Origin of the sequence: Paenibacillus dakarensis (assembly GCF_001373415.1) — a bacterium.
GTDB lineage: Bacteria > Bacillota > Bacilli > Paenibacillales > Paenibacillaceae > Paenibacillus_AQ > Paenibacillus_AQ dakarensis.
Window position 1 is genome coordinate 1 of the sequence record NZ_CDSE01000084.1, and the last position, 57,671, is coordinate 57,671.

General features: G+C 42.9%; 63 protein-coding genes (1 of these 63 running past the window's edge). 46 read left to right on the forward strand and 17 right to left on the reverse strand.

Translation table 11 applies throughout. The features are described from left to right. Nucleotides 1–187 precede the first annotated feature (187 nt). The 6 genes from lpdD (at nt 188) to BN1234_RS16980 (ending at nt 4,599) form a co-directional block, all read left to right on the forward strand. Nucleotides 188–547, forward strand: coding sequence for a prenylated flavin chaperone LpdD (lpdD, locus tag BN1234_RS16955; protein WP_054957833.1), 360 nt, complete (start codon nt 188–190; stop codon nt 545–547). 103 nt (nt 548–650) lie between these two features. Continuing rightward, nucleotides 651–1,325, forward strand: a complete 675-nt coding sequence (locus BN1234_RS16960; RefSeq protein WP_054957834.1) for a PspA/IM30 family protein — start codon at nt 651–653, stop codon at nt 1,323–1,325. Nucleotides 1,326–1,439: 114 nt separating this feature from the next. Next, a complete protein-coding gene (locus BN1234_RS16965; RefSeq protein ID WP_054957835.1) occupies nt 1,440–1,844 on the forward strand; it encodes a DUF350 domain-containing protein in 405 nt (134 codons plus the stop codon). A 31-nt stretch (nt 1,845–1,875) separates the two neighbouring features. Next, entirely contained in the window at nt 1,876–2,379 is a 504-nt protein-coding gene (locus tag BN1234_RS16970; RefSeq protein WP_054957836.1) for a DUF4178 domain-containing protein, read from the forward strand. Between the two features lie 10 nt (nt 2,380–2,389). Continuing rightward, nucleotides 2,390–3,139 carry a DUF4247 domain-containing protein gene (locus BN1234_RS16975; RefSeq protein WP_054957837.1) on the forward strand — a complete coding sequence of 250 codons (750 nt, stop codon included), beginning with the start codon at nt 2,390–2,392 and terminating at the stop codon, nt 3,137–3,139. 167 nt (nt 3,140–3,306) lie between these two features. Continuing rightward, entirely contained in the window at nt 3,307–4,599 is a 1,293-nt protein-coding gene (locus tag BN1234_RS16980; protein WP_054957838.1) for a molybdopterin molybdotransferase MoeA, read from the forward strand. Between the two features lie 182 nt (nt 4,600–4,781). Here BN1234_RS16980 and xerS read toward each other — a convergent pair whose 3' ends face one another. After that, on the reverse strand, nt 4,782–5,867 hold the full coding sequence (gene xerS, locus BN1234_RS16985) for a tyrosine recombinase XerS (protein ID WP_054957839.1): 1,086 nt from the start codon (nt 5,865–5,867) through the stop codon (nt 4,782–4,784). Between the two features lie 159 nt (nt 5,868–6,026). Between xerS and BN1234_RS16990 the strand changes: the two genes are divergently transcribed. The 8 genes from BN1234_RS16990 (at nt 6,027) to BN1234_RS17025 (ending at nt 12,578) form a co-directional block, all read left to right on the forward strand. Continuing rightward, nucleotides 6,027–6,554, forward strand: a complete 528-nt coding sequence (locus BN1234_RS16990) for a GNAT family N-acetyltransferase (protein WP_054958032.1) — start codon at nt 6,027–6,029, stop codon at nt 6,552–6,554. Between the two features lie 223 nt (nt 6,555–6,777). After that, on the forward strand, nt 6,778–7,668 hold the full coding sequence (locus tag BN1234_RS16995; RefSeq protein WP_054957840.1) for an aldo/keto reductase: 891 nt from the start codon (nt 6,778–6,780) through the stop codon (nt 7,666–7,668). Between the two features lie 311 nt (nt 7,669–7,979). Beyond that, complete coding sequence (locus BN1234_RS17000; protein ID WP_054957841.1) at nt 7,980–8,180, forward strand: cold-shock protein; 201 nt, start codon at nt 7,980–7,982, stop codon at nt 8,178–8,180. Between the two features lie 70 nt (nt 8,181–8,250). Continuing rightward, on the forward strand, nt 8,251–8,481 hold the full coding sequence (locus BN1234_RS17005) for a cold-shock protein (protein WP_054957842.1): 231 nt from the start codon (nt 8,251–8,253) through the stop codon (nt 8,479–8,481). Nucleotides 8,482–8,628: 147 nt separating this feature from the next. Further along, a complete protein-coding gene (locus tag BN1234_RS17010; protein WP_054957843.1) occupies nt 8,629–9,105 on the forward strand; it encodes a GNAT family N-acetyltransferase in 477 nt (158 codons plus the stop codon). A 262-nt stretch (nt 9,106–9,367) separates the two neighbouring features. After that, complete coding sequence (locus tag BN1234_RS17015; protein ID WP_054957844.1) at nt 9,368–10,705, forward strand: ABC transporter substrate-binding protein; 1,338 nt, start codon at nt 9,368–9,370, stop codon at nt 10,703–10,705. 116 nt (nt 10,706–10,821) lie between these two features. After that, a complete protein-coding gene (locus tag BN1234_RS17020; protein ID WP_054957845.1) occupies nt 10,822–11,679 on the forward strand; it encodes a carbohydrate ABC transporter permease in 858 nt (285 codons plus the stop codon). Nucleotides 11,680–11,702: 23 nt separating this feature from the next. Beyond that, on the forward strand, nt 11,703–12,578 hold the full coding sequence (locus BN1234_RS17025) for a carbohydrate ABC transporter permease (RefSeq protein ID WP_054957846.1): 876 nt from the start codon (nt 11,703–11,705) through the stop codon (nt 12,576–12,578). Nucleotides 12,579–13,175: 597 nt separating this feature from the next. Here BN1234_RS17025 and BN1234_RS17030 read toward each other — a convergent pair. Continuing rightward, the gene (locus BN1234_RS17030; RefSeq protein ID WP_054957847.1) at nt 13,176–13,667 is read right to left on the reverse strand and encodes a DinB family protein; all 492 of its coding nucleotides are present in this window, start codon (nt 13,665–13,667) and stop codon (nt 13,176–13,178) included. A 372-nt stretch (nt 13,668–14,039) separates the two neighbouring features. After that, nucleotides 14,040–14,495 carry an Hsp20/alpha crystallin family protein gene (locus BN1234_RS17035; RefSeq protein ID WP_054957848.1) on the reverse strand — a complete coding sequence of 152 codons (456 nt, stop codon included), beginning with the start codon at nt 14,493–14,495 and terminating at the stop codon, nt 14,040–14,042. 106 nt (nt 14,496–14,601) lie between these two features. Between BN1234_RS17035 and BN1234_RS17040 the strand changes: the two genes are divergently transcribed. The 6 genes from BN1234_RS17040 to BN1234_RS17060 all read left to right on the forward strand — a co-directional run bounded on the left by BN1234_RS17040 (nt 14,602) and on the right by BN1234_RS17060 (nt 17,417). Continuing rightward, complete coding sequence (locus BN1234_RS17040) at nt 14,602–14,829, forward strand: spore germination protein (protein WP_245640203.1); 228 nt, start codon at nt 14,602–14,604, stop codon at nt 14,827–14,829. A gap of 12 nt (nt 14,830–14,841) precedes the next feature. Then, nucleotides 14,842–15,078, forward strand: a complete 237-nt coding sequence (locus tag BN1234_RS17045; RefSeq protein ID WP_054957849.1) for a spore germination protein GerPB — start codon at nt 14,842–14,844, stop codon at nt 15,076–15,078. A gap of 68 nt (nt 15,079–15,146) precedes the next feature. Next, the gene (gerPC, locus tag BN1234_RS17050) at nt 15,147–15,767 is read left to right on the forward strand and encodes a spore germination protein GerPC (RefSeq protein ID WP_054957850.1); all 621 of its coding nucleotides are present in this window, start codon (nt 15,147–15,149) and stop codon (nt 15,765–15,767) included. Further along, the gene (locus tag BN1234_RS23240; protein ID WP_082423255.1) at nt 15,745–15,951 is read left to right on the forward strand and encodes a spore germination protein GerPD; all 207 of its coding nucleotides are present in this window, start codon (nt 15,745–15,747) and stop codon (nt 15,949–15,951) included. The genes gerPC and BN1234_RS23240 overlap by 23 nt, the downstream gene beginning before the upstream one ends. Next, nucleotides 15,948–16,328 (forward strand): spore germination protein GerPE, encoded by a 381-nt coding sequence (locus tag BN1234_RS17055; RefSeq protein WP_054957851.1) that lies wholly within the window; start codon nt 15,948–15,950, stop codon nt 16,326–16,328. Before BN1234_RS23240 ends, BN1234_RS17055 begins: the two co-directional genes overlap by 4 nt. A gap of 171 nt (nt 16,329–16,499) precedes the next feature. Further along, entirely contained in the window at nt 16,500–17,417 is a 918-nt protein-coding gene (locus tag BN1234_RS17060) for a tyrosine-type recombinase/integrase (RefSeq protein WP_082423256.1), read from the forward strand. Nucleotides 17,418–17,694: 277 nt separating this feature from the next. Here the strand turns inward: BN1234_RS17060 and BN1234_RS17065 are convergent, their stop codons facing one another. Further along, nucleotides 17,695–18,624 carry an L-lactate dehydrogenase gene (locus tag BN1234_RS17065; protein ID WP_054957853.1) on the reverse strand — a complete coding sequence of 310 codons (930 nt, stop codon included), beginning with the start codon at nt 18,622–18,624 and terminating at the stop codon, nt 17,695–17,697. 218 nt (nt 18,625–18,842) lie between these two features. Beyond that, complete coding sequence (gene tlp / locus BN1234_RS17070; protein ID WP_054957854.1) at nt 18,843–19,070, reverse strand: small acid-soluble spore protein Tlp; 228 nt, start codon at nt 19,068–19,070, stop codon at nt 18,843–18,845. Between the two features lie 235 nt (nt 19,071–19,305). Between tlp and BN1234_RS17075 the strand changes: the two genes are divergently transcribed. The 9 genes from BN1234_RS17075 to BN1234_RS17115 all read left to right on the forward strand — a co-directional run bounded on the left by BN1234_RS17075 (nt 19,306) and on the right by BN1234_RS17115 (nt 27,004). Further along, nucleotides 19,306–20,586: a WD40/YVTN/BNR-like repeat-containing protein gene (locus BN1234_RS17075; protein WP_156337256.1), complete on the forward strand. Its 1,281-nt coding sequence runs from the start codon at nt 19,306–19,308 to the stop codon at nt 20,584–20,586. Between the two features lie 176 nt (nt 20,587–20,762). Continuing rightward, complete coding sequence (locus tag BN1234_RS17080) at nt 20,763–20,951, forward strand: hypothetical protein (RefSeq protein ID WP_170308072.1); 189 nt, start codon at nt 20,763–20,765, stop codon at nt 20,949–20,951. A 227-nt stretch (nt 20,952–21,178) separates the two neighbouring features. Further along, the gene (locus BN1234_RS17085; RefSeq protein ID WP_054957855.1) at nt 21,179–21,595 is read left to right on the forward strand and encodes a DUF2500 domain-containing protein; all 417 of its coding nucleotides are present in this window, start codon (nt 21,179–21,181) and stop codon (nt 21,593–21,595) included. A gap of 263 nt (nt 21,596–21,858) precedes the next feature. Then, on the forward strand, nt 21,859–22,461 hold the full coding sequence (locus tag BN1234_RS17090; RefSeq protein ID WP_054957856.1) for a copper resistance CopC family protein: 603 nt from the start codon (nt 21,859–21,861) through the stop codon (nt 22,459–22,461). Between the two features lie 3 nt (nt 22,462–22,464). After that, complete coding sequence (locus BN1234_RS17095) at nt 22,465–23,541, forward strand: CopD family protein (protein WP_054957857.1); 1,077 nt, start codon at nt 22,465–22,467, stop codon at nt 23,539–23,541. A 157-nt stretch (nt 23,542–23,698) separates the two neighbouring features. Continuing rightward, entirely contained in the window at nt 23,699–24,121 is a 423-nt protein-coding gene (locus BN1234_RS17100) for a cell wall hydrolase (protein WP_054957858.1), read from the forward strand. A 33-nt stretch (nt 24,122–24,154) separates the two neighbouring features. Further along, on the forward strand, nt 24,155–24,622 hold the full coding sequence (gene gerQ, locus BN1234_RS17105) for a spore coat protein GerQ (protein WP_054957859.1): 468 nt from the start codon (nt 24,155–24,157) through the stop codon (nt 24,620–24,622). 398 nt (nt 24,623–25,020) lie between these two features. Continuing rightward, nucleotides 25,021–26,343, forward strand: coding sequence for a hemolysin family protein (locus BN1234_RS17110; protein WP_054957860.1), 1,323 nt, complete (start codon nt 25,021–25,023; stop codon nt 26,341–26,343). 172 nt (nt 26,344–26,515) lie between these two features. After that, a complete protein-coding gene (locus BN1234_RS17115; RefSeq protein ID WP_054957861.1) occupies nt 26,516–27,004 on the forward strand; it encodes a hypothetical protein in 489 nt (162 codons plus the stop codon). A 47-nt stretch (nt 27,005–27,051) separates the two neighbouring features. Here BN1234_RS17115 and BN1234_RS17120 read toward each other — a convergent pair whose 3' ends face one another. The 4 genes from BN1234_RS17120 to BN1234_RS17135 all read right to left on the reverse strand — a co-directional run bounded on the left by BN1234_RS17120 (nt 27,052) and on the right by BN1234_RS17135 (nt 31,270). After that, the gene (locus tag BN1234_RS17120) at nt 27,052–27,870 is read right to left on the reverse strand and encodes a DUF4367 domain-containing protein (protein WP_054957862.1); all 819 of its coding nucleotides are present in this window, start codon (nt 27,868–27,870) and stop codon (nt 27,052–27,054) included. Next, the gene (locus BN1234_RS17125; RefSeq protein WP_054957863.1) at nt 27,851–28,438 is read right to left on the reverse strand and encodes an RNA polymerase sigma factor; all 588 of its coding nucleotides are present in this window, start codon (nt 28,436–28,438) and stop codon (nt 27,851–27,853) included. Before BN1234_RS17125 ends, BN1234_RS17120 begins: the two co-directional genes overlap by 20 nt. Before the next feature lie 313 nt (nt 28,439–28,751). After that, the gene (locus tag BN1234_RS17130) at nt 28,752–29,981 is read right to left on the reverse strand and encodes an aminopeptidase (RefSeq protein WP_054957864.1); all 1,230 of its coding nucleotides are present in this window, start codon (nt 29,979–29,981) and stop codon (nt 28,752–28,754) included. A 56-nt stretch (nt 29,982–30,037) separates the two neighbouring features. After that, complete coding sequence (locus BN1234_RS17135; RefSeq protein ID WP_054957865.1) at nt 30,038–31,270, reverse strand: aminopeptidase; 1,233 nt, start codon at nt 31,268–31,270, stop codon at nt 30,038–30,040. A 149-nt stretch (nt 31,271–31,419) separates the two neighbouring features. Here BN1234_RS17135 and BN1234_RS17140 point away from each other — a divergent pair, with 149 nt between their 5' ends. Next, nucleotides 31,420–31,692: a hypothetical protein gene (locus BN1234_RS17140; RefSeq protein ID WP_054957866.1), complete on the forward strand. Its 273-nt coding sequence runs from the start codon at nt 31,420–31,422 to the stop codon at nt 31,690–31,692. A 92-nt stretch (nt 31,693–31,784) separates the two neighbouring features. Here the strand turns inward: BN1234_RS17140 and BN1234_RS17145 are convergent, their stop codons facing one another. Then, nucleotides 31,785–33,137: a TrkH family potassium uptake protein gene (locus tag BN1234_RS17145; RefSeq protein WP_054957867.1), complete on the reverse strand. Its 1,353-nt coding sequence runs from the start codon at nt 33,135–33,137 to the stop codon at nt 31,785–31,787. A gap of 149 nt (nt 33,138–33,286) precedes the next feature. Then, nucleotides 33,287–34,213, reverse strand: coding sequence for an NAD-dependent epimerase/dehydratase family protein (locus BN1234_RS17150; protein ID WP_054957868.1), 927 nt, complete (start codon nt 34,211–34,213; stop codon nt 33,287–33,289). A gap of 207 nt (nt 34,214–34,420) precedes the next feature. Here BN1234_RS17150 and BN1234_RS17155 point away from each other — a divergent pair, with 207 nt between their 5' ends. The 11 genes from BN1234_RS17155 (at nt 34,421) to BN1234_RS17205 (ending at nt 46,292) form a co-directional block, all read left to right on the forward strand. Next, nucleotides 34,421–36,331: an LTA synthase family protein gene (locus tag BN1234_RS17155; protein ID WP_245640204.1), complete on the forward strand. Its 1,911-nt coding sequence runs from the start codon at nt 34,421–34,423 to the stop codon at nt 36,329–36,331. A gap of 224 nt (nt 36,332–36,555) precedes the next feature. After that, complete coding sequence (locus tag BN1234_RS17160) at nt 36,556–36,933, forward strand: rhodanese-like domain-containing protein (RefSeq protein ID WP_054957870.1); 378 nt, start codon at nt 36,556–36,558, stop codon at nt 36,931–36,933. 133 nt (nt 36,934–37,066) lie between these two features. Further along, entirely contained in the window at nt 37,067–38,335 is a 1,269-nt protein-coding gene (locus BN1234_RS17165) for a DHH family phosphoesterase (RefSeq protein ID WP_054957871.1), read from the forward strand. A gap of 112 nt (nt 38,336–38,447) precedes the next feature. Continuing rightward, nucleotides 38,448–39,650 carry a cell wall-binding repeat-containing protein gene (locus BN1234_RS17170; protein WP_054957872.1) on the forward strand — a complete coding sequence of 401 codons (1,203 nt, stop codon included), beginning with the start codon at nt 38,448–38,450 and terminating at the stop codon, nt 39,648–39,650. A gap of 79 nt (nt 39,651–39,729) precedes the next feature. Then, entirely contained in the window at nt 39,730–39,942 is a 213-nt protein-coding gene (locus BN1234_RS17175; RefSeq protein ID WP_054957873.1) for a hypothetical protein, read from the forward strand. A 162-nt stretch (nt 39,943–40,104) separates the two neighbouring features. After that, nucleotides 40,105–40,851: a DeoR/GlpR family DNA-binding transcription regulator gene (locus BN1234_RS17180; protein WP_054957874.1), complete on the forward strand. Its 747-nt coding sequence runs from the start codon at nt 40,105–40,107 to the stop codon at nt 40,849–40,851. Between the two features lie 3 nt (nt 40,852–40,854). Next, nucleotides 40,855–41,769 carry a 1-phosphofructokinase gene (gene pfkB / locus BN1234_RS17185; protein ID WP_054957875.1) on the forward strand — a complete coding sequence of 305 codons (915 nt, stop codon included), beginning with the start codon at nt 40,855–40,857 and terminating at the stop codon, nt 41,767–41,769. Between the two features lie 63 nt (nt 41,770–41,832). Beyond that, nucleotides 41,833–43,812: a PTS fructose transporter subunit IIABC gene (locus BN1234_RS17190; protein ID WP_054957876.1), complete on the forward strand. Its 1,980-nt coding sequence runs from the start codon at nt 41,833–41,835 to the stop codon at nt 43,810–43,812. Nucleotides 43,813–43,985: 173 nt separating this feature from the next. Continuing rightward, on the forward strand, nt 43,986–44,690 hold the full coding sequence (locus tag BN1234_RS17195) for a response regulator transcription factor (protein WP_054957877.1): 705 nt from the start codon (nt 43,986–43,988) through the stop codon (nt 44,688–44,690). Continuing rightward, the gene (locus BN1234_RS17200) at nt 44,687–46,111 is read left to right on the forward strand and encodes a sensor histidine kinase (protein WP_054957878.1); all 1,425 of its coding nucleotides are present in this window, start codon (nt 44,687–44,689) and stop codon (nt 46,109–46,111) included. The genes BN1234_RS17195 and BN1234_RS17200 overlap by 4 nt, the downstream gene beginning before the upstream one ends. Beyond that, a complete protein-coding gene (locus BN1234_RS17205) occupies nt 46,098–46,292 on the forward strand; it encodes a hypothetical protein (RefSeq protein WP_054957879.1) in 195 nt (64 codons plus the stop codon). The genes BN1234_RS17200 and BN1234_RS17205 overlap by 14 nt, the downstream gene beginning before the upstream one ends. A 111-nt stretch (nt 46,293–46,403) precedes the next feature. Here BN1234_RS17205 and qoxD read toward each other — a convergent pair whose 3' ends face one another. The 4 genes from qoxD to qoxA all read right to left on the reverse strand — a co-directional run bounded on the left by qoxD (nt 46,404) and on the right by qoxA (nt 50,282). After that, on the reverse strand, nt 46,404–46,691 hold the full coding sequence (qoxD, locus tag BN1234_RS17210; protein WP_054957880.1) for a cytochrome aa3 quinol oxidase subunit IV: 288 nt from the start codon (nt 46,689–46,691) through the stop codon (nt 46,404–46,406). A 1-nt stretch (nt 46,692) separates the two neighbouring features. After that, nucleotides 46,693–47,289, reverse strand: coding sequence for a cytochrome aa3 quinol oxidase subunit III (qoxC, locus tag BN1234_RS17215; RefSeq protein WP_054957881.1), 597 nt, complete (start codon nt 47,287–47,289; stop codon nt 46,693–46,695). Beyond that, on the reverse strand, nt 47,286–49,229 hold the full coding sequence (qoxB, locus tag BN1234_RS17220; RefSeq protein ID WP_054957882.1) for a cytochrome aa3 quinol oxidase subunit I: 1,944 nt from the start codon (nt 49,227–49,229) through the stop codon (nt 47,286–47,288). The genes qoxC and qoxB overlap by 4 nt, the downstream gene beginning before the upstream one ends. 66 nt (nt 49,230–49,295) lie before the next feature. After that, nucleotides 49,296–50,282: a cytochrome aa3 quinol oxidase subunit II gene (gene qoxA / locus BN1234_RS17225; RefSeq protein WP_054957883.1), complete on the reverse strand. Its 987-nt coding sequence runs from the start codon at nt 50,280–50,282 to the stop codon at nt 49,296–49,298. Between the two features lie 468 nt (nt 50,283–50,750). Here qoxA and BN1234_RS17230 point away from each other — a divergent pair, with 468 nt between their 5' ends. Then, a complete protein-coding gene (locus BN1234_RS17230; RefSeq protein ID WP_054957884.1) occupies nt 50,751–51,323 on the forward strand; it encodes a GNAT family N-acetyltransferase in 573 nt (190 codons plus the stop codon). 89 nt (nt 51,324–51,412) lie between these two features. On the opposite strand, the gene BN1234_RS17235 is transcribed toward BN1234_RS17230, so the two are convergent. Beyond that, entirely contained in the window at nt 51,413–52,039 is a 627-nt protein-coding gene (locus BN1234_RS17235; protein WP_054957885.1) for a DUF2238 domain-containing protein, read from the reverse strand. Between the two features lie 303 nt (nt 52,040–52,342). Between BN1234_RS17235 and cls the strand changes: the two genes are divergently transcribed. From cls to BN1234_RS17250, 3 genes are all read left to right on the forward strand, one after another. Then, nucleotides 52,343–53,791, forward strand: coding sequence for a cardiolipin synthase (cls, locus tag BN1234_RS17240; protein ID WP_054957886.1), 1,449 nt, complete (start codon nt 52,343–52,345; stop codon nt 53,789–53,791). Between the two features lie 232 nt (nt 53,792–54,023). After that, on the forward strand, nt 54,024–55,085 hold the full coding sequence (locus BN1234_RS17245) for an acyl-CoA dehydrogenase family protein (protein ID WP_054957887.1): 1,062 nt from the start codon (nt 54,024–54,026) through the stop codon (nt 55,083–55,085). A 54-nt stretch (nt 55,086–55,139) separates the two neighbouring features. Next, nucleotides 55,140–55,505, forward strand: coding sequence for a DUF3221 domain-containing protein (locus tag BN1234_RS17250; protein WP_156337257.1), 366 nt, complete (start codon nt 55,140–55,142; stop codon nt 55,503–55,505). 59 nt (nt 55,506–55,564) lie between these two features. Here BN1234_RS17250 and BN1234_RS17255 read toward each other — a convergent pair whose 3' ends face one another. Next, nucleotides 55,565–56,854 (reverse strand): NCS2 family permease, encoded by a 1,290-nt coding sequence (locus BN1234_RS17255; RefSeq protein WP_054957889.1) that lies wholly within the window; start codon nt 56,852–56,854, stop codon nt 55,565–55,567. A gap of 289 nt (nt 56,855–57,143) precedes the next feature. Between BN1234_RS17255 and BN1234_RS17260 the strand changes: the two genes are divergently transcribed. Next, nucleotides 57,144–57,671, forward strand: partial view of an ABC transporter ATP-binding protein gene (locus BN1234_RS17260; RefSeq protein ID WP_170308079.1) — the 5' end (the start) only. The gene runs 1,194 nt beyond the window's last position; 528 of the gene's 1,722 nt are visible here — the first part of the coding sequence; it begins with the start codon at nt 57,144–57,146; the stop codon falls past the right edge of the window.

Below are 57,671 nucleotides of genomic sequence, written 5' to 3' on the forward strand. Positions count from 1 at the left end.
ATGGAGTTTATAATGGCGGGTGCGGCAGCGATCCAAGTGGGAACGGCCGGATTCGCAGATCTTCGCGCTGGTGAAAGACTAATTGATGAATTACATGGCTTGATGATTGAAGAGAAAATTTCCCACTTCGATGAAATCAGAGGAATCGTCTAGAACATGAAGCAGGTCAATTCAGGAGGTGTAGAGTATGACATTAAACGAGAATGAGGCTCTAACCCTGGAAGAAATTGAATTAGGCCGGGACATCCTGTTGATTATTAAGGGTGGGGAGGTACATATTGGCGCTGTATCAACAGCCTATGTCACACAGGGAAAGATAGAGGTAGAAACCACCTCAATTCCTGGGCATAAAGAGTATCTCCTTACCGAAAAATTCGCCCGGCAGTGCGCTGAACAACTATGCCGAACCGTTACAGTTGTCATGGGTATCCATTACGATCATTTACAGCGATATGATATTGAACGGATCATCATACTTGCAGAGAAGAGGGTAGATGAATATTTGAAACAAGTCTCAGACGGCAGCATCTCATCTACAGAATGTTAGGGAACTGATAAAAATGTTTAAGTAAAATTGAAACGTTTTTAGGTTCATCACGTAAATAAGGAACATAAGAAAATATTTTGAGTTCTATTGGGAGGCAAGAAACATGTCCATATTCAAAAGATTACGTGATTTAACAATGTCCAACATTAACTCCATTATTGACAAGGCTGAAGATCCCATCAAAATGACCGACCAATATATTCGGGATATGACGGAAGATCTCGAGGATGCAGAGAAAGCTGTTGCTGCACAAATCGCCATTGAGAAACGCTTTAAAGCATTGTATGAGGAGCAGGAAGCGCTGGTTGAAAAGCGTACTCAGCAGGCACACACTGCGGCACAAGCCCAGAATGTTGACCTTGCTCGTCGTGCTCTTGAAGAGAAAAAGGCTGCTGAAGCCAAGAGAGACGAATATAAAGCAAGCTATGATCAAAATAAACTCGCTGCTGACAACCTTCGCAGCAAGCTCGAAGAGATGCGTAAACAGCTTGCCGCAATGAAGAATAAGCGTGAGACACTGGTGGCTCGTTATAATGCAGCGAAAGCCCAAACCGAAATTAATAAGGCTATGAATGGCTTCAGTTCCGATACGGCTTCTGCAGGATTGAAACGTATGGAAGAAAAGATGCTTCAGATGGAAGCCCGCGCTGAAGCAAGCAATGAGATGAATACAAAGGAAAAGTCGCTTGACGAAGAATTCGAGAACCTGGGCAAAGACAAGGCCGTAGAAGACGAATTGGCAGCATTGATGAAGCAGTACGAGAATAAAGATCAGTAACATCATTTAAGATTATATTGATGTTTGTCATACCAGGCGAAGGGGATCGCATGTATAAGGCGGCGTTCTCCTTCGCCTTTACATGATTCGTATGTTGAAGGTGGAGGCTGAGGAATGAATCTTGATGTAATTCTGGGGATTTTGGTCTGGACTGGTGTTGGTGCGCTGCTGCTTTTTGTACTCATGTTTGTAGACTCGTTGTTTACGAAATATAAGGACCTTGAAGAAGTGAAGGCAGGAAACATGGCGGTTACGACACGCTTAATTATGAAACTGCTTGCACAAGGATATATTTTATCCGTCTCGATTGGCACTTCAGCTCATCTGGTAGAAGCTATTGTCGTATCTGTTGTTTCCTTTGTAATTCTTTTGATTTTGGAAGCGCTGGCTGAATGGATGCTGAAGCTTCTCGGCAGTATTGATTTGGATAAAGGGACAAAAGAAGGCAGAACCGGATATGGTTTGTTTGCAGGCACACTTCATATCGTAGGTGCTTTAATTATTACCGCTTGCCTTTAATCATGCATAACAGTGACAGGAGACTGAAAGAATGAGTGTGTGGAAAAGAATAGGCAATTTGTTTGCAAAACCGGAGCCGCCTAAAGTGGAGAAGAGCATGCTGCAGCTGAGCCCCGGAGATATCTGTGAAGTTTCACTTGTTACCTATGAAGTGACTGGACGAGTACATAACCGTGCGCGAAATGCGGTTGTATTGACGCTCCAGGACGGAAGTAATATTGCATATCTTCATATCGAAGAAAGAGAAACGGTGCAATATGCATTATATAGTCCTATTGACGGCAGGCTTGATGCGCCTGATGAAGTGCCTACAATCATTGAATTGGATGATGGAGTATACCATCTGGAGGAAGAGTATGGTGGTCATGTTTCCATAACAGGGCGTACCCCCTTCACACAGAGTGGTGAACAGCATGTATGGCAATACCAATCAGATGATTATCGTCTAGTCAGAATTGAGTGGCAGAACGGACGGTTTATGCTGTATGAAGGAGAGAAAGTGATTCCGGGGGATGTTAAGGTCATCCGGGCTTAGGAGTGGTTACATGAAGCGTCGCTCTTTATTATCGATAAAATTATTATTGGTGCTCAGCTTCCTTGTATCTCTTTTGAGCGGTTGTGGAGCGCCACCTAATGTTAAGCAATCGTACCCGCTTGAATCCGTTAACCGAGACGGAAATTCAAGTTCTTATGTATATCGGGCTGCCGGTAAAAGTGTCCCGGTTGTTGCAATGGAGTTGTCTGAAGAGAACCAGCCGGATGAGATGTCGGCGGAAAATAATGAAAGAATGTTTCTCGTATATGGAGATGATATTTACCATCTCCAGCAGGATCCTTCTAAACCGGAAGATACACTGATTGAAATTGATTCCAAGGAATATGTTAGGCGTAACTATGATTCCAGTTTTCTGCAGGGTTATTTAACAGCGGTATTGATTGGTGACCTGTTTGATTCATTAAGCGGAAGATATGGTGGAGGATACAGGGGTTATACAAGTAAAGATGTGTATAAACCGAAGGATGGAAGCTATCGTAAACCGACGGATAGTGACAAGAAGGTAGCACCTCCTCTAACCGTAGATCGAAGCGGAAAGATATCAAGGCGCGGACAGGGCAAGGTTGGAACCGGCGGAAACATATTTAAGCGGGATCCTTCAAGTGATCAGAGCAAAGGCACCATCAAACGAGGCGATAGCAGGGGCGGTGGCGGTTTATTCGATTCCCCGCGGCAATCGTACAAGAAGCCAAAGACCCGTTTTGGTTCTGGTAAAATTGGCAGACGAGGACGAAGGTAAATGACAAAGACGTATGGCTGATAGCTGCCATACGTCTTTTTTAATCCATTTAGATTGAAAAGTTTGCCTTGAGTTTCATTAAAAGTTATAACTGATTTATAGACAGAACATGTTTAAATTATAGAATGAGCGGCTTGAGCCAATTGGAGAGAGAGGCCTAGACACCTATGAACCTTAGTAAGCAAGACGCGCTATATGGGCGCGATATAAGTAAATTCCAACGCAAAGCGCTTCAGGTGCCTGATGCTCAAGCGCTTATTATGGACCATGTGTTGGAGGGGTTAACTGAAACCGTCATGCTCGAGCAAAGTGACGGACGTATATTGGCATCCGATATTTCTGCTCCTCACCCCTATCCGGCTTTTCGCCGATCCGGGATGGACGGTTATGCTATATTGTCTTCCGACACGGATTGCTGCAGGAACGGAGAGACCGTATGGTTAAAGGTTATTGATAACATCCCTTGCGGAACGGTATCTAAACAAGTGATAACTTCAGGAAAAGCGTCTCGTATTATGACAGGAGCGCAGGTACCGGAAGGAGCCGATGCCGTGGTCATGCTGGAAATGACCGAGACTAGGACAGAAGAGGATGCAGAGTGGATCGGGATTAAAAAGGTTGTTGATCGAGACAAGAATATTACACCCATCGGTTTAGAACTGCAGGAGGGAGAAGTGATCATCAAGAGAGGTACCCGGATTGGGCCGGGAGAAATCTCAGTGCTGGCAACATTCGGTGTCCACGAGGTCGTGGTAATGAGAAAGCCGGTAGTGGGTGTTTTTTCGACAGGAACGGAACTGCTTGATATTCGTGCTCCTCTAGAACCCGGTAAAATCCGAAATAGCAACACGCATATGCTGGCATCGCAAATTCGTGAAGCCGGTGCTGAGCCGGTAATTATGGATGCGATTCCCGATGACATCATGCTGGCACGCCAAAAGGTGGAGGAAGCGCTCGAAGTTTATGACCTCGTTGTTACCACAGGTGGTGTATCTGTTGGAGATTATGATATTATGGGTGATCTTGTCCGTAACGGATCCATGCAAATGCTGTTCAACAAGGTGACCATGAGGCCAGGCAGTGTAACAACGGCAGCTGTCCAGAATGAAAAGCTTTTGTTTGCTTTATCCGGGAACCCGGGTGCCTGTTATGTTGGTTTTCTGCTCTTTATTAGACCGGCACTTCGAAAGATGCTCGGCATGAAAGATGTATACCTTAGAGAATGGTGTGTAGAACTCGGATCTGACTACCATAGGGTAAACAACTTTACCCGCTATGTAAGAGGCAGGCTGGAAGTGATAGATGGCCGAATGGTAGCGCTGCCGGCTCTGCTCGATGAATCCAGCGTTATGATTACAATCAAGGACAGTTCGTGCCTTATAGTCATTCCTCCGGAACTGAAGGGCGCTGCTGCAGGACAGAAGGTAAATGTGCTTCTACTGCCTGGGGCTTTTTCATAACAGAATATGTGCAATGACTTCCGGCACTCATCCGGGAGTTGGTATTCAGCCGTATATAAAACAGGAACCGGGCTGCTTCTCGAATACCTGAGCAGCAACCCGGTTCCTGAGTTCGAATGAAAGAGGCCGAGGAGAGTGCAGTGTTTATGTGGTAAGAGGTACAGAGATGATACTTATAGGCATCAGGAAGACTCTGTACGGCGCTCAATGGCTTCTGACATGGTTTTATCAGTCAGATGGGCATATACTTCCGTTGTCTCGGTAGAGGCATGGCCCAGCTGCTCTTTGGTTTTGTATATATCGTTCTGGAGATAATAGTCCGTAGCAAACGAGTGGCGAAGCTTATGCACGGTTAGCGATGGCTTGCCAAAACGCTTGGCGTATTTTATGATCATCGCCTGAATCGCCCGTTTGGTCATTCGCTGTCCTTCAATCTGACCGTTTCGAAGCGCTACAAAAAGTGCCTTTTCTTTTTTTGGCACCTTATAACGTGATTGTCTCAGTGCTAAATAATGCTCCAGGTCATCTTTGGCTTGTGCCCGGAAATAGACCGGCGTTTTAAACGTTTCGTCATTATTACCTTTTCGGAATACATGGAGCATCTTATTGTTCAAATCCAGGTCACTGACATTTAAATTGACCACTTCGGACACACGAAGTCCCGAGTTCAGAATCAGGCTGGCTATACAGGCATCTCTCTCTTTGTTGAGCTCATGAGCATAGAGTGCCTGCTTGTTCTTTGCGACATCGGCAGCATAACCCTCGTGGATGTAGCTGATAAAATCAATAAGCTCCTCATCCTCCAGAATTTTGCCTTTAAGCTTAGCCGCAGTGTCTTTGGGCTTATGTATCCTTTTATTCTCCACTTTGGCCATGATATTGCGCTTGAGAAGCGGGTAATACTCTTCATCTTCAGCAATTTGGCTTAAATAATGAAATAGCGAGCGGAGTGAAGAGAGTTTACGTGATACGGTGATCCGGGAGTTGGTTCCTTCCTTTCTTGTCGTCAAATAAAGCCGATACCCTGTCACGCTCTCCATCCGAAGAGTCTCAAGCTCGAGTAAAGTCACCTTAGAGTTGTCCTCTGCTTCTGAAAGGCCTTCAGCACGAAGCCAATTGAAAAAAGTTTCATAATCTCTTACATACTCCAGCAGAGTAGAAGGAGAAAGGTCAGGGAGTTTGTAATCAATAAATTGCTGTACGAACCAAGGCATGGAGGGCGCTTTTTCATCCAGCTTTGAACGGTCAATTCCTTTTTGTATGTTCAAGTTGTCCACCTCACAAATCTTAATGAGTTTATAAAAAGCGAAGGAAGGATAGTTTCTATTAGTTTATCATAACGAATGCTTGTTCGTCCCGGATAGCAAACTTGAGGAGCTGTATTGTGGAAAAAAGGTCGAAATATCATGGATAAGCGGGAGGCAGTTATGTTCACACACTATGCAAACACGGAAAGCAGAAACCCGATGGGAATCAGCTTGGTACCTGCTAGGCAAAAGAAAGTGATTGAAAATTTAATGCAGTTTTACTTGTATGATTTTACGCAATTTTTAGATATTGATGTTACTGAACAGGGAAACTTCGCTCCTTACCCCGGACTTGATGACTATTGGAACATACGCGAAATAAGATTTCCTTACCTGATTACATATCATAACAAGCCTGCAGGATTTGCGCTGGTTGACCGTATGGATGATACGAGTGAAGCTGACTTTTATTTGAGTGAATTTTTCGTCATGAAAAAATACCGCCGCAGTGGCCTGGGCACGTGGGCTTCCCATCAGCTGTTCGACCGCTTGAAGGGCCGCTGGAAAGTAACGCAGGTCAGTACAAATCTACCTGCACAGGCATTCTGGCGTAAAACCATTGGTGCTTATACTCATAATCAATATGAAGAGCGGGTTGATCTAGAACGTGGAAATCGATCTCAGTATTTTAGAAGTGCAAATATTTAATGTCATTAAATATTAATTACATGAATTAATGTAAAGCCCCCCAGCCTTATCGGGAATAACTTGCTTGAATGAAATACTGGACTGGAAGTCTCTCAAGAATTGGTGTTCTTAGGGAAGTGGTTCGAAAGAGGAAATATTTTCGTTTTTTTTAGATCTTGCACTTTCATAAGTTCTCATTAAGGGTAATGGAACTCAAACAGCTATTTTATGAAGGAGTGAAGGGATGGAACGAAGAACTTTTGGTCAGACAGACATGCAGGTAAGTATATTAGGGTTTGGCGGCGCAGAAATTGGTCAGGAGGATCAAAAAACAGTCGATCGACTGCTGCACAGTGCGGTAGATGCCGGTTTAAATATGATCGATACAGCTGAGTGTTATGGAAACAGTGAGGAGTTAATCGGTAGATCACTTGCTGGCAGAAGAGAAGACTATTATCTGTTCACCAAATGCGGTCATGCGGCCGGCTTGGAATATCCGGACTGGGATCCTGTCCTACTTGAGAAAAGTATAGACAGGAGTCTAAAGCGTCTTCAGGTTGATTATGTTGATGTTATTCATCTTCACAGCTGCTCTGAAGAGGTTCTCCGTCAAGGTGAGGTTATTGAGGTCCTGAAGAGAGCGAAAGAAAAAGGGAAGACAAGATACATCGGTTACAGCGGGGACACGACGGATGCTTTATATGCAATTCAGACAGGGGTCTTCGACAGTTTTGAAACATCGGTGAATATTGCAGACCAGGAAGCAATAGAACTGACTATACCGGAAGCTGTGAAACGTGGAATGGGTGTAATTGCTAAACGCCCGGTAGCTAATGTAGCTTGGAAGGAAGAAACATTAAGCCAAACGGATTATGCTTATCCTTATTGGGTCCGGCTTCAGGAGCTCCAATATGATTTCTTGGCAGATGTTCAAACGGGCGTCAAGCAAGCGCTGAAGTTCACTTTGACGGTTCCAGGCGTAGCAACAGCGATTGTTGGAACGGCGAATCCGTCTCGTTGGGAGCAAAACGCAGCAATGCTAGAAGACGGAGGAAGGCTTACACAAGAAGATTTTGAAGCAATTCGTGCACGTTGGAAAGAGGTCGCTGGTCCGGACTGGATAGGGAAGGTATGAGGATTGTGATTTGAAAGAAAATTTGTTCGGCATTCAGTTTACATCAAAAATATTATGTAAACTGAATGCCGATATCTCCGAAGAAACTTCCGGTCTAATTACAGTATTTTGTAATAAAACATAAAGATTCCTTGCATAATATATTGTATTCGTGGTATCATAAGTTAAATGACAAATACCAAAACCTTGTGATTCACATATTGAAAAAGGTTGTCACTTATGATGGGCACCTTTTTCAATGTGTGAATTTGTTATTTTGTACCCACTAATTACAGAAACGCATGTTAAAAAATATTGGAGGTTTTTATATTATGGAAACAGGCACAGTAAAATGGTTTAACGCAGAAAAAGGTTTCGGATTTATTGAAGTTGAAAACGGCAATGACGTTTTCGTTCACTTCTCAGCTATCCAAGGCGACGGCTTCAAGTCTTTGGATGAAGGCCAACGCGTTGAGTTCAACGTAGTACAAGGCAACCGTGGACCACAAGCCGAGAACGTTGTAAAACTGTAAATTGATTACCGGAAAAACTGTCCTTAACCTTTACGTTAAGGACAGTTTTTTACATTAAGGAGGGGTCAATATGTACTTCAGAAAAAAATCGTTAGAAGAGCTTCCTCAAGAAGAAACCGCAATTTGGACATGTGAGAAAGAAGAATGCAATGGCTGGATTCGAGATAATTTCGCTTTTGAGTATCAGCCGACATGCCATCAGTGCAGCTCCCCAATGATCAGAAGTATAAAGACGCTGCCTCAACTGGTAAATACAAATCATGATATGAAGGCTCTGGCTAAAGGGATTACAATTACTTAAGAAAAGCTGGATATATGCAGTTACCTAAGACACCCGGAATGGGCGTCTTTTTTTTGTGTGACATAAGCAAGTTGAAAAGATGATCTTTTAATCCCGCATGAGATTACAAGTACTCGTAATCTGTATAAAAAGTGAGGGTGTAAGAATTTGATTATAAGAGAATTTGAAAATTATGATATTCATCAGATGGTGAAATTGTATTTTAGTACGGTTCATTCCGTTAATAAAAAGGATTATACAAAGGAACAGCTTGAAGCCTGGGCTCCGGTTGAAGAGCAAGAGCAAATCATTGAAGGATGGCTCACATCCTTTCATCTCAATAATACATATGTAGCAGTTTATGATGGGGAAATAGTAGGCTTTTCAGATATGACAAGAACGGGTTATTTAGATCGTTTATATGTTCATAAGGATTACCAGAGACGAGGGATTGCTAAAGCATTGGTTGAAAAATTAGAAAGGGAGGCGATGAATTTGGGACTAACGGAGATCAAAACAGAAGCTAGTATTACGGCGAAGCCCTTTTTTAAGCACCTTGGATATGAAGTTATACGTCAACAGACTGTGATAAGAAGAGGTACTGAGCTGACAAATTTTTTAATGATTAAAAGAATTACATGTTAAAAATACATTATATGAAAAATTCATAATAAGTATAAAAATACATCCATATATCCACCCTTCTTATTTTCTATCAAATATCCGCAGTGTCGAATATGTGTAATTTATAACATAATCATTTGGTTTAAAACACATAAAAGTTGGAAAATTTATCCCCTATTTAGAGGAATATCCCCCTTTGATTAAGTTTTACATTGGAATAAAATTCTAATAGACAGCCTGATGTCCTGGTTGTTCCAAAAAATATACTAAGGGGGATTCAAAGATGAAAAGGTCTTCATTACTGCTTATGAGCGTAATGTTGTTACTGAGCATGTTCTTAGCTGCGTGCGGTAATAGCAAGACAGAAACTCCAGCACCTGCAGCAGAGGGCGAGAAAAAGCCTACTGAAGAAGTGAAGAAGGAAGAGCCGGCGAAAGAAGTATCATTGCGCGTGTTCTCTACATTTGGTGGTACTGACGCAGCACGTGAAACATTCCAAGCCCTGTTGGATGACTTCACAGCAAAACATCCGAATGTGAAAATTGATAATGATACCATGTCAGCAAATGATGACGGTTTCAGAACGAAAGTGAACACAGACATGAACAGCGGCAACGAGCCTGACTTGCTCTTTTACTTCATTGGAGCAGATGCTGAAGGCTTCGTAAAAGCGGGTAAAGTTGTTCCTCTGAATCAGATCCTTGATGATAATCCGGATTGGAAGAACGGTTTCATTCCAGATGCTCTGGAACTGGCTAAACAAAAGGACGGTAATATCTATGCAGCTCCTCTTACTGGCTTCTACGAAGGATTGTTCTATAACAAGAAAATTTTCGAAGAAAACGGTCTGGAAGCTCCAACCGACTGGGATAAAATGAAGAAAGCAGTAACTACACTTTCAGCTAAAGGTATCATTCCTCTTTCTGTACCATTTGACCAGTCCCACTACTTGATTGAGCACACAATATTGTCAGCTGCTGGTCCAGAAGGACAAAATAAAGGCTTGCTGGACGGTATCGATCCAAACTGGGAGAAAGCATATGCTGCAATGAAAGAGCTGTATGACCTTGGAGCATTCCCTAAAGATGCAGCTACAATCGATTTAGGTATGGCTGGTAACTACTACAGTGAAGGTCTTGCAGCGATGATTCTTGAAGGTTCATGGGCTGTCGGAGGTTGGAGTGAAGAGACAAGAGATAATACTTCTGTAGTTCCTTTCCCAACTGTTCCTGGTGGAGTTGGCAGTGGCAATGATATCGTAGGTGGCTTCGGATCCGGTTTCTATGTTTCTAAAGCTTCTTATGATAACGCAGATAAGAAAGAAATGACCATTGAATTGCTTAAGCACTTGACTTCTCCGGACAGCATTCAAAAAATAGCTTCTGCTAACGGCGGAACACCTGCTGCCGCTGTTGAAGCAACAGGATTGCCTCAAGTTTCTCTTGATGGTTTTGATATGGCTGCAAAAGCAAATTCCATCAACGCACCAGTTGACAGTAAGGTTTCCCAAGAAACGTTCTCCAGTCTTCGTGCTAGCGTACAACCGGTTGTGACTGGTTCCAAGACACCAACACAAGCGATTGAAGAAGCTAAAAAGACAGAGGATGATAACAAGAAATAGGTTCCATATTTAATTAACGGTACCCTATATGTAATTGCGCCGCCCTGTTGGATCTTATGGGCGGCGCAATCATTTAATCGATTATTGAAGAAAAATAAACATCAAAGGTGATAATAATGAAGGGTGATCGAAAGTATATTTTGATGTTTTTGCTTCCAACAGCTTTATTCTTTTCTGTTTTTCTATATTATCCGTTCTTTAAAAGCTTATATCTCAGCTTTTATCGTACTACAGGTTTTTTCGACAAGAAATTTGTTGGGTGGAACAACTACGAACGTCTGTTTACGGATAAACTGCTTGGGGCAGCGACACTTCATACGTTAGAAATTATGTTATATGTAATTGTATTCCAAGTCGGAATCGCTTTAGTTCTTGCAGTTTTAGTTGATAATATTTCCAATCTTAAAGGCTTTTTCCGGACTGTATTTTTCTTCCCGGTTGTTATCTCCGGAACGGCAATCTCCTTGCTCTTTGTTCTGTTCTATAATTATAACTTCGGGCTACTGAACAACATACTGGCTAATTTCGGTATCGAAAAAGTGCTGTGGCTGGATGAGAGCAATGCACTTCGAGCAGTATCGATCCCGACGGTATGGCATTATGTTGGATTTTACTTTGTTCTATTCTTAACTGCGATGTCCAAAATTCCGTCTGATTTCTATGAAGCAGCCAAGCTTGAGGGGATTACTGGTTTCAAGAAAACAACGAAGTTAACCATTCCTCTGATTCTTAGTGACATTAAAGTCGTAATTACTCTTGCTATTACAGGTACCATGAAAGTATTTGAATTCGTTTGGGTCATTACATCAGGTCAGAATGGTACAGAGGTATTAGGTACGTATATGTACAAAAAGGCGATGGTGGACCAGAACTTTGGTTATGGATCGACAATAGCTATTTATATGGTTGTATTCGGCGTGTTGCTTGCCCTTCTTGCCAACCGCTTGTTAAAGAGTGAAGAGATTACATACTAAGCTGTTATTAGGGGTGTACTATTATGCAGCAAGTCATTAATGATAAAAAACAGGTAGTACGACATGAGAAGCGAAAAAAAGTGAGTATCGGCAGTGTTTTAACGTATGTTATTTTGACTGCCTGGGCTATGACAACAATCTATCCAATGTTTTGGATTATAAATAACTCCTTCAAGGCATCAAGGGATGTTATGAACAATTCGTTTAAGATCGCATTTGATCCCATCTGGTTAAACTATCAAAATGCATTTGATCGAATTAATATTGGCCGAAGTTACATTAACAGCCTGATCATGTCAGGCAGTACCGTGCTATTAGTACTTTTGTTAGGAGGATTAGCAGCGTACGTACTGTCGAGATTCAACTTTAGAGGTAAGAAAGCCATATTCTCAATTCTCTATGCCACATTGTTGATTCCAGCATTTGCGACTGTTGTTCCGGTTTATGAAATTCTGATCAAAACAAAATTAGTAAACACATATTACGGTTTGATCTTACCTCAAACAGCAGGTAACTTGACCTTCGCCATTCTCGTCATGGCTGGTTTTATGGCTACGATTCCGAAAGACCTGGAGGAGGCTGCTTTTATCGATGGCAGTAACAGATGGCAGATGTTTACGAAGCTGTTTGTGCCCATCTCCAGACCGGTATTTGCTTCCGTAAGTATTTTCGTATTCCTGTGGTCTTATAACGATCTGTTCTCCGCTTTGATTTTTGTAAACAAAGAGACCGTTCGTCCGATTGTGGCCTTGCTGAATGAAATCAGCTCACAATACGGAACAGACTTCGGTCTGATGGCTACAGCCGTTTCGTTAACCGTAATCCCTGTATTAATTGTCTATCTGTTTATCTCGAAATATATCGAGAAAGGTTTGACAGAAGGTGCTATTAAAGGTTAATTCCCATGCTTGATAAAAGTTCATAAGACCCTTTAAGAAAGCGTAATTGCGATCTTGAAGGGTCTTTTTATGTAGATTAAGACTTAATGGAACGTATAGATAATTTCAACATATGAAAAATTCATAATAGTAAATTCATAAAAATAACATCAGAAAAAGGTGGTTGCTTCTCATAAGTGGGAGGGCAGTGTCGTATCCGATGAAACGTATTAATTATTCTGGAAGGGTGATAGAGGGAAAGGAGGAGCAGTTTCAAAAGACATTAATAACACTCTAATATGCTTATTTCAATATATGAAAAATTCACAATAGTAAACCTAATTGATTTACTCTTCCTTGTCACTACGATTAAATATCATCATTCTACACCCATAGCTCATAAAACATGAAAAATGGAAATATTTAAACCCCATATTAATGTCAATAGCTAAAATATCAGTTTGGTCGTTTCGAGAATAGATAGAATGCATTAAAGTGCAGCTAGGTGTTATGCTCAATTGGGTAACGAAAGCATTGCGCTGGATACTTGCTGAAGTCGAAGAGCAGCGGCATGAATGCCATTGCACTTCGACTGTTTTACGATTACTCATTCATCCTTCATATTTCGTCGGCTGAGGGACCGTACACCCCAGGAACCGGTATACCAAGAAGTCTTAAATAAACGCCAAGCTGTGCCCGGTGGTGAACCATGTGGTTTAATCCGAAGGTGCGAAGCGCAAGTGCCCTCGGTTGGCGTGTAATGATATAGTCGCCATTGCGGAGAGTCCATTCCTCGCCAAGCATGTTCTCATCACAGTTAGATAAAAGCTTCTCAAGCTTGACAACATTTGTATCGAACTCATCCAATATTTCTAAGCGTTGATTCAATGCTTCCCGTCGAAGCGGCACAGAAGAAAGATCAAATTCTGGATACATCATAATCGCGATTTGCCAGTTGAGCAGGTTGACCAGGTGTGTGGCCAGACCTCCGAGTGTCATCGATTTCTCATGTGGTTTCCAAGTCATATGTTCATCAGGCAATCGTTCAAGAATGCGGCGCGTGGAAGCAAGTTCTTGCAAGGCATCTCCATGAATCAAGTTGTTTAACATTATTATCCACTCCTTTCTGATAAGCCTAGCATACAGTAATTCTAATACAGTGAAAAGGCACAGAATGAAATCATGCTTGCTATAACGTTAACAAGACAATCAAAATAACAGTGACAAAAAATATATTATGTAAACTATTGAATACGCCTAATGTTAAACTTCAATTAAACCTTCTTCGGTCAGCATATTTTAGCTATTTATTATGAAACCTGCACATGTATTACCTCTAAAAAAAACAAGGGAATAAGAGCAAATATCTGCCTTAAAAAATATGCGTATAACATAAATTATACGCATATTTTGTTTTAAAGCATTTTTATAAGAGCGGATAGGTTGTTTATCATGTTATAAATCGAGTATTTATCACTTTATTTACAAATAACGGATGGGCACTTCTTTAAATCGACCTGTTCCCATTTTGGGCATTCGTAGCTGAAGGGATCCTTGTTTAAAAGATGCTTTACTCTGATCTGGAATAATCGGTGAGGGTAATTGGATAATACGATATTCGTCTTCATCGGTTAAACCATAAATTCGAATTTGTGTGCGGTTCACCTGAACCGACATATTTTCAGGGTGAACATTTTTCGGAACATGAATTTTTGTGATTAATAGGTTATGCGTATCAACATGCTCATGTTTAATGTTGGAACGCTTTTTATCCGCGAACAAAGAATAGATATTCGCTTCACGCAGTGCCTTCTCAACATACTGATCCACCTCATCCGTGTTCATCTTCAGTTGTTCTTTGATTTCTTTAAAAGGCAGAATCTTTTTAAAGAATGGATCTTGCTGCAGCCAATCTAAATGGATTGAATCTTTATTCATGATCTCCCTCCTTATTCCTTATACATTGTATGGGTGAATAACTTTCTTAGTGACAACTGGGCTTGTAACTACATATTATAAATTAGCGATGGTGAAGGAGAGTGGGATGGTGGTTTCGATCGTCGGTAATTTGAAGATTAACAGTGTTGGCCCCAGTTCCACCGTATTAGTCGGCAATACTGCCGTTGTTATTTTAAGCAGTACTGCTAAAAATCTCGGAGGAGCTAACTCCTTTAGTGTCGGGGATGCTTTAGGTACAGTTATAACGAACAACCAGGCTAGCAGTACAAATACATTAGATACCGATGCTATTGATCAAGTATCAACTTCTTAAGGATGTATGATGATGAATTGGTCTGTTTACCAGAATATAACGGTTCAGCAATTGCGTATCGGATCTGTGTCTAACTCATCGGTCCTGCAAATTGGCACATCTGGAACGATCAAAGCTCTTTCCTATTCCTATGGAAAAGAAAACAAAAATGAAGGGGAGTCACAAGGAAATGAGCAAGTATCTGAACAGGAGAAGACACAACCTGCCGTTCCTTTGCCTGAACCTGATCTCAAAAGTCTTGTCATATAATACCTTTCAAGTTGCACATCGAATGAATCCTGCAGCCCCCACATAAACATAGGTATGGGAGGGGTTGTATGCATCCTTTTTACATTGAACAGTTAGTTCAGGAAGTAAAGAAACAAACCGAGAAACTCAGGGAGATGGAGCAGTTACTACAATATTTACGCAAAGATGTGGATGGATTACTAAATAAGAGCAATACAAACATCGAGCGGATTGATTATCATTTTGACTTGCTAAAAATTGAAAAGCTGGAAGGCACTTTAAACATCGGAATGACACAAAATGCTGCTAAAACACTTGAGGATATGATGGTAAATGGCCAGCCGCTTGACAAGCTTCAGACAGATCCGGAGCGAGCGTTGCGTCTGGTTGCTATTCAGGAGTCTGTTAATGCTTATCTCAATAATGAGGCTACTAGTATCATTGAGAAGCTAGCTTTAGGGCAGGAGCTCAAAATCGATGAGAAATACATTACGATGATTGTTCAGGATATCAGGGGACAGGTGGATGCTCGTATCGTCCTTTATTTAGATCAGATGGAAGCAAACAATAGTGGCACTGTGAACGATTTTCAAGTGCAAAATACGATCATTCAGCAGGTGAAAAGAGATATCGACACCGCGATTATGAAGCATTTTGAACAGTTATCTGCGGGAAAGCAGGGGTTAAATGAAACTGAACGTATCGAATAATCAATTATCTGTTGGGTCCATTAAAGTTTTGTCCATCAGCAGTTCTTCATTGTTTTTGGTGGGGGATACACAGGTCGTAACATGTTCGTCCGTTTCCGATATCCCGCTAGATTCTTTAGTTTCGGATACGGAGCAACAACAAGGGGAACCCTTAGTACCAGGGAGCAGCATAAATTCGATATGAGAGCCTCCCAGGTAGAGAATCTGTATATTTTAAATATTTCAGACAGTTCCATCATGATCTGCGGAGAAACGGGCAGAGTGATGTCCAAATCCGTCGGGGTTTATATTCAAAATGCGGCTGCTAATGAAGAGGACGAAAAAGATTACTCCAATCATTCTTACTTTACAAAGGGTATCCCGGCGTGGCCGGAAGATGATGAAGCGGATACCTGGATGTCCTCTGACTCGTCAGAGTCTGTAATTCAAGTGAAGTCTGTCAAGATTTTGTCTCTCTGTGCAGGAGCTGCTTGTCAGGTTGGGAGTAACCGAACAGTAGACCTGGAGAGCAGGCTCAAATGGATTCAAAAGAGCGATTCTTCTAAACCGGAAGCAGGATGAAACAAAGGAAGCAATACAGTAAAAATTGAGAAATGCCTTTTTGTAATGTCTGAACTCTGAATTCTGGAGCGCAGACTTTTTTGTGCTGTTTGTTGATCTCGGTTGTGTGAATATACAACGAGCCAAAGAATTTGTGATAAAATAATGTTCAGCACAAGGAGGAGAAGCGCAATGTCAGATGTTAAAGACAACTATGAGGAGCAGCTGGACGCTTTTCTGATCTGGATGAAGGATGCCGGCTATACCATATATACACGTAAGTCCTATTTAAGTGATGTTTATGAGTTCTTGGAATCATTACATGGTAAGACCATAGAACAGGTCAAGAAGCTTCATGTCATTTCATATTTGTCTTCTGTTCGCGAACGGGGTGTAAGTGATGCTACGCGAAACCGTAAGCATGCGGCAGTTCATTGTTTCTTCAAGGCTTTAATCGAGATGGAACTTGCAACTAAGAATCCGGCATATGGAATAAAGAAATCGAAGACCGAGTCGAATAAAACTCCTTCTTTTCTTAACGAGCAAGAATTGATGCGTTTTTTTGAATCGATCCAAGGGAAATATCGGACGCGTAACATTGCAGTTTTTTTCCTAATGGCGTATATGGGGCTTCGCATTGGCGAGGTTCATGCCTTAAATTTATCAGATTATAATGCTGAGCATAGAACATTGAGCGTATTTGGTAAAGGACGAAAGTGGCGTTCGCTTCCGATACCTGAGCCAGTCCATCAGATGCTTGACCAGGCTATCTCGGAAAGAATAGAACCTAGACGTGCAAAAGAGGATGCCATGTTCACATCCCAGAAAGGTCGCAGGCTGTCTATACGATGCATCCAGCAGATTGCTTCAGATACCTTCGAACGTTTTCAAGCGGATGTTCCAGAACAACACAGGTTAGCATATTCCAGTCATAAGCTAAGACATTCGTTTGGTACAATGCTGCTTCGAAAGGGAGCTGACTTAAGAACGGTGCAGGAATTGCTGGGACACTCTTCAATCCAGACAACTACGATCTATACGCATGTGACAAATCGAGAAAAGGAAGAGGCCATCTCCCGTCTGAAAATTCAGATTCCTACACCTCAATAAGATTACATATTTAATATTATGTAAACATATGAACGCTTTATAACTCTATCCATACGATAACAGGCTGAAAAGAAATGGACATTTTCGAAATCTCAATCATCATACAGTCGTTTCTTAACTTAATTGTATTAATAATTAATCACATTAACTAATTGGCGAGGGCATTATAAGAAAGGTAATATGCAATCAAATCATGTTTGACGAGTTCATATTAATAAAAAAAGCGCCTGATTGTCCTCTTAAGGGAGGGAGCAATCAGGCGCTTTTCTACATTTACTTACGATTGAAGATTGGCAATTTCTGATTTTAATTTTTCAGCTGATTGCTGGAAGAGTTGAGTCTCCTCATCGGTGAGGTGCACATCCAGCACTTCACGTACTCCCGTACGGTCGACCACGCAAGGTACGCCCAAGTATACATCCGATACACCGTTATAGTCCTTGAGAAGGGTGGAAACGGTAAGTACAGAGCTCTCATCATGCATAATGGCTGTCACGATCCGGTCCAAGGCCATAGCGATGGCATAAAACGTTGCACCTTTAGCGTTGATGATTTCATAAGCAGCATTCTTGGTGTTATAGGCGATTTCATTCTTCTCTTCTTCACTCATCTGTAGTTTAACACCTGCCACATGGGCAAGGCTCCAGACGGCTACTTCAGAATCGCCATGTTCGCCAATAATGTTTGCGTGGATACTGCGAGGGTCAATATTTTTGTTCTTACCAATCAAATAGCGGAAGCGTGCGCTGTCCAGCAAGGTGCCGGAACCGATTACCCGGTTAACCGGAAATCCGCTTACTTTCTGTGTAATATAAGCCAAAATATCTACCGGATTCGTAGCAATCAGCAAAATACCATCCTTATTGTACTTGGTGATATTCTGAACGATATCATTAAAGATTGCTGCATTTTTCTTCAAGAGGTCGATACGGGTTTCTCCTGGCTTCTGAGAAGCACCCGCAGTAACGATAATAATATCCGCCCCCTTACAGTCTGAATAGTCACCTGCCCATACGGTAACACCGCCTACGAAAGGCAGTCCGTGATTCATATCCAGTGCCTCACCTACGGCTTTATCATGGTTTACATCAATTAATACGATTTCGGATACACGCTTGCGAAGCAGAAGCGTAAATGCAGTGGTTGTACCAACTGCGCCTGTTCCGATAATAACCACACGGCTCGGCTTGAAGTTATCAGTAGTCATTAAAACATCTCCTTCTCCTAATTATTTGTTTATTGGAAAATTGTTGTTCGAAATACATTTACCCATTATAGTGGTAAACCCATGGAAATGGTATTGCTTTCACCAAAAGGAAGGACAAGTTATGCCGTAGATTACCTTACAGCTATTTTATATGGCAAAGACCAAGAACAGGAGACCCGGTTGAGCCTTCTGTTCTTAGATAACCTGATTATGCAAACTTATTCTTCGAGCTGATGATTCGCTTCATCTTTAATTTCTTCTCGGAAGCCATCAATGCTCTTCTTGCGGCGTTGATTCTTCTCTAGAATCTGTGCTTTCTCCGAGGCAGAAATTTCATTACTGAATTCATTCAGATAAGATTCAGCTTCTCTAAAATTCTCGATGGTGTTTTGCACAGCTTTTTGTAAATGAGCAACATTATCCTCGCGGTTATCCGGTTTTGACATGAGTTTCACCTCCAATAGTCAAGCTCATAAGACTTTCTTCACTTAACACATTCAGAAGTTTTCCAAGTTAGTGGCATACTTATTCATAACCAAAATTAATGTAATTAATTAGTAAAAAAGATACAGAATTGTTATCCATCTGAAAGGGTTCAGTTCTATAATCATGGATGTGGTATGATATAATGACCAAAAATGCGACGTGAAAACGCCTGATTCATACGAAGGGGGATGCTGCTTGAATCTACGTAAACATTCGTATAGTCTTAGCATTCTAGTGCTGCTTCTATTACTCATGACGGCTTGTTCATCTGATACCGAGCCTGCAGCGGTACAGCAAAGAACGCTTGAGAGAGATACTGAATCTGTTGAGGATGGACAGACTTTGACCGTTATAACAAATGAGACAGAGGAAAAAGCCTCAAAGGATAAGGGAAAATATCAAATCCAGACCCGATTAACAGACTTTCATATGTTAAATGAATCGGAAGGGATTGCTTGGGGCTTAACAAAGACAGCGTTAAGATTATATCTGACAGAAGATTATGGAGAGACATGGGTTAATATTTCTCCTTCATCGAACATTCATTTTGTGGACAAGCTAGAATATGGCAAGGATATATTTTTTACAGATAAAGATCATGGCTGGATTGTTCGTAATGCCAAAGGGAGGAAGGAAACGGTGCTCCTGAATACCAGCAATGGAGGGAGGGAGTGGCAGCTATCATCTTTACCGGGGGTTGGTGAAGTGACGGCTTTATCATTCACTTCTTCTATGAGAGGCTGGGTAATGTCAGCTGGTGTCACCTCTCCTGGTTCTCAGGAAAAGTCCTTATTTCTTACCAGCGATAACGGCGGTAAGTGGACCAACATTATGGAGAATACAGATTATCCAACTTCCCGTATGCCGGGTACGATCATTCCGCGAACAGGACATCTGAAAGGAATGACTTTTGCTAACTCGTCTTTTGGATTAGCCACAATTAAAGAGACAAGAGGTTCCAAATTATATATAACCCGCGACGGGGGATTGAAGTGGAGCTCTTCAAAATATGTCTTTCAAGATGAGCATTTGAAAAATTGCGATTCCTACATAACGGGTATACCGCAGTTTTTAGGTAATACGGATGAGGCATGGGTTCCGCTTAACTGTACCAAAAATCAAAAGACATATTATTCAGGATACTTTTCAACTGATAGCGGAGAAACCTGGGATTATATTAATTTTTCTTTAAAGCCCGTAGATAAGTTGGGAACACTTAGCCCTATATTCAAAAGTCTGAAAGAAGGATGGAGTGTAATCAATGGAATTGTTTATTACACGAAGGATATGGGGAAGACATGGACAGCTTTTCCTAAGGATCCTGGCCTAACAAAGCATCTGGCTGAGTTTCCTATCGTCTCCAAGATGCAGTTTGCTTCCTCCGAAGTGGGATGGATGCTTGTAGAGACTACCGATGGTAAGCGTTCGAGGTTGTTGCAAAGTATGGACGGTGGACAAAGTTGGAGAATTAGATAAGACACATCACGAACAGGCTTTGAGCTCTGAATGATTCATTCAGCAGGCGGCAAAGCCTGTTTTGTGTTCATTTCACCAAAAGGACATAATATTGTGAAAATAATCACAAACATCAAGCTGTTTTCGTGCTAATATTAGGATGTAAAGAAGAGGTTAAACAAATAGGAGTGATTGAGATGAAGATGGAAAAAGACATGATAACTGCCAATTTACTACGTTTATGTTATCACTGTGAAGATGCACACCTGTGTGAAAGCGAAGAAAAATGCAGAGCTTGCTGGACTGAGCAAGGACAAATGGCTGAAGACCATGCAGAAGAAGGCCAGCGGGAAACGAAGGAATTTCTGCAGCTTATGCATGCTTAAGAATCTGTTAAGGAACCCATGGAAACAAAGAATACAATTGAAACATTTTATGACTTGAAGCTGATGGTTTGTAGCGATACAGACGATCAGCTTTTTGTTTTCCTCTTGTCCAACAACAAACGAGTTATTTTTCCGAAGCTTGAGTTAAAGTTGTCTTTATCCATGCATATAATTTAAAGAAGACAAGGAATCAGGTTCAGAAGTGATGGAAGGGAAGGGGGAAACTTATGGGATCGGAATCAGTTTGGATGTTCGATTTTTTCGGTAGTGTGATGCCTTTTGTTTTTATTGCCGTCCTTGGTATTATACTGCTATCCGCAGGCAAAGGCTTATTGCAATGGAACCGTAATAACAGGCAGCCGCTTCTCACCGTAAATTCGCGTATTGTCAGTAAAAGAAGCGAAGTTACACAGAGTCATCAACCGGACGATAGTATTTCTAGCCGTACCCGCACATCCTATTACCTGACCTTTGAAGTAGAAAGCGGCGATCGAATGGAGTTTGCAGTTAGCGGGGAGGAATATGGTGTCTCTGCAGAAGGTGATGAAGGGAGATTATCCTTTCAAGGAACCCGGTACTACAAATTTGAACGTTATCCCCGGCCCCTTTATGAGCCTGTTCGTGGTTATGAAGATCGACGGTAGTTCGATATTAAGTCTACATTAATTTAATATTGAGTAGAATAGAAGCCGTCAAGTAGATGAGTATTTTTCTACAGATGGCTTTTTTATATGAATATATATATATAGTTAACATAAATTATATTATGTAAACTAAATGTTTGATTAATATCACAGCTATCCGATAAGTTTTTAAGAATATTTAAATACTCTATAGCTTTGCATACCCGTCTTTGCTATCATGGGGAAAGTTATAGATTAAATGTGAATATAAGGGGGACCCATTGTTGAAAATTTGGAAATCAGTAATGATATTCTTCGTCATGGCATTGATCTTCGTTTTTCCAGCAGGGGCCTGGGCACATTCGAAACTGCAAATAAGTGTACCGCCTGCGGATTCGACATCAACTGAGCACGTGAAGGAACTCAGCCTAACGTTTAATGAAAATATTAATACAACGCTGAGCACGTTGATCATCACGAGTGATAATGGCGAGAAAATCGATAATGCGGAAGTTAGTATTGGAGACAACCTCATGAAAGCCACACTTGAAAGTCCATTAGGCCCAGGGACATACACTGTTGAGTGGAAAATCGTAGGCGCTGACGGACATCCCGTGAAAGGGAACTATAGCATCCATGTTGAGATCCCTGAAGAGGCATCTGAAGAAGCACCGTTAGTATTACCAGCAGATGGCCAAGATCAGGCAAGTGAAACGCCAGAAGATACAGCTCAGTCATCCGGGAATAACAATCAAGCAGCTGAACAACCGCTGTCCACTTCAAATGCTGATGAATCAGGTACGGAAACAATGTGGTGGGTTGGAATGATCATCATCCTAGGTATGATTGGGCTGGGTATATCTCTTAAATCCCGGAATAGAAGGTAATCCATGTACTGGATTAGTGAGCCGTTTCTTTATTTGGGGTTTGCCATTTTGGCAGGAATAACGGTTCTTTCACTTGCACCTGAGTCGAAGAAACCCGTAATCAAATTTCCTGTATGGCTAGGACCTGCTGCTGCCGTTATTGTAGCTTTATGTGCTTTCATACCGATTCTTCAAATCATCCTATTTTTTAAAGAGGATGTCGGATTATCACAGTCATTTAAAGCGGTCATGTTTTCTTTTAAGGAAGGAGAAAGGTACGCCTCGACAGCTGCCTTATCCTTTCTCATGGCCGTTCTGACCGTTTTTATTCACAGAAGACCTTCTGCGTTTATACGTTGGTTGATGCCTCTTGCCTTATTAGGGATATCATTCGCCATGTCTTCATTCAATCATGCTGCTTCTTTGTTCGGAGTTAAAGGTGAGCTTGCATTTTTCGGGCATTTTACGTCCATGGCGGTATGGACAGGAACACTTCTGATCGTGGGCTGGTTTTCTAAAGGGAGCAAGGGCTGGGGTGCTTTTCTAAAATGGTTCCATCCCCTGGCAATCCTGTCTGTGACCATTGTAATCGGCTCAGGACTGTTTCTGATGAGCGGTGTGACTCCTGATCTGGTGAATAGTTGGATTGTGCCTTACGGACAAGCGCTTCTGATTAAACATATATTAATTATCCCGCTTCTCTTTTTCGCATTTATAAACGGTTATCTTGCGAAAAGAAAGCTGGCGCTTAACCCCCGGTTTAATCCTGCTGTTTGGTCAAGATATGAAGGAGTCATTCTCTGGCTCATTTATATTGTCACCGGATATATGAATCAGCAGTCTGCGCCTCATGATATATCGGTTGTCTTGTCGGCAGCTGATGCAGCAGACACGTTTCTCTGGTTTCATGCTGCGTTTGATGGAATGCCGTTACGATTTACATGGAGCCTGCCTGGCATCATGTTCCTTCTCATTGGTGCCGGATTGTTATTACGGATGGTAACGGTGTTTAGAAGGAATAGAAGGGCTGCAGAAGCGCTTTTATGCGGGTTATTAGCTGCTGCGGCCATTTATACAGGCATTATGTTTTCATTTCAATAAAATTATTGGTTTTATTAAAGGGTGTTCCGAATTGTCAAATAGACATGGAACACCCTTTTTTTGCTGGAAAAGTTTATAACCGGTTCTTACGCAGTCACCTCTATGGGCATGAGCACATAAGATACATGGTGAATCCAAGGAAGTGAGGAGGAGGACCGTGGCTGTAATCAAGGCGAATTCATCGGATGTGGATTTATTGGCAAGGCTGATGCGTGCCGAAGCGGAAGGTGAAGGAGAGCAAGGAATGATGATGGTTGGAAATGTCGGAGTTAACCGGATTTTAGGGAATTGTCTGGACTTCAAAAATATCCGCAACATGAACGACATGGTATATCAAAGTCCTGGCGGATTTGAAGCGACGCAGAAGGGATATTTTTATCAGCGGGCCAGGGAGCGGGATCGTAGACTTGCGCAGCGTGCCATTAATGGAGAGCGGACATGGCCAGCGAATAACGCACTGTGGTTTTTCCGCCCGCAAGGGGACTGTCCAGCGACATGGTATAACCAGGCGAATTCAGGACGGTTTAAGAACCATTGCTTTTTTCAGCCTACTCAAGAAGATTGCCCGAGTGTATTTTAAAAGCTTTGTGTCCAATAAAGGAGGAAATTACTTATGTTAAACAACGGAATGGCAAGAGTAAACAATATGATCGGTAACGGGTATCCAGGCATTCATCCGAACAGTCAGCCATGCTGCCCTGATCATCGCGGAGCTGGACCTTATACAGGGAATGTAGTGCCTCCACAGGTTTCGAGCGGATCAGCGATGACTCCAACAGGGACGGTTGTTCAAATACCACCGCAATTTGAGCAATCTTACATTGAAAATATACTTCGTTTGAACCTTGGAAAACCTGCGACATTTTATATGACATATGAAAACAACTCCCAATGGAATGCAAAAATATTCACAGGAATTCTGGAAGCAGCTGGGCGTGACCACATCATTATCAGTGAGCCTCAAACCGGACGCAGAATTATTCTGCTTATGGTTAATCTTGATTATATTGTATTTAATGAGCCTTTGACTTATCAATATCCTGGTGTTATCGGTAATCCACCTCAGCAAACAGGAAGATAAGAGGATTTCATAGAAACAAATTAAAAGCCGTACATCCCGGAGAGATGTGCGGCTTTTTGGGCGTTACTCTTCTCTAAAGTATCTTCGAATCTAGTATGAAGGCAACACATTTGAGAGAACACCATATGTCAGTAAATGAGTGTTAAACGATGAAAATCAAAAAACAACAGTTGTCATCTCGGTTTTATGTCATAACAGAGCGTTTGACTGTGTATCGTATAACTATATAATTACTTATATAAGGTTGTTTACGTTAAATAAGAAAAGGAGATGAGACCATTGGGAAGTTGACGCGTGTCTGTAGTACGTTGTTATGCATAATGGCTTCACACATTTTTAATAATCGAAGGAGGTGTTCCTATTCGTCTTTGTGTTAATTGCGGCGGATAGGAGAACTATTGAGTGACCCTTTACCGAGTTGGTTAGGAATAATCTTGGTATTGTTTTTAGTAATGTTAAATGGATTCTTTGTTTCTGCAGAGCTGGCTTTTGTAAAAGTTAAAGGAAGCCGGATTGATGGTCTTGCTGAGGAAGGGAATCGGAGAGCCAGAGTCGCCCAAAGAATTTTACGGAATTTGGACGATTATTTATCTGCTTGTCAGCTTGGTATCACGATCACATCCCTGACTCTTGGATGGATTGGAGAACGAGCCATAGCTGGAATGATTGCCCCATGGTTTCAAGAGCTCAGTCTGAGTGAAACATTCGTGCATGTGGTGGCAACTCTGATTGCATTTGCCATGATTGCTGTCATGCATATCGTATTCGGAGAACTTGCACCGAAGACGGTCGCTGTGCGCAAGGCTGAAGCAATTATGTTAATGTCCGCACAGCCAATGAATGTGTTCTATAAGATTCTCTATCCTATCATCTGGCTCGTAAATCATTTATCCAGCGGTTTGCTTCGTTTATTCCGAATGACACCTGTGACGGAGCGCGGCAGTGCTCCTACAGAGGAAGAAATTCGAGATTTGATGAAGGAAAGCAGTGAAATCGGACTCATTAACGATACAGAACTGACGCTTGTCGATAATATCTTTGAATTTGCAGATACTACCGCAAGAGAGATTATGATCCCGCGCACGGATATGATCTGTCTGTACACCAATTTGTCTATGGAAGAAAATCTTGATATTGCTCTTGAAGGCATGAGAACCCGTTACCCGATTTGTGATGATGATAAGGACCATATTATTGGTTTCATCCATATTAAAGATCTGATGCGGGGCCATGTTCGGGACCAGTTGTCACTTATACGCCCGATCATCGCCGTTCCTGAATCGATACAAATCAGCGAGCTCCTGAAAAGAATGCAGCGGAGCAAGACGCAAATTGCCATTCTTATCGATGAATATGGCGGTACATCAGGTCTTGTTACTCTCGAAGACATCATGGAGGAGATCGTAGGGGAAATCCAGGATGAATTTGATGAGGAACGGCAGGGGATTGAAATCGTATCAGATGATGAGTATTCCATTGACGGTTTAATGCTGATCGATGAAATTAATGATCATATTGGTCTGGATGTGGATACAGAGGATTATGATACGATTGGCGGCTGGTTGTCTTCAAAACTGGAAGTCATTCTTCCTCATAAAGGTCAATCTTTTGCGTACGGAGAATTTTTGTTTGTGGTAGAGGAAACGGAGAATAAAAGGATATCCCGTATTCGCTTGCTAAGACAGGAGTCGATACATGAGCAAGCGGAGGCCGGCGCATAATTAAGTGCGGCGGCAGAAGACAGCGGCGTAAGCCGCTGTCTTTTTTATGTCGAGAATATCGGTACAAAACTAAATAATCACAGAAAAAGATGAATAAAATGTAATTTATTAGGTGGTTAATGGTGTTAATATATGGGTGTTTTAATAAATTCATGAGAAAAAGGTGATTGCTATGTTAAAAATGAAAAAGCGTTCGCGTGTTATTAAAGCCTTCTCTGCAAGTATGCTGCTCAGCTTAATGATTGCTGGCGGTGCTTATGCGGATACAGAGGGCGTAGAAAAAGCTGCTGGAGCGAAGACATCGCCTCCACCGATCGAAATGAATATGAATATTATGAATCCTCAGGGTATGTATTTAACGAACACGGGATCAGATATTCGCCAAATATCGACTTCTATGCAATTAACTGCGACTACATCTGCTGCACAGGTGGTTGATATAATCGGGGTTAATTACACATTTCAGCGTTGGACAGGTTCTATGTGGATCGACATAGAAGCTACCGCAGGAAGTTCAACAAATACGAGTAATTATAATGGAACGAAGAGCTTTAGCGCTGCGAGTGGTTATTACTATCGTGGTAAAACGGTGCATTATATTCGCGTAGGTACGACTTACGAGGAACAAATCAATTATACCCGATCCTTGTTAATGCAATAGAAGTGATACATAAAATAAGGAGTACCCGATCGGGTACTCCTTATTGCTTATGGTAAACTGTTGGCCATCTTTAACAATTCTTTCTTGCTTAACTCACCACTAATATGAATCAATACGTTATTATAGGCAAACTGGATGGAATTGAAGGCATTCGATCCTTCAGAATATATAGCCGTTTCGCCTGATTTAAGCAGTATGGTTTCCGGATTCGGATTGACGGAAGTACTTACAGCAACCTCCCCGGTTACCAAATCAGTGTAAGTTACGTTAAGAAGCTTCTCTTCATTGGTCATGTATTGTACGATCATATTGTAAATGGGTGCTGCATCATGCTCGGGAGCTGCAAAGATTTGCTTGAACTGATAGTCCTTCGGGAAGTATCCAAATTCGGGATACGGGAAGGTAATCTTCGATTTCACTTCTTCTAATGTAAAATCGTAGTCACTGGATGAGCTGCTCCATAATAATCGTTCACCCAAATTCTCTTCGACAGTTTCGTCTGCTCCCTCGACCGGTGGAGGAGTCTTCGGCACTGTTGCCGTTGATGGAGTATGCTTGCCAGACACTATCGTTACAATGCCATTACCCCAATCTTTAATCTGTTGATATATAGGGGATACAGCTTGTGTAACTAATGGAGGGGAGAAGAAAATTGCCCCTGTTGCCATAGATGCTGCAATAACTGCCGCAAATTGAAATCTGCGCACACGCTTTCGCCGTTTGTTATTTGCTGAGATTTTCTGCTTGACCTGGAGCCAGGATTCACGTTTGGTGTCATGAGAAACAGAGGGAGAGTTTGCAGCAGCGCGTTCGAAGGCTTCGTCGAAAGCTTCGTTAAACCAATCATCATATTTTTCGTTGTTCATCCATAACACCCCATTCCTTATAAAGCATTTTCTTAACAGATTCCCTGGCACGGAATAAACGCTGCTTTACAACCTCTTCCTTAGTACCCAGCAGATCAGCGATTTCCTTATACGTTAATCCGTGTTTCCATCGATATTCGATAAGAAGTCGATACTCTGGCTTTAACTGTTCTACATAATAAGTGATTGATTCTTCCATCATTTTCGATTCGACTTGATGCTCTACATTAGTGGAAGAAGCAACAACTTCCTCTTCACTGATAAAAACACGGTCAACATCGATTTGGTTACGGTATTTTTTATTTTTTCTTAAATAATTCATGGTTGTATTTCTGGAAACGACACGCAACCAAGCTTTTAGCTTACCTTCATTATCAAATACAGGTTTACTCGTTATTACTTTAATGAATGACTCCTGAATAATATCCTCAACAGCAGCGTGATCCCGGATAACATACATAATTTGTCCGTAAACCAGATCATAAAATTCGTAGTAAACCTCCTCTTGAAGGGGCTCACTTATATCGTTAAATTCTGCTGCGAGGAGCAGCTGCAGTCGGTCTGACATGCCGATATCTCCTCCCCGGTGAATCCTTTTTAATTTCTACGTTTATACTGATTCATCCTTTATATGTACACCCAGTATTTTCTAGTTATATTTCATATTATACACGATATCACTTCTTCTAAGAAGGTGCTATAGAACCTTCATATAGCGTATGATTTTCTGCTGATGAATATATCTCATGAAGGAAAAGGGGAGGAGGATATCAAATTTACGAGGTTCATGATGATGAAGCACAGATATGCTAAAAAGAGGCAGCCACTCATCCGGCTGCCTCTAAATAACCTTACTTGGAGTTTAATCATGTTCTAACGTTTTAAGCCCAGTTACCATTCACAAAGATCGGTTCTTCAAGACCATCACGGGTAATCCCAGTGATATTCAGTTCTTTGGAGCCCATCATGAAATCCACATGGGTGATACTTGCGTTCAGCCCGCTTGCAGCAAGCTGTTCCGCAGACATTGTTTTTCCGCCTTCCAGGTTAAATGCATATGCACTTCCGATCGCAAGATGGCAGGAGGCATTCTCATCAAACAACGTCGTGTAGTATAGAATGCCGCTCTCCGAAATAGGAGATGCATAGGGGACAAGCGCTACCTCACCAAGGTAGTGTGAGCCCTCATCCATTTCAATAAGACGAGTTAGCGTATCCAGCCCTTCTTCGGCTGTATAGTTAACGATGCGGCCATTCTCAAAAGTGATGGAGAAGTTATCGATAATGTTTCCGCCATAGCTCAAAGGCTTCGTACTACGAACCGTACCGTTTACTCCAGTTTTGAGAGGGGCCGTGAATACTTCTTCTGTTGGAATATTGGCGACAAATCGGTCACCGTGCTCATTTATACTTCCGGCTTGTGCCCATATATGCCCTTCGGGCAGCTCGATCGTCAGGTCTGTTCCTTCTGATACAAAGTGAAGCTTGTGATACTTCTTGTTATTGAGTTCATCTGATTTTTTCTGCAGCGTGTGGATATGCTCTTCCCAGGCAGCAATGGGATCTTCCTGATCGGCCCGTACTGCTTGGAAAATTGCATCCCACAGGAGATTAACCTGATCTTCCTTCGGAGCATCAGGGAACACTTTGGCTGCCCAGTCCGGTGAAGCAAATGCAATTCCGGTCCAGCTCATTTTGTCAGCTTGCTGGAACTGGCGATACTTCGCCATCGCAGATCCGAACGTACGCTGATAATTCGAGATGCGTTCCGGATTAACACCCTTCATGATATCCGGATCAGATGAAAGAATGGTCATAAAGGCAGCACCATTCTCGGCTAACTCGGTCATTTCCTCCGCATAATATTTTGGAGGTTCCAGGAAGGCTTCATCAGGTGCCAGGTCATACCGTATCCGATTCACCTTTTCATCCTTATAGTTCACTTTTACGTCCTTGGCACCCGCTTCATACGCCTTCCTAACTACAAGCCGTACAAGCTCTGCGGATTCAATCATTGCGTTAACCACTAAAGTTTGCTGCGGTTGTACATTGGCACCAACTTTAACAGCGAGTTCAGCGTATCGTTCTAGCTTTTGTTCAAAAGTAAGCATTCAAAGGGCCTCCCATTTAGAGTAAATATCCAGCTGTGTAATCAACCTCAGGTCAATTAAAATGCCCAATTACCGTTTCGGAATACAGGCTCTTCACGACCATCCTCGGTAACTCCGTTAATATCCATTTCTCCAGAACCGATCATGAAATCAACGTGGGTCACACTTCTGTTCAGTCCATGCTTCTCCAGCTCATCCTGGGACATTTCCTTTCCGCCCTCTAAGCAGAATGCATATGCGCTTCCGATTGCCAGGTGATTGGAGGCATTTTCATCAAAGAGGGTGTTGTAGTATAAAATATTCGACTCGGAAATAGGAGATTGGTGGGGAACAAGGGCCACCTCGCCGAGATAGCGTGCACCTTCATCCATGTTCAGCAAACGCTCGAGTGTTTCGTACCCTTGTTCTGCCGTAAAGCTGACAACGCGTCCGTTCTCAAAAGTCAGCGAGAAATTATCTACGATGTTGCCTGCATAGCTTAGCGGTTTCGTGCTGCTGACAGTCCCGTTAACACCTGTCTTAAGCGGAGCAGTAAATACTTCTTCTGTCGGCATATTAGCAACAAAGCTGTTGCCATTTTCATTTATACTATCACCTTGAGCCCAAATATGATCTTTAGGGAGCTCAATCGTTAGGTCCGTTCCTGGCGCTATGTAGTGCAGTGCTTTATATTTCTTGGCATTGAGTACAGCAGATTTCTCATCCAGAACCTTAAGATGCTGGTTCCAGGCTTCTACAGGGTTATCCTGATCAACACGAACTGTATGGAATATAGCTTCCCATAGCTTATCCATTTGCTCAGCTTCCGGAACATCCGGGAATACCTTGGCAGCCCAAGCAGGGGATGGAACAGCAATCAGGCACCAACTGAATTTATCCGCTTGTTGATAAGCACGATATTGTTTCATGGCTTCCCCGCGTGTTTTATAGTAGTTTGCGATTCTTTCCGGATCGACCCCATTCAGGAGATCCGGATCTTCTGAGAGGATATGAAGGATCGCTGCACCGTTCTCTACAAGCTCAATCATTTCACCAGCGAACCATTTTGGAGATTCTGTAAATACATCATCTGCGGCTTTCTCATACTGCAGCCGGGTTAGTGCCTCATCGTTCCAGATCACCTTTACCAGGCGCGCACCAGCTTCGTACGCTTTCTTGGCGATTAAGCGGGTAAATTCAGCAGATTCCACAGGTGCATGCACGACCAAGGTTTGTCCTTGCTGCACATTGACCCCAACTTTTACTGTCAGTTCCGCATATTTGTCCAGGGATGATTTAATATCTGACATGGTGTACCCTCCAGTACATATTTTTTTAAGTTCATAACCACATTATACTAAAATGTTATTTAGATGAAAAATTCTAATCGATTTCACCGAAAAATGATATACTGTGATCTATAATGACCTTTGGTAAGCATTTTTAAGGAGAGTGGACTATGCTACAGGCAACTATTGAACGAGCTGGAATGCAGCGCGATGAAGAGGATAATTTTGTAGGATATGCTGTGTTTTCCATGGAAGGACATGCAGCTGCTTATGAGATCACATTTTTAAGCAAGAACGGAAAGGACTGGGATTACAGTCTGAACTTCGCCGGAGAATCCGGACTAGAAGAGGAATTCTTAAAAGTAGATGCATATATTGAGGAAAACGATGAACTATTTGATGATCTGCTTGATGCGGCTATTGAGGCTGGCGGATTTGAATAAATGTTTCTGTATTATGATGCATAGGGCTTAACAGAACAAACCGTCCATTTCCCTATCCGGGGTGGACGGTTTGTTCTGTAATTCGGATTGAATTATCCGATAATGATTTTGCCTTCCGGATTGCGATACAAATCCTTGTGACGTTTGCGATTCAAAGCATAAGCCAGCGTTAGGGGACCCAAACGCCCTAAAAACATGAGTATCGAAATGGTAAACTTACCAATCTCGGATAAGTCGGTGGTCAGTCCCATCGATAACCCAACGGTACAGAAGGCAGACACCGCTTCAAACAAGATGGCAAGAAAATCTCTTGATTCTGTAGCGGAAAGAAACATCGAGAACCCAACCAGGAGCAGCAATGAAAGGATGGTTAAGGTAACAGCCCGATAAACCACGGATTCCGAAATGCGGTTTCGGAACAGAACAACGTCACGTTTACCTTTAATCATTGTCATAACAGATCCAATCAGAACCGCAAACGTGGTTACTTTAATTCCTCCCCCGGTAGAACCGGGTGCAGCACCTATGAACATAAGCAGGATCAAGAAGAATTGTGTCGATTGCTGCAGTTGACCGATATCTACAGTGCTGATGCCTCCCGAACGCGATGTAATCGACTGGAAGAAGGAGGCCATAACCTTTTGCGGGTAGGATAGATTCCCCATTGTAGCCGGATTGCTAAATTCAAGGACAAACATTGCTAATGCACCGATCACGACAAGCAGCGCCGAAACGGATAAAACCACTTTGGAATGCAGTGACAGCTTACGACATTTCGGATACTCCATAATATCAAACATAACAATGAATCCAATACCACCAAGGAAGATAAGACACATGTTGATTATATTAAGAACCGGGTCGGTGCCATAAGCAACAAAGCCTGTAAATGGACCGTGGATACTGCCGAGCAGATCAAATCCGGCATTATTAAATATTGAGACACTCTGAAATACGCCGAGGTATACGGCATCAGTCAAAGGCATTTCCTTCCAAAACCGTAACGTGAGCAAAAGTGCTCCTATGCCTTCAATGGTAAAAGCATAGACGAGGACGCGCCGGATCAGATCCACGATCCCTTGAATCTTGTATTGCCCCATAGCCTCTTGAAGAATCATCCGTTCCCGGAGTGAAATTCTTCGGTTCAGCATTAACGCAATCCATGTCGCCGAGGTCATAAAACCGAGTCCTCCAAGCTGAATAAGCGTCAGGATGACCATTTGTCCGAACGTTGACCAGTGTGTTCCCGTATCAACCACAGTGAGCCCGGTTACGCTGATTGCAGATACTGCTGTAAAGATTGCATCAACCCATTTTGTTTGTTCGCCTGGTACCACCGAAACAGGCAGCTTAAGAAATATGGTGCCTATAAGGGCGATAGACAGAAAGCCGATGGCTAAAAATTTGGGTGGACTCATGCGATTGCGTGGTCGCTTGTTATTCATAGTGCTGCAGTTAATCTCCTTACTGTATTCAGCATTCAGCATTTTGCTATATGCTAACTATTTTTAATCATTCTCTAATAATACACGAAAGGGGATCGTTTTAACCATCATGAATCCACAAAAACCATCATTTCCCGATCTGGGGTTAGCTACAAATGTACAGAAGAAATCCAGTGTCTGCATGTTTCCCGGAGCCCCTGCTCCAGCGTATATTCCGGCGCCCACGGGAGGACAGCACATATCCTCGTGATATTAAGGGAGCTGTGCAGAATATCTTCAGGTTTCGCGGGCAGGTAGTTCACCCCAAAGGGAAGGGAAAGCTGTGATTGAATGATGTCAATGAGTTGGTTCATCGAGGTTGAATGACCCGTGCTTACATTTAATATTTCTCCGCTTCCATAATCAATGGCCGCAATATTCGCCTTAACGATATCCTTTACGTGTATGAAGTCCCGGGTTTGTGTTCCGTCGCCATAGACCGTTAGTGGCTGCCCGTTCTGGACCTGTTCCTGATAAACGGCTATCACATTGCCTTCGCCCTTAGCGGTTTGATCTGGGCCGTATACATTTCCATAACGCAGAATGGTGTAATCTACTCCATAATAATGTTTAAACATTCGGATGTATTGTTCTGCCGCAAGCTTCGACAGAGCGCAGAAGGAGAGGGGGTTCACGGAGTCATGCTCTGTAATTAATTCCTTAGCAAGATTGCCATATACACTATAGGATGAAGCAAATACAATTTTTCGGACTTTATAGGCGTGACAAGCATCAAGAATATTAAGTGTGCCCATGACATTCGTTTCAAAATCGGCACTTGGTGACTTCGTTGACTGCTGTCCGCCTGTTTGAGCTGCTGCTAAATGAAAGACCACCTCCGGTTTGACTACCCGAATCACATTCTGTGCCTGATCACCCCTTACATCGGCAACATGTAATATTGCCTCTGAATGCAGAAGGCAGGGATCTCCGGTTGTCAGGTTATCGATAACATGTACTTCATACCCTTGTGAAACCAGATTGTTGACGAGATGAGAGCCGATAAAGCCCGCTCCGCCGGTGACTACCATCTTCATGCTTAAACCTCCAGCCTTTGATTAGGATGGTTCATCGTACGTAAGAAGAGGCACGTATGCATGAGTCAGCTGTCCATGAACTCACAGGTTTGGGCGTTCCGTGAAAATGCAATAATAGATTGAGGTTTATATACCTGCTATAATAGGGAACGATTCTTAACAATATATTTCACAAGAAAGACAGGGAGATCGAGGATGGAAAGAACAATGAAACGAAGATCAGCATTGTTCTGCGGTGTGTTTTTGCTCTTACTGCTGAAATTAATGCTTTTAAGGTTATTTTTATTTAATGAGATCAAGTGGGAAAGGGCTCTGACGGATGCTTTTTCACTGCTGGCATTAATGAGTTTTTTAGAGCTTCTTATCCCCATGAAAGCAAGGCGTGTGGTTTATTGGGTCTTTAATCTGGTCCTGACGCTTATCATGTTTGCGTCCGCCATATACAATGTGTATTTTGGCTCCATACCCACGTATACGGCTTTATCCGGTCTAGGACAAGTTAATCAGGTACGCTCCACCATAACTACATTAATCGAACCGGAGCATTTTATTTTCTGGGTGGACATTGTGGTCATGGCTGTCTATTGGATTGTTAACCGCGTTAGACGTAAGGGGAGACAATCAAGGAGTTACATTTATACTCAGCCCTCCTACCGGAATAGAAGAAAGATTTCGACATGGAAGCTGAGTATGGCAGGACTGCTTATTATTGGAGTTGTTGTATCCGGCCTGTTCATCCGCAAGGGATGGGGGATCGAGAATGAAATCGTTCGTGCTGAGCAGATGGGATTTATGAATTATCAAGTCGCTGCGGTCGTGAAAACGAGACAGGAAAAGCGGGAATTGGCATCAGTCAGTCTTCAAGATACAGTCAAAGCCATCCAAACCCTTCAGGAAAGCTATCCTTATAGGGATGTTGATCAGATCGGAAAAGAACCGGAATATTTCGGGGTCGGCAAAGGCAAGAATCTTATTGTCGTGCAGATGGAATCACTTCAGAACTTCCCGATTCACCAATCTTTAAATAATCAAGTATTAACACCCGTGATGAATCAGCTCGCAGACCAAGGATTATACTTCCCGTACATTTATCAGCAAATTGGACAAGGAAATACTTCAGATGCTGAATTTATATCCAACACATCGATATATCCTTTAGGTTCCATTGCGATGTCTACCGGATTTGGAAGCAGGGAGCTTCCGAGCTTGCCTCGTCTCCTTGCACAGCAAGGGTATGTAAGCAATACGTTTCATGTGAATGAGGTCAGCTTCTGGGATAGAAACAAGATGTATCCGGCTCTTGCCTTCGATCATTTTTATGACAAGCCCTTTTATACGAATGATAACTTCAACTCCTTTGGGCCTTCAGATGAAGAATTATACCGGGTAGGCATGGAAAAGCTGCTGAATTTGCATCAGGAAAGTAAACCGTTCTACGCACAGTTCGTTACGGTATCCAGTCACCATCCGTTTGCAGTTCCGGAGACATTTTCGAAAATACAGATTCCTCCCGACCTTGTGGGGACCCAGCTGGGCAATTATTTGGATTCAGTTAATTATTCAGATTATGCTCTCGGCAAGCTGATTGAATCGCTGAAGCAGAATGGGCTGTGGGAGGATACGGTCCTGGTCGTATATGGGGATCATCAAGGTATAAACAGTAAGGATACCGAAGCCAGCTTGATTACTTCCAAGGTAGGAGTTCCTTATCACGACCAGGTCAGCAAGTTTAACATTCCGTTTATCATTCATATTCCGGGCCTTGAAAAGGGGAAGACCATCGAGCAGACAGGCGGTCAGGTAGATATGCTGCCTACGATTGCTAATATCATGGGAATATCCTTGAAGGAAGATCAATTTACGGCACTTGGACAGGATTTGTTGAATATAGATAACAATGTAATCGGAATGAGATATTACTTGCCAACAGGTTCGTTCTTCAACAATGAGGTCATGTTTATACCAGGCAACGGGTTTGACGATGGTACTGCGGTATCCCTTCGAACTCTTGAGTCGGTTAACGATATAACTCCTTATCGGGAGGATTACGAATATGTTCTGAAGCTCATGAAATTGTCCGATGATTATGTGAAAAGACTGCCTTCCAGAGCACCGTAGCACCATTAGCTTAAGAATTTAAAAGGACTGGTACCATGGGGGCTATAATTGAAGAGTGTGCGGCAGAAGCGAACTTTGAATATGAAGTTCGCTTCTGCCGCCTATTGACTTCTTTCAAAAGACATCCTAAAATAATACCCACTGGGGTAATTTTGAGATCACCAGATAAATCGTAATTTATCAAGATCAGAGTTTATGCGCTGACCTTAAGGGAGGGAAAGGGCTTGTACTTTTTATATTTCTTCATAAGTGTTCTTCTCATCTACACTTACCGGAGATGGGTCCCTATAAGCGGGTTGAAATTAATGAAATGCAGTGAGCTCGCGAAAGCCAGAAAAGAGCGTCCACATCTGAAAGTACTCGACGTCAGGGATGTCTCTGAATATACAGCTGATGCAGGCCATATCAAGGAATCGGTTAACATCTCACTCGGTCGACTTCCATTCGTCTGGGATAAGGAATTGAGTCCAGAGGATGAAGTTATTATAGTAACACCCAAACGGTCGGAAGGACTCTTGGCAGCTCGAAAGTTGAAGAAATTTGGATTCCAATCCCTGTCATATCTAACGGATGATTGCCGGGAATGCTCGTCCTGCCGATAAATTTATGGGTTAAGTCCAGCCTGGTTACCTGAGTAATCAGGTTTTTTTGTGTTCAAAATCTTTGACTAGAATGGAAAATACAAGGGAAAGTTAGATTTGAAAAATAACATTTTTACAAGGAGCTGTTCACTCAATGTTTTATTTATACAGCCATAATGACTTGGATGGAGTTGGCTGCGGTATTTTAGCTAAATGTGCTTTTGGAGAGAAAGTTGATGTTCGCTACAATTCGGTCAGTGGAATTAACATACAGGTTGATAAATATTTGAATAAAATCGCAGCACAGGCTAGACCGGAGGACAAGTTGTATATTACGGACTTAACAGTGAACAGTGAACTGGAGCTTCGTCTGGAGGAATACGTTAAATCGGGAGGCAGCGTCCAGCTGATCGATCATCATAAGACGGCAGATCATTTCAACCATTACTCCTGGGCGCAAGTGAATGTCTTTCACAAGAATGGCAGTCTTTCTTCAGCTACTTCATTATTTTATGATTATTTGATTAAGCATGACATGCTTGCTCGCACAGATACCATGGATCAATTCGTGGAGCTGGTTCGATTATATGATACATGGGAATGGGAGGCCGAGAATAAGCTCCAGGCCAAGCGCTTGAATGATCTTTTCTATATGATATCTCTTGATGAATTTGAAGCGAAGATGGTGGAACGGCTGCAAAATCCGCAGGGCTTCTTTTTCGATGAGTTTGAAGAGAAGATCCTTGATATGGAAGAGGATAAAATCGAGCGATATATCCGCCGCAAGAAAAGAGAGATCATCCAGACCTTTATCGGGGAGGAATGCGTCGGGATCGTATATGCCGAGTCATACCATTCGGAATTGGCGAGTGAGCTGGGCTCAAGCAATCCGCATCTCGATTATATCGCCATACTTAACATGGGTAACCGTAAGATGAGTCTTCGAACTATACACGATCATATTGATGTATCTGCTATTGCCATGCGTTTTAATGGAGGTGGGCATGCGAAAGCTGCCGGATGTACGCTTAGTCATGAGGTCTTTAAGCTGTTTGTGGAGCAGCCGTTTGAACTTGAACCGATGAGAGCAGATGCCTTCCGTAATCAGTTTAATGTTAAAGGATCAGAAACCGGCGTGTTATATGAGAGCTGGGGAGATGATCAGATTTTCGTGTATATGACAAAGCACGGACAGTGGCTTGCAGAGTGGAATAATGAACCTCTTTCGTTTCAATTCCCCACTTTTGAGGAGGCGGAGCGGCATATCAAGCGTAACTACGGTGCGTGGTTAGCCAGAGATGAAGTGTATGTAAGCATGTTATCTAATAAGGTAAGAGAGATCCGGACGGAGAGTAAACCGGAATACATTCCGGAACATGATTTTTCGGAAAATGAAGATGAAAGAGTTCTGGATGATATATAAAATTTAAACTTTTCAAAAATCCCACACTTCCTACACAAATTCCACATGATTGTTGGGTATGTTGATAACAGTTCTTAAACATGAACAATGTAGAGAGTTGGAGGGAGTATACATGAAAAAAATAATAGCTATCGGACTGGCGTCACTTCTGGCAGTGAGCATTTTGGCAGGATGTCAGGATAAGGACAACGCTTCACAGCCGTCTTATCCATCTGGAACAAATACTACACGCGCAGAGCAGCTCAATCCCCCTTGGATTGCCACTAAAAATACAACGCGCATAAATACGTCTGATCCCGTTCAAGCGGCTGTACTGGCTTCCAGGACGCTCTGGACTTCAACGAATGATTCCAATACTGCCGGAATTGTGGTATTAGTTGATTCGGACAATTGGCAGGTCGCAGCTGCAAGTGCAGACTTGATTCATCATCCTAGTAATGGGCCGATCTTGTATGTAACCAAGGATGGGATTCCTGAGAGTACATGGAATGAGTTAAAACGATTGAAGCCTAAAGGTTCGAAGAGTAATCATGGAGTACAGGTAATCATCGTTGGCAAAGTAGCGGCAAAAGTTGAGGAACAGCTCAAAGACCTGGATTATAAAATAGACAAGGTGGAAGGCGATAATCCTGCCGCAGCAGCCCAGGCGATCGATGCATATTACGCCAAGGTAGCAGGAGACGTTCCGAAGTCCGTTATCGTGGGTTCCATGGATCAACCGGAATATACACTGCCGGCGGTGAATTGGATTGCACATATGCCTGAACCGCTGCTGTATGTTCGTGAGAAGGAGATCCCTCAGGAAACCATCGATGCACTTAAGAAACGGGAAGGTGCAGCGAATATATATGTAATCGGTCCGGAATCAGCTGTCTCCGGAAAGGTTCTTGATGCGTTGAGCGCTTATGGAAAAGCAACACGGATTTCTGGCCCAGATCCTTTTGAGAACGCCATACAGTTTGCCAAATTCAAAGATCACAAGACCGGGTTCGGATGGGGAATAGACAAGCCGGGCCATAACTTCTCATTCGTTCCGGCAGATGCTGAGATGTTAAGCATTGCAGTAGCTCCATTCTCCCATCTGGGCAAGCATGCACCTATGCTATTTACGGACAAAGACGGGATGCCGGACTCCGTCATGTCATATGTTATGTCCTTACAGCCGAAGTTCGAGGTGACTCCTACCGAAGGACCTTATAATCACGCCTGGATCACCGGGGATGAGAATACGATTACGCAAAAGGGTCAGAGCGAGATTGACGATATGCTTGAAATTGTTCCCGCTTCCGGAGGAGATGCTCATAGTGGACATTAGTTCACAGGTCATTCACCGTCTCTCCATCAAAACCACATTTTTGTTCTTTATGATGGTGATATAGGGAGGCGAAGACATCATGAAAAATAAATGGTTGGCAGCTATAGGCGTTGCTGTATTAACGTTTGGAATCGGAACAGCAGTATATGCCGATGTTAATGACGTGACTTTTCAGGAAATGCTGCCTTTTATGAAACAAATGCATCCAGGAGCAACAGATCAACAGCTGAATGAGATGTATCAGAATTGCCATGGGAATGGTGTACAAGCTGAATCATTACAAGATAGTTAAGAAAGATGAAGGGTATTTCCGAAGCCGGTCTAATCAATCGAGTGATTAGACCGGTTTTTTATATGTGCGTTGTTAATGAATGATTTTGAATATTGTTGATAGATTGTGATTGTTTTTTTAAAGATTTATGTTAATATTATATAGCTGTCAGGAGGGATGGTAATGCTTACAGAGGAACGGTACCGATTGATATTAGAACGACTGCAAGAGCAAGGTGTTGTCAAACTGCAGGAGCTTGTTGAGTTATTAAATGCATCCGAATCAACGGTTAGACGTGATCTTGTTGATCTCGAAGCAAAAAATCTGCTCAAAAGAGTTCATGGCGGTGCTTCTTTAATGATGCAGAAGAGCATAGAGCTCGGTATGGATGAGAAAACGTTCAAAAACATTCACGAAAAAAATGTAACAGCCAAACGTGCAGCAGAGCGGATTCAAGATGGAGATTGCATCTATCTCGACGCCGGTACAACGACGCTTGCTATGATTCCATATATAAAAGCAAAAGAGATAACGGTTGTGACGAATGGCTTATCCCATGTGGACGCATTGGTATCCAGGAATATACGGAGTTATTTACTTGGCGGATTGATGAAAATACATACGAAAGCAGTCGTAGGAAGCATCGCAATCCAAAATATGGAGCAATTTCGTTGTGATAAATCATTTATCGGTACAAATGGTATCGATGTAAAAATGGGGTATACTACTCCAGATCCAGAAGAAGCATTACTGAAAAGAACTGCCCATAACGCATCGGGTGAAACCTATGTACTGGCTGATTCCAGCAAGTTTGGCAAAATCACATTTGCTAAGATGTTTGACCTGGAAGAGGCTACACTCGTTACTGACAAGATACCCGATCCATATAAGGTGTCGATTGGTCAGAAATATAAAGTAATTGAGGGATGAAACATGATCTACACAGTGACACTGAACCCTTCCATAGACTTCATAGTGGAAGTAGAACATCTACAGCTTGGCGGCTTAAACCGAATGAAACGTGATTTGAAATTGCCAGGAGGCAAAGGAATTAATGTTTCCCGTATACTCACCGAGCTCGGAGCAGAAAATACAGCAATGGGTTTTCTAGGCGGGTTCACAGGGGAATTTATCCGGGACTTTTTAGCTAAAGGTTCGATCTCCTCTGATTTTGTGTCCATTTCAGACGATACGAGAATAAATGTGAAGCTTAAGCATGGAGATGAAACCGAAATCAATGGGCTCGGACCGGCAATTACGAATGAAGAAGCACAAGCGCTTTTGGAAAAGCTCTCTCATTTGAAGCCGGATGATATCTTAATTCTTTCTGGCAGTGTTCCGCCTTCACTCGGTGGAGATTTTTATGAACGGCTCATTGCCATCTGTAAGAAAACAGGTGCGGAATTTGTGATTGATACAACAGGAAAAGCGCTGCTGTCGGCATTAAAGCATCAACCCCTGCTGGTGAAACCAAATCATCATGAGCTTGCTGAATTGTTCGGCGTTACCATTGATTCAAAAGAGGATCTGGTGAAATACGGGCGGAAGCTGCTTAAAGAAGGCGCTAAGCATGTACTCATCTCCATGGCAGGTGAGGGAGCTTTATTCATTACGGAGGACAAGGTTTACCACGCAAATGTCCCTGCCGGAAAAGTGAAAAATTCAGTTGGAGCTGGTGATTCCATGATCGGCGGTTTTGTCGGAACGCTGGCTCTTACTGGTGATGCACTGCAGGCATTCCGTATGGGTGTCGCTTCGGGCAGTGCAACTGCATTCTCGGATGATCTTGCAGTTAAAGAGTTGATTGACACTTTGCTTCCTCAAGTTCAGGTCAACGAATGGAAATAACCTTACATCATAGCGGGAAGAGCGTATTACATACCTTTTTCCACAGCATAAGGAGTGCACAACATGAGAATAACCGATCTGATGATCAAAGACATCATGATTATGGATTTGAAGGCAACAACAAAAGATGAAGCGATTAATGAATTAATTGAAAGCCTAAGCAAAAGTGGCCGTATTAATGATCCTAAGCTGTTCAAGGAAGCTATATATAACCGGGAAGCTCAATCAAGCACAGGAATTGGCGGAGGCATCGCGATGCCTCATGCCAAAACGAAAGCAGTCAATGAGCCTACTGTCGTATTTGCAAAGAGCAAAGCAGGCATAGATTATGATGCCATAGATGATGCTCCTGCCCACGTGTTCTTTATGATTGCCGCTCCAGAAGGAGCCGGGAATACACATCTGCGTACCCTTGCAGCTTTGTCTAAATTGCTTATCGACACCGAATTCATCGAACAGCTGATGAATACGACTACACCGGATGAAGTGACTGCTTTATTTGATAAGAAACAACAAGAGGCAGAAGAAGAGAAGCAGAAGAAAGAAGCAGCTAAGGCAGCTAAAGCGGAAAAAGCAAAACAAGATAATAAAGCAAAAGAAGAGGCAAAACCCGCTTCAACTGATGAAAAAGCTGCTCAGGCGAATACAGCTGACGAGCCGTTTGTCATTGCTGTTACGGCTTGTCCGACCGGAATCGCTCACACATTCATGGCCGAAGATGCGCTGATCAAGAAAGCGAAAGAAATGGGTGTCAGCATTCGTGTAGAAACCAACGGGGCAGAAGGTGCGAAGAACGTACTGACCGAAGATGAAATCCGCCGTGCAAAAGGGGTTATTATCGCTGCCGGCAAAAAGGTAGATCTTGCGCGTTTCAATGGAAAACCGGTTCTGCAGCGCCCGGTAGCAGATGGAATCCGTAAACCGGAAGAATTGATTACAAAAGCTGTGAACGGCGATGCACCTATTCTGCAAGCAGAGGGCGGTTCTTCAGATTCCTCTTCGAGTGATGAGAAAGCGAGTTTCGGAAGCACACTGTATAAAAATCTCATGAACGGGATTTCGCACATGCTTCCATTCGTCGTGGGTGGCGGTATACTTCTTGCCATCTCATTCTTAGTTGAACAAGCAGCCGGCAGTGACAGCCCTATCTTCCAGCTGCTGCAAACCATTGGTGGCGGAGACGGAGCATTTCACTTCCTGATTCCGATCCTTGCCGGATTTATAGCGATGAGTATTGGAGACCGTTCCGCACTTATGCCAGGTATGGTCGGCGGTTTGATGGCGGTTAATGCAAACGCTGGTTTCCTTGGCGGTCTTGCAGCCGGTTTCCTTGCCGGGTATGTCATCCTTGCGCTTCGCAGAGCATTTAAATATTTGCCTTCTGCGCTTGATGGTTTGAAATCGATTATGCTATATCCTGTATTCGGTCTTCTGATCACGGGTACAATCATGTACTATATCCTGTCCCCAATTTTCAGCTCGCTCAATACTAGCTTAATTAATGTTCTCAACAATCTGGGTACAGGCAATATGGTACTGCTAGGCTTCATTCTTGCCGCGATGATGGCCATTGATATGGGTGGTCCTTTCAATAAAGCAGCTTATACATTTTCTATCGGGGTATTCACTTCCAGCGGTAATGAAAATGGACTCATGATGGCTGCCGTAATGGCGGGCGGTATGGTTCCTCCACTTGCCATCGCACTGGCAACCACGTTCTTTAAGAATAAATTTACCGAGCAGGAAAGAAAATCGGGTCTTACGAATTACGTACTGGGTCTATCGTTCATTACAGAAGGTGCGATTCCTTTCGCAGCAGCAGATCCGCTTCGTGTCCTCACTTCATGCGTAATTGGTTCAGGTATCGCTGGCGGACTTACACAATTGTGGGCGATTAACCTTCCTGCACCGCACGGAGGAGTCTTTGTTGCAGCCCTGGCTAACCATGCGATATTGTTCATGCTCGCGGTTATTATTGGAGCCATTGTCTCCGGGCTGATCCTCGGCGTATGGAAAAAACCAGTTGAAGAAAAATTGAGCTGATTCTTTCAGACGCTTAGAGCAATACAAAAGCCGGTCAATCACCTAATGTGATTAGACCGGCTTTTTAGCATTCATAATGTAATTAGAGCGGGCGGAGCGCTGCATCTTCATGTTTTCCACATGATTTTGAATTATAATTAGTGAATTAAGTGAATAAAGCAGGTGAGACGGAAATGAAAATTCAAATCTTAGTCATTGATGATGAATGGAATATGCGAAATTTACTGCGCATTTACCTCATGAAAGAGGGTTTTGATGTAAAAGAAGCGGGAACAGGACACGAGGCTTTACATTTAATGAAACAGCATCGTTTTGATATCATTCTGCTGGATGTGATGATGCCGGACATGGACGGTTGGCAAATATGCAAAAAAGCACGCGAAGAAAGTCAAGTTCCGATTCTCATGCTAACGGCGCGGTCGGAGACAAAAGACAAGGTGCACGGACTGGGCATTGGCGCTGATGACTATATGACGAAACCTTTCGAACCGGAAGAGCTAATCGCAAGGATATACTCTTTGATTCGCAGATATACCTTAGCAAATTCAAGCTTGCCGAAAGAGAAAAGGCTTCACTATCCTGAGCTTTCTATTCATCCGGACGGAAGAGCTGTCTTCATTCATGATCAAGCTGTCGAATTTACACAGAAGGAATTTGACCTGCTGCATATGTTAGCCGAGCATAGTGAAAGAGCGTTCTCCAGAGAAGAATTGGTCGAGCGTCTTTGGGGACATGATTTTCAAGGTGAGTCACGAGTAATTGATACCCATGTGAAGAATATCCGGGAAAAAGTAAATAAGGCGGGGCTGTCATATAATCCAATACATACCGTGTGGGGAATCGGTTACAAATTTCATGCAGCAGGTGAGGATTTGTGATTCATAACCGAATTGGTACAAAGCTTGGAATATGGATGATGTCGTTATTTTTAATGGTCATCTTATTACTTGGCACTGCTATAGACCGAATGTTCACGAATTTTCATCATACAGAACTGAAGAATAATGTGAATGAAATGACCACTCATTTTGTAATGATGGCATCCTCGCCGGAAAATACAGTGGATCATTCACTGGACGCGTTCGCGGCTTTTTCTAAAGTAAGTATATTCATTATTAATAACCAAGGAATCGTTACTGCCCATTCCGGTGAACACGATGCATCAGATCATTCGTTTATTCACGAGAAGGATGTTCAGAACATTTTTGCCGGCAAAACCGTTAATATGATACATACCGATCCGAATCAGAATCGTTATTTCGTATCCGGGATGGTTGTACCGACAAGTGGGGCTCATCAAGAGAACAATCAAGCTATATACGTTCTGGCTTCAACGCAGCATATGGATGAGTCGATTAGCCGTATCCGCAGCTTGCTTCTATTATCCGGTACTGGTGCTCTATTACTCGCTCTTGGAGTAACATGGATTTCAGCGCAAATCCTATCCCGCCCGCTGCTTCAGATGGAGAAGGCTACACGTAAAATCGCTGCAGGCGATTTGGAAACGAGACTGGCAATCAAGAACAGGGATGAAGTAGGCTCTCTTGCAGAAGCCATTAATGATCTGGCTATAGATCTGCAGCGGTATCGGGATAGCCGTCAGGAGTTTTTTGCGAATATATCCCATGAGTTGCGCACACCCATCACTTATCTTGAAGGTTATGCGAAGGTGGTGAAAGAGAAGCTGTATTCTTCGGAAGATGAGAAGGACAAGTATTTGGGTATCATCCAGGACGAAGCGGGCAGGCTGCAAAGGCTTGTTAATGATCTGTTTGAACTGGCCAAGATGGAAGAGGGGAAGATAAGCCTTTCTTTAGAATGGATTGATCTGAGGGATATTGTTCAGAGCAGTGTCCGTAAGCTGGAGTGGAAAGTGAAAGAAAAGGGTTTAACCATTCAGACCGTATTTGATGAGGCCATCCCGCTGATACAAGGTGACGGATTACGCATAGAACAGATTATGCTCAACATTTTGGATAACGCGATCCGCTATACTGATCAGGGGAGTATTTCGATCCATATTCATAAGAGCGTGGAGCATGTGCAATTATCGATAATCGATACAGGAATGGGTATCCCGGAGGAAGAGCTTCCTTTCTTATTTGATCGATTCTATCGGATAGAGAAATCACGTTCCCGCCAGTTTGGCGGTACAGGCCTTGGTCTTTCTATCGCAAAAAAATTAATCAATCTGCATGGCGGACAAATACAGGTGAGCAGTAAATTAGGAAATGGCACAAGGTTTGATATTTACTTTCCTCTGGATGCCGAGCAGGAGGATGAGGATGCGAAAAATTGAATGGTTTATGGCAGGGCTTCTGATGGCGCTGGGTTCCATGTGCTTAATAATGACTGCAGCAGGTGAGCCATTACAAGTAATGGAGGTTATGCAATCCTTCCTACTACGGTTCTATAGACTGTTTATATTCATTCTTGTCATTATCATCGGTATTGTAATTTGGAACAGGCGGAAAAAGTAAACATTAAATATGTAAATATTATCTCAAAAAAAATGACCCGCAAGGTAAACTCTTAAAAGAAAGAGTCATTCTTGCGGGTCATTACATTATCTTATTAAGTTACTGGTACTATTATTTATACCAGCCCCATACAAAGATGAAGAGCGTACCGAAGATCGTAACTAATCCAACAAACAAGGCATAAGCGATGTTGATATATAGTGATTTTTTATTATCCGACTCCCCGATGTGCATGAATAGGACAAGCTGAAGGGAAGCCTGCAGGAGTGCTGTTACCCACAATATAGGCATCTTCACCGCGGATGGAATATCCATAAGCACAAGCAGCGCAACAGCGGTAAGGACGAGAGAGGAAACAAATCCTACAACATGCTTAATCGGAAACAGCTGTTTCAACATGTCACATCAGTCCTTTCAAGTATACAAAGCTGAAGATGAAGATCCACACGACATCAAGGAAGTGCCAGTACAGTGAGAAGATAAAGGATTTATTCGCTGTACGATGATCCAAACCATGTTTCTTCAATTGGATCAATATTCCGATTCCCCACAATAGACCGAAGGTTACGTGAGCACCGTGTGTACCAAGCAGTGTAAACAAGCTGGAAAGGAATGCACTGGTTGACAGTGTCGCACCTTCATTTACATAGGTGACAAATTCAAAGATTTCAATTCCAAGGAACGCAGCGCCCAGCAGCAGGGTGATGATCATGAAGACCATCATTGGCTTTTTAAGTCCCAGGCGCATGCTGTGAACGGCAAGACCAATGGTAAAACTTGATGTTAGCAAGATGAAAGTCTCGGCAAGAACCGGACCAATCTCAAATATTTCAGCACCGTTCGGACCGGATGCAAAACGATTGACCAGTACGAAGTAAACGGTGAAGAGGGTAGCGAACAATGCAATTTCAGCTCCGAGAAATATCCAGAATCCAAAAATCTTGTTGCGGTTTTCCTCTGTTCCGTATTCTAGCGGCTGAGTGGCATCTATTTTCATACCGTATCACCCCGCAATTTGTTTTCTGTTTCAATGATTTCTTCAGCCGGAATGTAATAGCCTTCATCCCGATCAAATGACATTGTAGCCATTAATATCAAGACTGCAATACCTGATATAATAGCCGGCACCCACCAACTAAATACCAGGAAGAAGCCAAGGAAGAAGAAGACTACACCTAATATGAACGGCTTGCCTGAGTTGCTAGGCATATGAATCTTCTTAATTTTCTCATCTGAAAGCGGAACATTATCTTTCTTGGAGAACCAGAAAGGATCGCGTCCAGTAACTTTCGGTGTAACAGCAAAGTTGTACTCCGGAACCGGACTTGGTGTAGACCATTCCAAAGTACGAGCATCCCAAGGGTCACCCGTTTTGTCTCTTGGCTGATAACGAGTACTCCAGTAGATGTTATACACGAGCAGAACGAAGCCGATAACCAAACCAATTACACCGATCATCGACAGCAAGTTGAGTGGCCCAAAGCCTGTTTCTGCAGAATAAGTGTACGTACGGCGTGTCATTCCTTTCAGACCCAAGATAAACAGTGGGAAGAAAGTTACGTTGAATGAAACAGCGATAAACCAGAAGGCAGTCTTACCAAGACGTTCATTAAGACGGAATCCGAATACTTTCGGGAACCAGTAGTGGAAACCTGCGATAACCGCAAATACGGTACCCGGAATCAGAACGTAGTGGAAGTGAGCTACCAGGAACATCGTGTTGTGATACTGATAGTCAGCACTTGCCATAGCAAGCATGACACCTGTTACACCACCAATCGTAAAGATCGGAATAAATGCCAGGGAATAAAGCATTGGTGTTGTAAAGGATATTCGGCCTTTTCGCATCGTAAAGAGCCAGTTAAATATTTTAACACCGGTCGGAACGGCAATCGCCATCGTTGTAATGGAGAAGAATCCGTTGACCATGGCGCCTTGTCCCATGGTGTAGAAGTGGTGAGCCCACACAAGGAAGGACAAGAGTGAAATAACAACCATACTCGCAACCATTGAAGTGTAGCCATACAGGTTCTTCTTCGAGAAGGTAGCAATAATCTCACTGAAGATACCGAAGGCAGGAAGAATAACAATATACACTTCAGGGTGTCCCCATACCCAGAACAGGTTAGCCCACAGCATATCCATACCGCCGTTTGCCATCGTAAAGAACTGGGAGCCAAACAGTCTATCAAACATCATCAGAAGCAGTGCAATAGTAAGTACCGGGAAAGCAAAGACGATGATGACGCTTGTAATCAGGATTGACCAGGTAAACATCGGCATTTTCATGAGCGTCATGCCAGGCGCACGCATTTTAAGAATCGTAACGATAAAGTTCACGCCAGTCATCAAGGTCCCGATCCCTGAAATTTGAAGGGCGAGGGAGTAATAGTTATTACCAACCGTCGGGCTGAATTCATTGCTAGCCAGCGGGAAGTATGCGGACCAACCGGCATCCGGTGATCCCCCGATAACGAACGAGATGTTCAAGAGCATAGCTCCGGCGAAGAACAACCAGAAGCTGATGGCATTCAAACGCGGGAAAGCAACGTCTCTGGCACCAATCTGGAGAGGAACGATAACGTTCATCAAACCGATAATAAACGGCATAGCCATAAACAGGATCATGATCAAGCCATGCGTTGTAAAAATCTCATTATAATGTTGTGCATCTAGGAATTTCATTTCCGGCGCTGCGGTCTGGGCTCGCATCATGACGGCATCGACACCGCCGCGGAACAGCATGAGCAGGGCGGATATGATGTACATAACACCTATTTTCTTGTGATCGACCGTAGTCAGCCATTCCCGCCACAAGTATCCCCACTTTTTAAAGTAGGTTAAACCTACGACAATGGCGATCGAGGCGAGTGCGATGCTCACCATGGCGGCGTAAATCATCGGTTCGCCGGTAACGAAAAATTCGTCCCATTTCATAAGGGCTTAACTCCTTTCTGGATGTGTGAAGTACAATACAATAATAGGAGGGGAACACCCGCCATTTTATTTATGTTCTTCATGGTTTGTTGAGCCTTCATCAGCCGGAGATTCCGGAAGAGGCTTATTCGGATCCACATTTGGTTCATCGTCGAATTCAGTCTCGTCCTGGGTTGCAGGCTCAGGATGCTCGGTTTTGTTATCTTGATGGTCAACACTTCCGTGATGTCCTTCTTCAGGTGGAGGGCTGAATGTCAAGTGGTTGCTTGAGAAGGACATTCTGCCTACATGCTTCGTATCAAGCAGCTTTTTGAATTCAGATTCACTCAGTTCCGGCTCGTTTGCCTTCACATCGCTTACCCATTCATCAAATTCAGCTGCAGACATAGCTAGTGCTTCGAACTCCATGTGCGCAAAGCCTTCACCGCTGAAGTTCGAGTTCTTACCCATATATGAGCCAGGCACATCAGCAACAAGATTGAGCTTGTTAACCATGTCACTCATACCATATTTTTGTCCAGCCAGCTGTGGAATCCACAGGCTTGCAATGGGTCCGAATGAATATATTCGGAACTCGATCGGACGATGTGTCGGAATATTTACATAGTTAACCGTCTCGATCCCTTCCTCCGGATAACTAAAGTGCCACTTCCAGTTTGAAGCTGCCGCATAGATTACCAGAGGTTTCTGATTCTCATATCCCGCTGGGATCTTCTCAACATCAGCCGTAGTCTTTACGGTTACGACTGACAGAATCGCAACAATAATTACAGGAATGGCAATCCAAGTGGCCTCCAGCCATTTACTGCCCTCTTCATGAGGCGGCACATATCCTTCATTAGACTTTTTAGCCCGATATTTAACCAGGAAAACGATGAACAGCGTGTATACTACCGCTAAAACGCCAAGCATCATTAAAATAGAAAAAATGATGGTATCGGACAGGGTTCTTGCAGCAGGTCCCTTCGGATCCAAAACTGTCAATGAGCTGCAACCCGACAGAAGCAAGGAAAAGCTCAAGAACAATGCAAATAACGGCCCTCGTTTTTTCATGATGTACCCCTTTCTTTCTTATTGATCTTCTAGTCGATAATTTTTTCCTATATCTATACTAAGAAGTAAGTTGTGGCTTTGCAAAAAGCATATGTTTGAATATTTTACAGTAACTGGTTTAATCATGACAATGTAAGTAACATTGTGTGTTCAAACTGTTACAAGTGGTGGTATGTGTGAGAGAAATCACAGTAATCATGCGGCCTCTAGGGAGTTCATACTTTGTTCAAACATTCACGAGAGTTCTCGAATTTGTCACAACTTACAACGGATAGATACCACGGATTTCTTACCCATTATGCTATTGATCTGATCAGGTAATTGGAGGGAAAGAAGGAAAACAGTTGGTTTACGGTGGAAATCTGGTCGAACACCAAAATTCGAATCAAACATTGTAGAGAAGTGGTTATAAAAAGAGGTATACTTGGAAATACACATTATTCAATCCTTAAGGCAGGAGGATCAACCGTGAATCCAATGATGTTAGAATTCCCTGAGCAAATCGAAACAGAGAGACTTCTAATTCGTGCCCCTCTATGGGGAGATGGTGTTGCTGTGAACGAAGCGATCATAGAAAGTATAGAAGATCTTCGGCCATGGCTGCCTTTTGCCAATAACAAACCATCCGTTCATGAATCTGAAGCTTTCGTAAGAAAAGCCAGGCTCTGTTTTCTTGAACGTACGGATCTGGTTCTTCACTTGTTCGACAGGGAGACAGGTGCATTTGTAGGAAGCAGTGGCTTACATCACATAGATTGGAAAACACGCCGGTTTGAGATTGGTTATTGGCTGAGGAGTTCTTGCACAGGAAAAGGACTTGCTGCAGAGGCGGTAAACGGCATATCAAACTTTGCGGTTACACAATTAGGTGCGAATCGGGTTGAAATCCGAATAGATTCCCGAAATACGCGAAGCAGAAAAGTCGCGGTTCGTACAGGATTTTCGCTTGAAGGAACACTCCGTAACTGGAGGAGAAACGAATACGGCGATCTTATACATCTCATGGTGTATTCCAAAGTACGCGGAGCTGAGTATCAATAGAGATCCAAGAAACAACAAGAAGCCATTCCAGGACAGCCCTGAATTGGCTTCTTGTTGTTTAATGTTGTTCACGATCCACTAGTCTCCATTCAAGCCTCATCTGTCCGAAGAATGTATTGAGGGTCTTTTATAACTTTAAAGCTCAAGAATACCACAATTATTATTGCACCCGCCGTTCCACAGATGATATCCCACATCGTATCGGTTAAACTGCCATTTTGCGAAACCAGCCCAAACAGATGATCAACCGTAAACTCGTATATTTCCCATACCCCAGCCATGGCAACTGAAAAGAATAATGCGAACCAGATGGCCCCTGGCTGATGCAAGTGTCTCTCAGGATGACGTTGTATCGTTTTATCATGAATAAGCAATCCGACATATACAAGAATAGCACCTGAGAGCAAATGCTCAATCTTATCGAGATGCGGAATGACACTATACATATTAAATAGTTTAGCTAGAAGCATCGTGATGGTGATGAATAACAAGATGGAAAACCGAAGACCTGAAGATAGCCGGGTTCTTGTCCATTTTGTCAACCCTCTCATGATCAGAAGCACGGAAATGATCAAAGCTGCTTGAAAGCATTTTGCATAAATCCCTTTAACAGCAAAAAACACCAAGCATAAACTACAGATGATATATAGCCCTATTTCAAATATATAATTGAAGCGCTGCAGGCTTCTCCATCTTTTATGAGACGTTCTTGTCATGAAATGCCTCCCTGGTTATTGGAGCGTGTGTACAAACGTTTCCTCTGCAAAGGAAAGTAAGTAATAACAGTTTTGACCTGAATGACAAGAATAATCCGGGGATAAGGAAAAAAAAGATATGTATCACAAACTGGTTTATAGCAGATCCGAATGAATCATAGGTTTCAAGATAATTGCCTGGTTTCGTTTAAATATGGACAGAGAGGAGAGATTATTGGTATGCTAGTAACTCGATACCCGAGTATATTGTGCCTGAAAGGGTATCCTTTTTTAATTTCTTAAGTTAAAGGAAGATCAGCCAACATGCATGTTACAACGGTTTTTCTCGGACTAATTATATTTTTGAATATCATATTTGCCTTCGTCGTTATCTTCCAGGAAAGAAGAGATGTTGGCTCAACATGGGCATGGCTTTTAGTATTACTGCTAATTCCGATTGCCGGCTTTATACTGTATTTGTTCTTCGCTCAAAACTTCAGACGGAAACGGTTATTTTACTGGGACGATATAAAGAAAAAAGGTCTGGACCGAGGATTGAAGTTCCAGGAATCCCTGTTACGCTCCGAACAATTTCAATTCAAAAATCATGTTTCATGGAAGAATAAAGATTTGATTACGATGAATTTGCTGCACAATCAAGCGGTACTGAGTGAAGATAACCAGGTGGAAGTTTTTACAGACGGTAAAGAGAAGTTCGCCGCTCTCTTTCAAGACATTGAGGAAGCCACCGAATTCATCCATATACAGTACTACATCATTCAGAAGGACCGACTGGGCAAGCGAATGATGGATCTATTAACGAAAAAAGCGAAGCAGGGCGTTAACGTTCGAGTGTTATATGATGAACTGGGTTCCAGACGAATCAACCCGAGGTTTCTACAAGAGCTGCGGGACGCCGGTGGACAAGTTGAGGCTTTTTTTCCATCAAAGTACCGTCTTATCAATCTTCGCTTGAACTACCGTAATCACCGCAAGCTGGTCATCATTGACGGGAAGATCGGATATGTAGGCGGATTTAATGTGGGTGATGAATATCTTGGGCTTAATCCGAAATTCGGGTACTGGCGGGATACGCATCTGAGAATTGTAGGAACTGCGGTTTACTCCATACAGACAAGGTTTATTCTGGATTGGAATCAAGCCTCATCGAATCATGATATTGTCTATTTCCCAAGCCTGTTTCCTCATTTGCCTACTCAGGGCAATGTAGGCATACAGATCGTAACGAGTGGTCCGGATTCCGAGTACGAACATATCAAGAACGGTTATCTAAAAATGATCAGTTCTGCGCAAAAATCAATCTATATCCAAACACCTTATTTTATCCCGGACTCCAGCATGCTTGACGCACTTCGAGTAGCCTCCCTGTCTGGAGTTGAAGTGAATGTGATGATTCCGGATAAGCCTGATCATATGTTTGTATACTGGGCAACGCTATCCTACATTGGAGAGATGCTGAGTGTTGGTGCCAAGGTTTATCTGTATAGTAACGGATTTATTCATGCCAAAACGCTGGTGATTGATGAAGAAATAGCTTCTGTTGGAACGGCCAACATCGATTTCCGAAGCTTTAAGCTTAACTTCGAGGTAAATGCATTTCTGTACGATGAGGGGATAGCCGAACGATTAAGCCAGGATTTTAAGCAGGATATAAAGGTGTCCAGGCTGCTCACTCTGAAAGAATACCGGGAGCGTTCCAAATGGATCCGTATCAAAGAGTCTATATCCCGCTTATTGTCGCCAATATTATAAATACTCCCCTATGCAGAAAAAATAGTATACAACTCCTTGAAAAACCGCCTAAAGGCGGTTTTTTTATATTTTCTAAACTTATTTGTTTTTACAGGGTTAATAAATTATTTGGATAAATCAGTAATAAGAGGAGTATGCCTCATCGGTTATGATATTTTGAAAAATGGCTACCTGAATAGGTCAGAAGCCTGATAGTATAATAGATAGAACTTATAGGAAATGTGGTGAAAAGATGTTATTCAGTCAACATCAGATCGAACAGATTCGCAGACAATCTCTGCAGATGGAGCAAGAGGGCAAAGTTACAGAGGAAGTGCTTCAGCTTATTTATGATTATCGCCTGTTCCATCTATTTGTACCTAATGAATTGGAAGGCCGGATGACAACATTACCTGAAGCTGTTAAGCTATTTCAAGAATGCTCACGGATTGACGGGAATTTCGGGTGGCTGATTACGATCGGTGCCGGGGGAGGATTCTTCGCCTCATTTATGTCTCCAAAAGTAAGCCGGGATGTCTTCGCGCACCGGACTGCTGTGATTGCCGGCAGCGGCACGCCATCTGGAACCGCACGGCGTGTACCTGGTGGGTACATCGTGAATGGAAGCTGGAAGTATTGCAGCGGATCAACCCATGCAACGGTGTTTACTGCGAATGTGATCGTGGAGAAGAGGGAAGAGGAAGCAGATTCTGAAGAAAGTGATGTTCCGGAAATACGCTCGATGATACTTTTGCCAGAACAAATACATATCAAACCGGATTGGAATGCGTTCGGATTAAAGGCGACATCCAGTCACTCCATATCGGCCAGGGATGCATTTGTGCCTGAAGAGATGACATTTGATATTACCGATAAAAAATCTTATGAGTATGAGCTCATTTATTCTTATCCGTTTCTTGCCTTCGCCCAAGCCTCTTTTGCAGCAGTAACCTTAGGGATTGCACAGCACTTTTTAGAAGCTGCTGAAGCGCTATTGGAGCAAAAGCCAAGCCGCCATCCCTTTGTCAGTAACCAATTAAGCAGCATGCAGGAAGCTTTAAAGCGTTCTGAAATGGACTTATACGCTTGTATGAATCAATCGTGGAATGAACTGCAGCAGGAAGGGCATTTATCTCAGGAGACAGAGGCTAAGGTATCCGAGCAATGTATCTCTACAGCCCAAGTCTCATTACAGTGCGGACAAGTATTATTCCCGCTGCTAGGGTTATCTGCCGCTATGGAGGACAGTGCAGTCAATCGGACGTGGAGAGATCTTCAAACCGCTTGTCAGCATGCACTGCTTCGGAGTTATTGAGCTTGAGCGAACCTTCGAATAGCGATTTGCAGTTTTTGTAGGCGGGAGGGCACAATGATGCGTAAATGGATTGTTTCTGCCACAGTTTTATCACTCCTAGCTGTTATTCTTGCGATCTTTCTTCTAAGTTCTAAAGGGAGTAATGGCGATTACATTATCGGTAAAGAAATCAACAGCAATCAAACGCCGGTAATCATAGTGGCGCGCGATATTTCGAGAAAAGAAGCGGAGTCTTTATCGCTTGATTACTTTATGAAAGAATCCAATCGGGATCGTGTGATGTATTATCACGTCAAAGATACTGCTCTTTATCATGACCTGACCATGGGTGAGAGAGTGACTGTGAAAACCGCTGGTTATGTTATGATGTCATCGCCGATGCAGGCAGTTGCCACGGAAATCATCAGGCATGATCAATAATACTGTTCAAAATTATGATAAAAACAAAGAGCACCTCGAGAGAGGTGCCCTTTGTTGTTTTACAGAACCGCCTGCAGCAAGAAATTCGCCAGAAACAGAATCGAAATCACGAACATGGCTATCGAAAGCTGTTCCCGCTTCTTGGCAAACAGCTTGAGCAGCGGATAAGCGATAAAGCCGAAGGCAATCCCGTCCACGATGCTGTAGGTTAACGGAATCATGATAATGACGAGAAATGCAGGAAACGCTTCGGTAAAATCGCTAAAGTCTATATTAACGATATTCGACAGCATTAATCCCCCGATAATGATAAGAATAGGGGCAATGGCTGCATCCGGAACAAGCTTGATAAAAGGCATAAAGAACAGGGACAACAAGAACAAAACGCCCGTAATCAACGAGGTTAATCCGGTTCTTCCACCTGCCGTAATGCCCGCAGCCGATTCTACCGTAGAAACCGGAGGGCTTGTACCCAGCAGGCCGCAAACGATTGAGGAAATCGAAACGGCCTTGAGCGCTTTCCCGTTCTTTTCCGGTGCTTGTAGCAAACCGTCGACTTGAGAATGCACCAGTCCTATATTTTCAAAAACCAGGACCAAAACGAGCGAGAAGCAGGCCATCAGGAATGGAATGCTAATCAGTTTGCTCCAGTCTGCACTTAAGAACACGCTTTGATAGGATTGGAAAGAGATGGACCCGGCATGCAACGACGAGAAGTCGATGATTCCAAACAACCAGGCAACCAGAGTGCCTAATATAATGCTGATCAGAAAGTTACCAGGGACTTTTTTCAAAAACAAGAATAAGGTGATCACCAGATTGATGATCGTTGCCAGCACCATCGGTGCCGACAAATCGCCGAGGGCGACAAAATGACCCGTGTTTCCGATGACGATACCGCTCTTTTGCAGGCCAATAAAAGCGATAAACAGCCCAATCCCAACGGAGATGGACTCTTTTAAAGAAGTTGGTATAGCCTTGCTAATGATGGTAGACAGTTTGGAAAAAGCAATGATCACAAACAGGATCCCCGATAGAACAACCGCTCCTAACGCCTCCATATAATTTAACCCCATCGAACCGACAATGGTATACGTAAATAAGGCATTGATGCCCATACCGGGTACGATGATCAGCGGGGCGTTCGCCATGAACGCAACGAGCAGACAGCCAATCAGTGAAGACAGAACGGTTGCAATAATCCCTGCCTCAAGCGGGATGCCCGCATCCTCAAGAATTTTGGCGTTAACCGCAATGATGTAAACGATCGAGAAAAAGGATGTTAAGCCTGCCGTGACCTCCTTTTTCAAATTCGTTCCGTGGTGCTTAAGCTTGAATACTCCTTCCATGATATATCACACTTTTCAGATTTCCCTCTCCCACCCACATGCAGTTCGTTTAAAACACATGCAGAGGAAATTATAACATAAAATTTAAACATATCAGTAGCATTTATGTGAGAGAAAAGCAAAAGTATCTGTTGCATCACCTTAGGAAGAAAATTATAATTATATGTCTCCTATAATTTTCCTGATACTCCACTCCTCAAATCATTTCTAGCTGTTAAGAAGGGGGATACCCGTGAAAGAGAATAAAACTAGAAAAACAAAAGGAAAAAGTATCGGTATGTACCGTGAGATGCTAATACGATATGTTCTTCCTCAGCGTAAGCTATTAATGGGCCTCACCTTGCTTTTACTTTTTTCGATTAGCCTGCAGCTTGTCAATCCGCAGATCATCCGGTTTTTTATTGATACAGCTCAAGGAGAAGGAAGCATTACAGCGCTGTATTATGCGGCTGGGTTGTTTATTGTATTCTCCGTGCTTCAGCAGGGAGTCTCTGTGGCCGCTGCCTATTTCAGTGAAAATCTGGGTTGGAAAACGACTAATAAACTCCGTGCCGAATTGGTAGAGCACTGTCTTTCACTGGATATGAGCTTTCACAAAACACAGACTTCAGGCTCATTGATCGAAAGAGTGGATGGAGATGTTAATGCATTGGCGAACTTCTTCTCCAGCTTTATTATCCATCTGTTTGGCAACCTGCTGCTTATGATCGGAATATTAGTTTTACTGTATCGGGAAAATTTCTGGATTGGACTTGTGATGACCGTGTTCGTGGTAGGAGCCATATATGTTATTCAGCATATTCGCCGTTTTGCCGCG

Coding starts and splice junctions, on each gene's coding strand:
- lpdD (WP_054957833.1), top strand. CDS start 188: ATGACATTAAACGAGAATGAGGCTCTAACCCTGGAAGAAATTGAATTA.
- BN1234_RS16960 (WP_054957834.1), top strand. CDS start 651: ATGTCCATATTCAAAAGATTACGTGATTTAACAATGTCCAACATTAAC.
- BN1234_RS16965 (WP_054957835.1), top strand. CDS start 1,440: ATGAATCTTGATGTAATTCTGGGGATTTTGGTCTGGACTGGTGTTGGT.
- BN1234_RS16970 (WP_054957836.1), top strand. CDS start 1,876: ATGAGTGTGTGGAAAAGAATAGGCAATTTGTTTGCAAAACCGGAGCCG.
- BN1234_RS16975 (WP_054957837.1), top strand. CDS start 2,390: ATGAAGCGTCGCTCTTTATTATCGATAAAATTATTATTGGTGCTCAGC.
- BN1234_RS16980 (WP_054957838.1), top strand. CDS start 3,307: ATGAACCTTAGTAAGCAAGACGCGCTATATGGGCGCGATATAAGTAAA.
- BN1234_RS16990 (WP_054958032.1), top strand. CDS start 6,027: ATGTTCACACACTATGCAAACACGGAAAGCAGAAACCCGATGGGAATC.
- BN1234_RS16995 (WP_054957840.1), top strand. CDS start 6,778: ATGGAACGAAGAACTTTTGGTCAGACAGACATGCAGGTAAGTATATTA.
- BN1234_RS17000 (WP_054957841.1), top strand. CDS start 7,980: ATGGAAACAGGCACAGTAAAATGGTTTAACGCAGAAAAAGGTTTCGGA.
- BN1234_RS17005 (WP_054957842.1), top strand. CDS start 8,251: ATGTACTTCAGAAAAAAATCGTTAGAAGAGCTTCCTCAAGAAGAAACC.
- BN1234_RS17015 (WP_054957844.1), top strand. CDS start 9,368: ATGAAAAGGTCTTCATTACTGCTTATGAGCGTAATGTTGTTACTGAGC.
- BN1234_RS17020 (WP_054957845.1), top strand. CDS start 10,822: ATGAAGGGTGATCGAAAGTATATTTTGATGTTTTTGCTTCCAACAGCT.
- BN1234_RS17025 (WP_054957846.1), top strand. CDS start 11,703: ATGCAGCAAGTCATTAATGATAAAAAACAGGTAGTACGACATGAGAAG.
- BN1234_RS17030 (WP_054957847.1), bottom strand. CDS start 13,667: ATGTTAAACAACTTGATTCATGGAGATGCCTTGCAAGAACTTGCTTCC.
- BN1234_RS17035 (WP_054957848.1), bottom strand. CDS start 14,495: ATGAATAAAGATTCAATCCATTTAGATTGGCTGCAGCAAGATCCATTC.
- BN1234_RS17040 (WP_245640203.1), top strand. CDS start 14,602: ATGGTGGTTTCGATCGTCGGTAATTTGAAGATTAACAGTGTTGGCCCC.
- BN1234_RS17045 (WP_054957849.1), top strand. CDS start 14,842: ATGAATTGGTCTGTTTACCAGAATATAACGGTTCAGCAATTGCGTATC.
- gerPC (WP_054957850.1), top strand. CDS start 15,147: ATGCATCCTTTTTACATTGAACAGTTAGTTCAGGAAGTAAAGAAACAA.
- BN1234_RS23240 (WP_082423255.1), top strand. CDS start 15,745: ATGAAACTGAACGTATCGAATAATCAATTATCTGTTGGGTCCATTAAA.
- BN1234_RS17055 (WP_054957851.1), top strand. CDS start 15,948: ATGAGAGCCTCCCAGGTAGAGAATCTGTATATTTTAAATATTTCAGAC.
- BN1234_RS17060 (WP_082423256.1), top strand. CDS start 16,500: ATGTCAGATGTTAAAGACAACTATGAGGAGCAGCTGGACGCTTTTCTG.
- BN1234_RS17065 (WP_054957853.1), bottom strand. CDS start 18,624: ATGACTACTGATAACTTCAAGCCGAGCCGTGTGGTTATTATCGGAACA.
- tlp (WP_054957854.1), bottom strand. CDS start 19,070: ATGTCAAAACCGGATAACCGCGAGGATAATGTTGCTCATTTACAAAAA.
- BN1234_RS17080 (WP_170308072.1), top strand. CDS start 20,763: ATGAAGATGGAAAAAGACATGATAACTGCCAATTTACTACGTTTATGT.
- BN1234_RS17085 (WP_054957855.1), top strand. CDS start 21,179: ATGGGATCGGAATCAGTTTGGATGTTCGATTTTTTCGGTAGTGTGATG.
- BN1234_RS17095 (WP_054957857.1), top strand. CDS start 22,465: ATGTACTGGATTAGTGAGCCGTTTCTTTATTTGGGGTTTGCCATTTTG.
- gerQ (WP_054957859.1), top strand. CDS start 24,155: ATGTTAAACAACGGAATGGCAAGAGTAAACAATATGATCGGTAACGGG.
- BN1234_RS17115 (WP_054957861.1), top strand. CDS start 26,516: ATGTTAAAAATGAAAAAGCGTTCGCGTGTTATTAAAGCCTTCTCTGCA.
- BN1234_RS17120 (WP_054957862.1), bottom strand. CDS start 27,870: ATGAACAACGAAAAATATGATGATTGGTTTAACGAAGCTTTCGACGAA.
- BN1234_RS17125 (WP_054957863.1), bottom strand. CDS start 28,438: ATGTCAGACCGACTGCAGCTGCTCCTCGCAGCAGAATTTAACGATATA.
- BN1234_RS17130 (WP_054957864.1), bottom strand. CDS start 29,981: ATGCTTACTTTTGAACAAAAGCTAGAACGATACGCTGAACTCGCTGTT.
- BN1234_RS17135 (WP_054957865.1), bottom strand. CDS start 31,270: ATGTCAGATATTAAATCATCCCTGGACAAATATGCGGAACTGACAGTA.
- BN1234_RS17140 (WP_054957866.1), top strand. CDS start 31,420: ATGCTACAGGCAACTATTGAACGAGCTGGAATGCAGCGCGATGAAGAG.
- BN1234_RS17145 (WP_054957867.1), bottom strand. CDS start 33,137: ATGAATAACAAGCGACCACGCAATCGCATGAGTCCACCCAAATTTTTA.
- BN1234_RS17150 (WP_054957868.1), bottom strand. CDS start 34,213: ATGAAGATGGTAGTCACCGGCGGAGCGGGCTTTATCGGCTCTCATCTC.
- BN1234_RS17155 (WP_245640204.1), top strand. CDS start 34,421: ATGAAACGAAGATCAGCATTGTTCTGCGGTGTGTTTTTGCTCTTACTG.
- BN1234_RS17165 (WP_054957871.1), top strand. CDS start 37,067: ATGTTTTATTTATACAGCCATAATGACTTGGATGGAGTTGGCTGCGGT.
- BN1234_RS17170 (WP_054957872.1), top strand. CDS start 38,448: ATGAAAAAAATAATAGCTATCGGACTGGCGTCACTTCTGGCAGTGAGC.
- BN1234_RS17175 (WP_054957873.1), top strand. CDS start 39,730: ATGAAAAATAAATGGTTGGCAGCTATAGGCGTTGCTGTATTAACGTTT.
- BN1234_RS17180 (WP_054957874.1), top strand. CDS start 40,105: ATGCTTACAGAGGAACGGTACCGATTGATATTAGAACGACTGCAAGAG.
- pfkB (WP_054957875.1), top strand. CDS start 40,855: ATGATCTACACAGTGACACTGAACCCTTCCATAGACTTCATAGTGGAA.
- BN1234_RS17190 (WP_054957876.1), top strand. CDS start 41,833: ATGAGAATAACCGATCTGATGATCAAAGACATCATGATTATGGATTTG.
- BN1234_RS17195 (WP_054957877.1), top strand. CDS start 43,986: ATGAAAATTCAAATCTTAGTCATTGATGATGAATGGAATATGCGAAAT.
- BN1234_RS17205 (WP_054957879.1), top strand. CDS start 46,098: ATGCGAAAAATTGAATGGTTTATGGCAGGGCTTCTGATGGCGCTGGGT.
- qoxD (WP_054957880.1), bottom strand. CDS start 46,691: ATGTTGAAACAGCTGTTTCCGATTAAGCATGTTGTAGGATTTGTTTCC.
- qoxC (WP_054957881.1), bottom strand. CDS start 47,289: ATGAAAATAGATGCCACTCAGCCGCTAGAATACGGAACAGAGGAAAAC.
- qoxB (WP_054957882.1), bottom strand. CDS start 49,229: ATGAAATGGGACGAATTTTTCGTTACCGGCGAACCGATGATTTACGCC.
- qoxA (WP_054957883.1), bottom strand. CDS start 50,282: ATGAAAAAACGAGGGCCGTTATTTGCATTGTTCTTGAGCTTTTCCTTG.
- BN1234_RS17235 (WP_054957885.1), bottom strand. CDS start 52,039: ATGACAAGAACGTCTCATAAAAGATGGAGAAGCCTGCAGCGCTTCAAT.
- cls (WP_054957886.1), top strand. CDS start 52,343: ATGCATGTTACAACGGTTTTTCTCGGACTAATTATATTTTTGAATATC.
- BN1234_RS17245 (WP_054957887.1), top strand. CDS start 54,024: ATGTTATTCAGTCAACATCAGATCGAACAGATTCGCAGACAATCTCTG.
- BN1234_RS17250 (WP_156337257.1), top strand. CDS start 55,140: ATGATGCGTAAATGGATTGTTTCTGCCACAGTTTTATCACTCCTAGCT.
- BN1234_RS17255 (WP_054957889.1), bottom strand. CDS start 56,854: ATGGAAGGAGTATTCAAGCTTAAGCACCACGGAACGAATTTGAAAAAG.